49 protein-coding genes and 8 tRNA genes (2 of these 57 cut by a window edge) are annotated in these 57,671 nt (G+C 61.7%); 23 read left to right on the top strand and 34 right to left on the bottom strand.

Annotated elements, in window-relative coordinates; genetic code table 11:
• The 11 genes from AACW18_RS04015 to AACW18_RS03965 all read left to right on the top strand — a co-directional run.
• A protein-coding gene (locus tag AACW18_RS04015) for a bifunctional metallophosphatase/5'-nucleotidase (protein ID WP_218387900.1) crosses the window boundary here: on the top strand, positions 1-1,559 show its 3' portion. 427 nt of this gene lie to the left of the window's left edge; the window shows 1,559 of its 1,986 coding nt (coding positions 428-1,986); the start codon falls outside the window, past its left edge; the stop codon is at positions 1,557-1,559.
• Between the two features lie 197 nt (positions 1,560-1,756).
• Positions 1,757-2,353 carry an aminoacyl-tRNA hydrolase gene (gene pth / locus AACW18_RS04010; RefSeq protein WP_218387899.1) on the top strand — a complete coding sequence of 199 codons (597 nt, stop codon included), beginning with the start codon at positions 1,757-1,759 and terminating at the stop codon, positions 2,351-2,353.
• Between the two features lie 144 nt (positions 2,354-2,497).
• Positions 2,498-3,589: a redox-regulated ATPase YchF gene (gene ychF / locus AACW18_RS04005; RefSeq protein WP_218329496.1), complete on the top strand. Its 1,092-nt coding sequence runs from the start codon at positions 2,498-2,500 to the stop codon at positions 3,587-3,589.
• A 235-nt stretch (positions 3,590-3,824) separates the two neighbouring features.
• Positions 3,825-3,901, top strand: a tRNA-Met gene (locus AACW18_RS04000).
• Between the two features lie 13 nt (positions 3,902-3,914).
• Positions 3,915-3,989, top strand: a tRNA-Gln gene (locus tag AACW18_RS03995).
• A gap of 152 nt (positions 3,990-4,141) precedes the next feature.
• Positions 4,142-4,216: transfer RNA gene (locus AACW18_RS03990), tRNA-Gln, on the top strand.
• Positions 4,217-4,251: 35 nt separating this feature from the next.
• Positions 4,252-4,328 (top strand) — tRNA-Met (locus tag AACW18_RS03985).
• A 17-nt stretch (positions 4,329-4,345) separates the two neighbouring features.
• A tRNA-Gln gene (locus AACW18_RS03980) sits at positions 4,346-4,420 on the top strand.
• A gap of 46 nt (positions 4,421-4,466) precedes the next feature.
• Positions 4,467-4,541 (top strand) — tRNA-Gln (locus tag AACW18_RS03975).
• Between the two features lie 35 nt (positions 4,542-4,576).
• Positions 4,577-4,653: transfer RNA gene (locus tag AACW18_RS03970), tRNA-Met, on the top strand.
• 8 nt (positions 4,654-4,661) lie between these two features.
• Positions 4,662-4,745 (top strand) — tRNA-Leu (locus AACW18_RS03965).
• Between the two features lie 184 nt (positions 4,746-4,929).
• On the opposite strand, the gene AACW18_RS03960 is transcribed toward AACW18_RS03965, so the two are convergent.
• Entirely contained in the window at positions 4,930-6,762 is a 1,833-nt protein-coding gene (locus AACW18_RS03960; RefSeq protein ID WP_218387898.1) for an SLC13 family permease, read from the bottom strand.
• A 297-nt stretch (positions 6,763-7,059) separates the two neighbouring features.
• Between AACW18_RS03960 and yqfB the strand changes: the two genes are divergently transcribed.
• The 4 genes from yqfB to AACW18_RS03940 all read left to right on the top strand — a co-directional run bounded on the left by yqfB (position 7,060) and on the right by AACW18_RS03940 (position 9,554).
• Entirely contained in the window at positions 7,060-7,398 is a 339-nt protein-coding gene (gene yqfB, locus AACW18_RS03955) for a N(4)-acetylcytidine aminohydrolase (RefSeq protein WP_218387897.1), read from the top strand.
• Positions 7,399-7,488: 90 nt separating this feature from the next.
• The gene (locus AACW18_RS03950; protein ID WP_218387896.1) at positions 7,489-8,409 is read left to right on the top strand and encodes an alpha/beta hydrolase; all 921 of its coding nucleotides are present in this window, start codon (positions 7,489-7,491) and stop codon (positions 8,407-8,409) included.
• 59 nt (positions 8,410-8,468) lie between these two features.
• Complete coding sequence (locus tag AACW18_RS03945) at positions 8,469-8,819, top strand: DUF1622 domain-containing protein (protein ID WP_218387895.1); 351 nt, start codon at positions 8,469-8,471, stop codon at positions 8,817-8,819.
• 138 nt (positions 8,820-8,957) lie between these two features.
• A complete protein-coding gene (locus AACW18_RS03940) occupies positions 8,958-9,554 on the top strand; it encodes an HAD family hydrolase (RefSeq protein ID WP_218387894.1) in 597 nt (198 codons plus the stop codon).
• A 185-nt stretch (positions 9,555-9,739) separates the two neighbouring features.
• Here the strand turns inward: AACW18_RS03940 and AACW18_RS03935 are convergent, their stop codons facing one another.
• The 22 genes from AACW18_RS03935 to tapM form a co-directional block, all read right to left on the bottom strand.
• Entirely contained in the window at positions 9,740-10,444 is a 705-nt protein-coding gene (locus AACW18_RS03935) for an oligogalacturonate-specific porin KdgM family protein (RefSeq protein ID WP_218387893.1), read from the bottom strand.
• A gap of 112 nt (positions 10,445-10,556) precedes the next feature.
• Positions 10,557-11,867, bottom strand: a complete 1,311-nt coding sequence (locus tag AACW18_RS03930; protein WP_218387892.1) for a lyase family protein — start codon at positions 11,865-11,867, stop codon at positions 10,557-10,559.
• Positions 11,868-11,879: 12 nt separating this feature from the next.
• A complete protein-coding gene (gene dcuC / locus AACW18_RS03925) occupies positions 11,880-13,259 on the bottom strand; it encodes a C4-dicarboxylate transporter DcuC (RefSeq protein WP_256351789.1) in 1,380 nt (459 codons plus the stop codon).
• Between the two features lie 79 nt (positions 13,260-13,338).
• Positions 13,339-14,217, bottom strand: coding sequence for an AraC family transcriptional regulator (locus AACW18_RS03920; RefSeq protein ID WP_218387890.1), 879 nt, complete (start codon positions 14,215-14,217; stop codon positions 13,339-13,341).
• A gap of 526 nt (positions 14,218-14,743) precedes the next feature.
• Positions 14,744-15,541 carry a DUF1338 domain-containing protein gene (locus AACW18_RS03915; protein ID WP_218387889.1) on the bottom strand — a complete coding sequence of 266 codons (798 nt, stop codon included), beginning with the start codon at positions 15,539-15,541 and terminating at the stop codon, positions 14,744-14,746.
• Positions 15,542-15,601: 60 nt separating this feature from the next.
• Positions 15,602-17,071, bottom strand: coding sequence for a succinylglutamate-semialdehyde dehydrogenase (astD, locus tag AACW18_RS03910; protein WP_218388347.1), 1,470 nt, complete (start codon positions 17,069-17,071; stop codon positions 15,602-15,604).
• A 64-nt stretch (positions 17,072-17,135) separates the two neighbouring features.
• On the bottom strand, positions 17,136-18,155 hold the full coding sequence (gene astA, locus AACW18_RS03905; RefSeq protein WP_042652685.1) for an arginine N-succinyltransferase: 1,020 nt from the start codon (positions 18,153-18,155) through the stop codon (positions 17,136-17,138).
• A 74-nt stretch (positions 18,156-18,229) separates the two neighbouring features.
• On the bottom strand, positions 18,230-19,447 hold the full coding sequence (locus tag AACW18_RS03900) for an aspartate aminotransferase family protein (RefSeq protein ID WP_042652686.1): 1,218 nt from the start codon (positions 19,445-19,447) through the stop codon (positions 18,230-18,232).
• Positions 19,448-19,725: 278 nt separating this feature from the next.
• Positions 19,726-20,307, bottom strand: a complete 582-nt coding sequence (locus tag AACW18_RS03895) for an aminodeoxychorismate synthase component II (RefSeq protein WP_218387888.1) — start codon at positions 20,305-20,307, stop codon at positions 19,726-19,728.
• Between the two features lie 24 nt (positions 20,308-20,331).
• A complete protein-coding gene (locus AACW18_RS03890) occupies positions 20,332-20,547 on the bottom strand; it encodes a hypothetical protein (protein ID WP_218387887.1) in 216 nt (71 codons plus the stop codon).
• Positions 20,548-20,669: 122 nt separating this feature from the next.
• A complete protein-coding gene (gene trpS, locus AACW18_RS03885) occupies positions 20,670-21,674 on the bottom strand; it encodes a tryptophan--tRNA ligase (protein ID WP_042652689.1) in 1,005 nt (334 codons plus the stop codon).
• A gap of 17 nt (positions 21,675-21,691) precedes the next feature.
• A complete protein-coding gene (locus AACW18_RS03880) occupies positions 21,692-22,360 on the bottom strand; it encodes a phosphoglycolate phosphatase (RefSeq protein WP_042652690.1) in 669 nt (222 codons plus the stop codon).
• Complete coding sequence (rpe, locus tag AACW18_RS03875) at positions 22,347-23,021, bottom strand: ribulose-phosphate 3-epimerase (RefSeq protein WP_218290620.1); 675 nt, start codon at positions 23,019-23,021, stop codon at positions 22,347-22,349. Before rpe ends, AACW18_RS03880 begins: the two co-directional genes overlap by 14 nt.
• Before the next feature lie 472 nt (positions 23,022-23,493).
• Entirely contained in the window at positions 23,494-24,366 is an 873-nt protein-coding gene (locus tag AACW18_RS03870; protein WP_042652692.1) for a Dam family site-specific DNA-(adenine-N6)-methyltransferase, read from the bottom strand.
• Positions 24,367-24,436: 70 nt separating this feature from the next.
• The gene (locus tag AACW18_RS03865; RefSeq protein ID WP_218387886.1) at positions 24,437-25,990 is read right to left on the bottom strand and encodes an SPOR domain-containing protein; all 1,554 of its coding nucleotides are present in this window, start codon (positions 25,988-25,990) and stop codon (positions 24,437-24,439) included.
• Positions 25,980-27,062 (bottom strand): 3-dehydroquinate synthase, encoded by a 1,083-nt coding sequence (gene aroB / locus AACW18_RS03860; protein WP_218387885.1) that lies wholly within the window; start codon positions 27,060-27,062, stop codon positions 25,980-25,982. Before aroB ends, AACW18_RS03865 begins: the two co-directional genes overlap by 11 nt.
• Before the next feature lie 16 nt (positions 27,063-27,078).
• Positions 27,079-27,597: a shikimate kinase AroK gene (gene aroK / locus AACW18_RS03855; protein ID WP_218290617.1), complete on the bottom strand. Its 519-nt coding sequence runs from the start codon at positions 27,595-27,597 to the stop codon at positions 27,079-27,081.
• Positions 27,598-27,788: 191 nt separating this feature from the next.
• Complete coding sequence (locus AACW18_RS03850) at positions 27,789-30,005, bottom strand: type IV pilus secretin PilQ (RefSeq protein WP_218290616.1); 2,217 nt, start codon at positions 30,003-30,005, stop codon at positions 27,789-27,791.
• A 16-nt stretch (positions 30,006-30,021) separates the two neighbouring features.
• A complete protein-coding gene (locus AACW18_RS03845; RefSeq protein ID WP_042652697.1) occupies positions 30,022-30,549 on the bottom strand; it encodes a pilus assembly protein PilP in 528 nt (175 codons plus the stop codon).
• A 2-nt stretch (positions 30,550-30,551) separates the two neighbouring features.
• Positions 30,552-31,151 carry a type 4a pilus biogenesis protein PilO gene (gene tapO / locus AACW18_RS03840; RefSeq protein WP_218290615.1) on the bottom strand — a complete coding sequence of 200 codons (600 nt, stop codon included), beginning with the start codon at positions 31,149-31,151 and terminating at the stop codon, positions 30,552-30,554.
• On the bottom strand, positions 31,148-31,717 hold the full coding sequence (gene tapN / locus AACW18_RS03835; protein WP_218290614.1) for a PilN domain-containing protein: 570 nt from the start codon (positions 31,715-31,717) through the stop codon (positions 31,148-31,150). Before tapN ends, tapO begins: the two co-directional genes overlap by 4 nt.
• On the bottom strand, positions 31,705-32,766 hold the full coding sequence (gene tapM / locus AACW18_RS03830; protein WP_277994440.1) for a PilM family type IVa pilus assembly protein TapM: 1,062 nt from the start codon (positions 32,764-32,766) through the stop codon (positions 31,705-31,707). Before tapM ends, tapN begins: the two co-directional genes overlap by 13 nt.
• Before the next feature lie 295 nt (positions 32,767-33,061).
• On the opposite strand from tapM, the gene AACW18_RS03825 reads away from it, so the two are divergent.
• Complete coding sequence (locus AACW18_RS03825; protein WP_218329515.1) at positions 33,062-35,551, top strand: penicillin-binding protein 1A; 2,490 nt, start codon at positions 33,062-33,064, stop codon at positions 35,549-35,551.
• Between the two features lie 64 nt (positions 35,552-35,615).
• Here the strand turns inward: AACW18_RS03825 and oxyR are convergent, their stop codons facing one another.
• From oxyR to AACW18_RS03805, 4 genes are all read right to left on the bottom strand, one after another.
• On the bottom strand, positions 35,616-36,512 hold the full coding sequence (gene oxyR, locus AACW18_RS03820) for a DNA-binding transcriptional regulator OxyR (RefSeq protein ID WP_218387883.1): 897 nt from the start codon (positions 36,510-36,512) through the stop codon (positions 35,616-35,618).
• A gap of 163 nt (positions 36,513-36,675) precedes the next feature.
• Positions 36,676-38,313: a methyl-accepting chemotaxis protein gene (locus AACW18_RS03815; protein ID WP_218387882.1), complete on the bottom strand. Its 1,638-nt coding sequence runs from the start codon at positions 38,311-38,313 to the stop codon at positions 36,676-36,678.
• Between the two features lie 166 nt (positions 38,314-38,479).
• Positions 38,480-39,124, bottom strand: coding sequence for a DsbA family protein (locus AACW18_RS03810; protein WP_218290609.1), 645 nt, complete (start codon positions 39,122-39,124; stop codon positions 38,480-38,482).
• Positions 39,125-39,204: 80 nt separating this feature from the next.
• Positions 39,205-40,062, bottom strand: coding sequence for a Vmh family MBL fold metallo-hydrolase (locus tag AACW18_RS03805; RefSeq protein ID WP_042652705.1), 858 nt, complete (start codon positions 40,060-40,062; stop codon positions 39,205-39,207).
• Between the two features lie 123 nt (positions 40,063-40,185).
• On the opposite strand from AACW18_RS03805, the gene AACW18_RS03800 reads away from it, so the two are divergent.
• Complete coding sequence (locus AACW18_RS03800) at positions 40,186-41,088, top strand: LysR family transcriptional regulator (protein WP_218387881.1); 903 nt, start codon at positions 40,186-40,188, stop codon at positions 41,086-41,088.
• Positions 41,089-41,136: 48 nt separating this feature from the next.
• Here the strand turns inward: AACW18_RS03800 and AACW18_RS03795 are convergent, their stop codons facing one another.
• The 6 genes from AACW18_RS03795 to AACW18_RS03770 all read right to left on the bottom strand — a co-directional run bounded on the left by AACW18_RS03795 (position 41,137) and on the right by AACW18_RS03770 (position 47,664).
• On the bottom strand, positions 41,137-41,919 hold the full coding sequence (locus AACW18_RS03795; protein WP_218387880.1) for a BPSS1780 family membrane protein: 783 nt from the start codon (positions 41,917-41,919) through the stop codon (positions 41,137-41,139).
• Between the two features lie 40 nt (positions 41,920-41,959).
• Positions 41,960-43,009, bottom strand: a complete 1,050-nt coding sequence (locus AACW18_RS03790; RefSeq protein ID WP_218387879.1) for a fimbrial protein — start codon at positions 43,007-43,009, stop codon at positions 41,960-41,962.
• Positions 43,009-43,734, bottom strand: coding sequence for a fimbrial biogenesis chaperone (locus AACW18_RS03785; RefSeq protein ID WP_218387878.1), 726 nt, complete (start codon positions 43,732-43,734; stop codon positions 43,009-43,011). The genes AACW18_RS03790 and AACW18_RS03785 overlap by 1 nt, the downstream gene beginning before the upstream one ends.
• Positions 43,731-46,187, bottom strand: coding sequence for a fimbria/pilus outer membrane usher protein (locus AACW18_RS03780; RefSeq protein WP_339381455.1), 2,457 nt, complete (start codon positions 46,185-46,187; stop codon positions 43,731-43,733). The genes AACW18_RS03785 and AACW18_RS03780 overlap by 4 nt, the downstream gene beginning before the upstream one ends.
• Before the next feature lie 164 nt (positions 46,188-46,351).
• Entirely contained in the window at positions 46,352-47,107 is a 756-nt protein-coding gene (locus AACW18_RS03775) for a fimbria/pilus periplasmic chaperone (protein WP_218387876.1), read from the bottom strand.
• 11 nt (positions 47,108-47,118) lie between these two features.
• Positions 47,119-47,664, bottom strand: a complete 546-nt coding sequence (locus AACW18_RS03770; protein WP_042652711.1) for a fimbrial protein — start codon at positions 47,662-47,664, stop codon at positions 47,119-47,121.
• A gap of 274 nt (positions 47,665-47,938) precedes the next feature.
• Between AACW18_RS03770 and AACW18_RS03765 the strand changes: the two genes are divergently transcribed.
• A complete protein-coding gene (locus tag AACW18_RS03765; protein ID WP_218387875.1) occupies positions 47,939-48,766 on the top strand; it encodes a peptidoglycan DD-metalloendopeptidase family protein in 828 nt (275 codons plus the stop codon).
• A 98-nt stretch (positions 48,767-48,864) separates the two neighbouring features.
• Here AACW18_RS03765 and AACW18_RS03760 read toward each other — a convergent pair whose 3' ends face one another.
• Positions 48,865-50,202: an MATE family efflux transporter gene (locus AACW18_RS03760; protein WP_218387874.1), complete on the bottom strand. Its 1,338-nt coding sequence runs from the start codon at positions 50,200-50,202 to the stop codon at positions 48,865-48,867.
• Between the two features lie 153 nt (positions 50,203-50,355).
• On the opposite strand from AACW18_RS03760, the gene mscM reads away from it, so the two are divergent.
• The 5 genes from mscM to frdA form a co-directional block, all read left to right on the top strand.
• Positions 50,356-53,628 (top strand): miniconductance mechanosensitive channel MscM, encoded by a 3,273-nt coding sequence (gene mscM, locus AACW18_RS03755; RefSeq protein WP_042652714.1) that lies wholly within the window; start codon positions 50,356-50,358, stop codon positions 53,626-53,628.
• Positions 53,625-53,750 carry a hypothetical protein gene (locus AACW18_RS03750; RefSeq protein WP_256351754.1) on the top strand — a complete coding sequence of 42 codons (126 nt, stop codon included), beginning with the start codon at positions 53,625-53,627 and terminating at the stop codon, positions 53,748-53,750. The genes mscM and AACW18_RS03750 overlap by 4 nt, the downstream gene beginning before the upstream one ends.
• 36 nt (positions 53,751-53,786) lie before the next feature.
• Positions 53,787-54,464: a glycerophosphodiester phosphodiesterase gene (locus tag AACW18_RS03745; RefSeq protein ID WP_218387873.1), complete on the top strand. Its 678-nt coding sequence runs from the start codon at positions 53,787-53,789 to the stop codon at positions 54,462-54,464.
• A gap of 159 nt (positions 54,465-54,623) precedes the next feature.
• A complete protein-coding gene (locus AACW18_RS03740) occupies positions 54,624-56,501 on the top strand; it encodes a methyl-accepting chemotaxis protein (protein WP_218387872.1) in 1,878 nt (625 codons plus the stop codon).
• A gap of 513 nt (positions 56,502-57,014) precedes the next feature.
• A protein-coding gene (frdA, locus tag AACW18_RS03735; protein WP_042652717.1) for a fumarate reductase (quinol) flavoprotein subunit crosses the window boundary here: on the top strand, positions 57,015-57,671 show its 5' portion. It continues 1,128 nt past the right edge of the window; the window shows 657 of its 1,785 coding nt (coding positions 1-657); the start codon lies at positions 57,015-57,017; its stop codon lies beyond the right edge, outside the window.

Raw genomic sequence — 57,671 nt, 5'->3', positions numbered from 1 at the left:
TCGAGGGGGTGAACTTCCCGGTGCTGGCCGCCAACCTGGATGCCAGTGCGGATCCGGATCTGAGCCGGGCCCGCAACCTCAAGCCGTTCGTGGTCTATGCCTTCGATGGCAACCAGAAGATCCCGCTCACCGATCTCAGTCACCTGCCGGCAGACAAACCGCTGGTCGCCGTCATGGGACTGGTGCTGGAAGACATGGCCAACATCTCCCCCAACGTCGGCAAGCTGCGCTTTCGCAAGGAGGTCGACGCGGCCCAGGCCACGGTCGACCTGCTGCAGCAGAGAGGGATCAACCACATCATCGCCCTGACCCACATCGGCAACCAGCGCGATCTGGCGCTGGCGGCCGAGGTGAACGGGCTGGACGCCATCGTCGGCGGCCACTCCCACAGCCTGCTCGGCGACTTTGGCAACATCGGCTGGGGCAACGGCGGGGAATACGCGGCGCTGGTCACCAACCCGGACGGCGTCGGCCTGACCTGCGTGGTGCAGGCCGGCGCCTACGCCCAGGCCATCGGCCTCGCTCGCCTCAGCTTCGACGCGCAAGGTCGCGTCATCGCCTGCAACGGTCAGAACCGGCTGCTGGCCAGTCGCGACTTCTTCGCCGATCCGGCCCGCCAGCAGCCGCTGGACAAGACCCGCAGCCAGCAGGCCGGCAAGTTCATCGACGCCCAGCCCAACCTGGTGACGGTGGATGAAGACCCGCGCCTGCGCGGCATCATCGACAGCCACTTCAAACCGGCGCTCGAGCAGGCGTTCGGCCCCGTCATTGCCACCCTGCCGGCGCCGCTGCAAAATGCCCGTCGCCCCGGTGACAACGGCAGCGACAGCCACGGCTCCGCCGTCGCTCCCCTGGTGGCCGAGGGCCAGTACTATTGGGCCAACCGCCCGGTGGTGCAGGCCCTGACCGGCGGCCCGGTCGACTTCGCCCTGCTGGCGGTGGGAGGCGTGCGCGCCGATCTGCCCGCCGGTGAGCTGCGCGAAGGGGAGCCGGCCCTCAGCCTGCTGCCGTTCAAGAATCAGCTCGCCGTGCTGACCCTGAGCGGCGCCGAGGTGCGGGCCCTGCTGACCGAGACCATCACCGCCACCCTGCCCGCCGGCGCCCACGCCGGCAAGTTCCCCTATGGTGGCCACCTGCGCTACAGCTTCACCGAGACAGTTCCGGGCAAGAGCGGCTCCCTGACCCGGCTGCAGTGGCAGACGGCCGAGGGGCAATGGCAGGATCTGGTCGATGAGCGGCGCTACCGGGTGGTGATGAATGCCTACAGCGCCAACGGCAACGACGGCTGGCAGGCGCTGGCCCGCGCCCAGCAGCTGCGGGCCGAGCGGGTGGATCTCGCCTGGGTGGCGGACCAGCTGACCGCCTTCCCGGTCCTGCAGGTGGTGCAACAGGGCAATCAGCTGAGCGCCCGTTACGCACCGGGCCAAGCGCTCGACTGCCAGGCCGAGACCGTCAACTGCGGCACAGATGCGGCCTCCTTCGTGCAGTACATAAAGGAGCAGCGCCCGACCCTGACCGCCCTGAGTGAGCCCGTCGTCACCCTGCTGCGGGCCAGATAAGCAGGCACCGGCCACGACACAGGGCAAAAACGGGCCGGGGAGAGGCCCGTTTTTTGCGGCCGTTGGCGACCCGTTACCGGGTTATTCCCTCCGGTTGCCGAGCTTTGGTTGAGTGATCGCCAGTCGGCGGCTAGAATATTGCGTCCCATTGCCCTGGGCCATCTGTCCACGGCAAGCAGCGAGTGAAGACATCAAGCGTGACAAGTCAAATCAAACTGATTGTCGGGCTGGGTAATCCCGGCCCCGAATATGCCAAGACCCGTCACAATGCGGGCGCCTGGTATGTGGAGCAACTGGCCCGCTGGCACAATGTCAGCCTGCGTGAAGAGCCCAAGTTCTTCGGCCACACCGCCCGCTTCCTGGTCGAGGGGCAGGATGTGCGGCTGCTCATCCCGAACACCTACATGAATCTCTCCGGCAAGGCCGTGGCGGCGCTCGCCCGGTTTTACCAGATAACGCCGGAAGAGATGCTGGTGGCCCACGATGAACTGGACCTGCCCCCCGGCATCGCCAAGTTCAAGCAGGGCGGCGGTCACGGTGGTCACAATGGCCTCAAGGACATCATCGCCAGGATGGGCAACAACAATAACTTCTTCCGGCTGCGCCTCGGCATCGGCCATCCCGGCGCCAGGGAGCTGGTCGCCGGCTTCGTGCTGACCAAGGCGCCCAGCAGTGAACAGAGCCTGATCGAGGCCGCATTGGATGAATCCCTGCGCGCCACCGACATCCTGTTCAAGCAAGACATGACCAAGGCCATGAACCGCTTGCACAGCTTCAAGGCCGAGAAGGTATAGAGCGCGTCGGTGCGCAGTCGGCACCGGCTCACACAAGAGATGACCCGGGTCATGAGCGGTGTTGCCGCCTCAGGGCCCGAGCAAGCATGACATGGGTCGCCCAAGGGCGTCCCTCACAGCATCCATCAAGTAAGGTAACAATCCATGGGTTTTAAATGCGGTATCGTGGGCCTGCCCAATGTAGGCAAATCCACCCTGTTCAATGCGCTGACCAAGGCCGGCATCGAAGCCGCCAACTTCCCGTTCTGCACCATTGAGCCGAACACGGGTGTGGTCCCCATGCCGGATCCGCGTCTCGACCAGCTCGCTGCCATCATCAATCCGCAGCGCGTGGTGCCGACCACCATGGAATTCGTCGACATCGCCGGCCTGGTGGCAGGCGCCTCCAAGGGTGAGGGTCTGGGCAACCAGTTCCTGGCCAACATCCGCGAGACCGAGGCCATCGGCCACGTGGTGCGCTGCTTCGAGGATGACAACATCATCCACGTGGCGGGCAAGGTCTCCCCGGCCGACGACATCGAGGTGATCAACACCGAGCTGGCGCTGTCGGATCTGGACGCCTGCGAGCGCGCCATCCACCGCCAGTCCAAGCGTGCCAAGGGCGGCGACAAGGATGCCAAGCTGGAAGTGGAGACCCTGGAAAAAATTCGGGTTGTGCTGGAAGAGGGTCAGATGATCCGCGGCATGAAGCTGGACAAGGAAGAGCTGGCGGCCGTGGCCCACCTCAACTTCCTGACCCTCAAGCCCACCATGTACATCGCCAACGTGGCGGAAGACGGCTTCGACAACAACCCCTTCCTCGACAAGGTCCGTGAAATCGCCACCGCCGAGAACGCAGTGGTGGTCGTGGTCTGCTGCGCCATCGAGGCGGACATCGCCGAGCTGGACGACGCCGACCGCGCCGAGTTCATGGCCGATCTGGGCATCGAAGAGCCGGGCCTGAACCGGGTGATCCGCTCCGGTTACGAGCTGCTGAACCTGCAGACCTACTTCACCGCCGGGGTGAAGGAAGTGCGCGCCTGGACCATTCCGGTCGGTGCCACCGCCCCGCAGGCGGCCGGCAAGATCCACACCGACTTCGAAAAAGGCTTTATTCGCGCACAGACCATCGCCTTCGACGACTTTATCACCTACAAGGGTGAGCAAGGTGCCAAGGAAGCGGGCAAGATGCGCGCCGAAGGGAAAGACTACATCGTCAAAGATGGCGATATCATGAACTTCCTGTTCAACGTCTAACCCCATGAGAGGCCAGCATTTGCTGGCCTCTTTCTGCTGGGCATCTGTTGCGGATCTGCTGGCAAATGTCGTAAAAAAAACCAGATTGTTGGGCTTTTGCACGACAGCGTCCAATAACTCGCCAAACGCACCCAAATTCGGTTTTTCTGGCAAAAAAAGGGTTGACGCCCCAGAGCCAGATACGCATAATTCCGGCCGCACAGTGACGAGGCAACGACTCACTGGAAGCAAGGTTGGCTATGTAGCTCAGTTGGTTAGAGCATCGCACTCATAATGCGAGGGTCACAGGTTCGAATCCCGTCATAGCCACCATATATTGTTCAGTTGGGGTATCGCCAAGCGGTAAGGCAGCGGGTTTTGATCTCGCCATCCCTAGGTTCGAATCCTAGTACCCCAGCCATTATTTTTGGTTATCGATGTTCATCTGTCGGTAGCAAGCTGAGGAAAGCATTGAGAGATTTTGATCTCGTCAATGTGCCTAGGTACAAATCCTAGTTTCCCAGCCATTTTTGAACGTTCTTTGCCAGCACTCGTGTTGTTGAAGGGCACTGTTGGGGTATCGCCAAGCGGTAAGGCAGCGGGTTTTGATCTCGCCATCCCTAGGTTCGAATCCTAGTACCCCAGCCATTTTTACTTGTACACGACTCTGTCGCATACAAGACGGCTATGTAGCTCAGTTGGTTAGAGCATCGCACTCATAATGCGAGGGTCACAGGTTCGAATCCCGTCATAGCCACCATTTAAAAGTTGTTCAGTTGGGGTATCGCCAAGCGGTAAGGCAGCGGGTTTTGATCTCGCCATCCCTAGGTTCGAATCCTAGTACCCCAGCCATTTTTGAACGTTCTTTGCCGGCATTCATGCTGTTGAAGGGCACTGTTGGGGTATCGCCAAGCGGTAAGGCAGCGGGTTTTGATCTCGCCATCCCTAGGTTCGAATCCTAGTACCCCAGCCATTTTTACTTGTACACGACTCTGTCGCATACAAGACGGCTATGTAGCTCAGTTGGTTAGAGCATCGCACTCATAATGCGAGGGTCACAGGTTCGAATCCCGTCATAGCCACCATTAATATTGCGGAAGTGGCGAAATTGGTAGACGCACCAGATTTAGGTTCTGGCGCCCTAGGCGTGAGAGTTCGAGTCTCTCCTTCCGCACCATTAATAGCAGTACCAAACAGACCAGCTCAGGCTGGTTTTTTTGTGCCCGCGATTTACCCTTTCTCCCCTCTTTCCCGCCTTCTCTCCCTATTCACTACCTTGCCAGCTCAAGCCGTCATCCCGCCAGGCCAGGATGGCTGGCCACAAAAAAGCGGCCCGCAGGCCGCTTGTCTCTTCTCCCCGCTCAGAACGGGAAGAACCAGGGAATGGCGATGACGCTCACCACCATCACCAGCAGGGTGAAGGGCACCCCTATTCGCACGAAGTCCACGAACCTGTAGTTGCCGGGGCCCAGCACCAGGGTGTTGACCGGTGACGAGACCGGCGTCATGAAGGCCGCCGAGGCGGCGATGGCGATGGTCATGGCGAAGGGATAGGGCGAGATCCCCATCTGGTGGGCCGTGCCAAGCGCGATGGGCGCCATCAGCACCGCGGTGGCGGTGTTGGAGATGAAGAGCCCGATCACCGCACAGAGCACGAACAGGCTGGCCAGCATCACGCGAGGGCCCATGTCCCCTACCGCGGCCATCAGGCCACCGACGATGAGATCCACCCCGCCGGTCTTCTGCAGTGCCAGGGCGAAGGGCAGCATGCCGACGATCAGGATCAGGGTCGGCCAGTGGATGGACTTGTAGGCGCTCTCCATGTCGATGCAGCGGAACTTGCCCATCAGCAGGCAGGCGATGAGCGCCGCTATGACGTTGGGCACGGGATCCGTCACCATCAGCGCGATCATGACGCCGAGGCAGATCAGGGCGTGAATGGCCTGGCTGCGGGCCGGCGCCATCTCGTCTACCTCCGCCGGCAGGCCGAGCAGCAGGAAGTCGCGGCTGCGGGTCTGCAGCTGGCGAATGAGGCTCCAGTTGCCCACCACCAGCAGGCAGTCCCCCATCTGCAGCGGATCGTCCACCAGCTTGCCGGTCAGCGCCTCGCCGTGGCGGCGGATCCCCACCACGCTCAGGCCATAGTGAGAACGAAACGCCACCTCGCGGATGCTCTTGCCGAGCAGACGGGACTCCGGAATGAGGGAGACCTCGGCCATGCCCACCTCCCGCGCCTGATCGGAGAAATACTCCCCGCGCAGTATCATGGGCTCGAGCCGGGCCTCGGCGCAGAACTCGCGCACGTCCACCTCGGGATCGGACATGTCGATCAGCAGCACATCCTTGGCCTGGAACTCGGTGATCCCGGAGACGGTCACCATCACCCGCCGGAACTTGCGCCAGCGCTCCACCCCGATGACGTTGGCGCCGTAGCGGGCGCGCAGCTGCAGCTCGTCCAGGGTCTGGCCGATCAGCGGAGAGTCGGGCCGGATCGCCAGCCGACGGGCCCGACCGGCCAGCCGGTAATCACGGATGAGGTCGCGCATGGTGCTGCGCCCCGTCGACTTGCCTTTGCCCTCCTCCCCCTCGCGGACCAGCGAGTTGCGCATCAGCAGCATATAGAGGACGCCCATCCCCAGGACGATCACCCCCATGGGGGTGAAACCGAAGAAGCCGAACCCCTGGATGCCGTGGCGCATCAGCTCGCTGTTGACCACCATGTTCGGTGGGGTCGCCACCAGCGTCATCATGCCGCTGATGAGGCCGGCAAAGCCGAGCGGCATCATCAGCCGCCCGGCCAGGATCCCCATCCGGTTCGCCACGCTCAGCACCACGGGGATGAAGATGGCCACCACCCCTGTGCTGCTCATCACGGCCCCCAGGGTCGCCACCGCCACCATCAGCAGCACCAGCATCCGGGTCTCGCTGCTGCCCGCCACCTTGACCAGCGCATCTCCCACCTGGTAGGCGATGCCGGTACGCACCAGCCCCTCCCCCACCACGAACAGGGCGGCGATCAGGATGACGTTGGGATCGCTGAAGCCCGCCAGCGCCTCCGGCAGGGTCAGGATGCCGCTCAGCACAAACAGGATGACGATCGACAAGGCCACCACGTCCATGCGGACCTTGTTGGTAATAAACAGATAAATGGCGCCCACCAGCATGCAGAGGACCCAGATCAACTCGGAATTCACACTCGCTCCTTTCGCTCGTCGCCCCCGGGCTACGGGGTGCAACCCTCTTAATCAGACCACAGCTTCCCCCTCCCCATTTTGTTACATGTCAATAAAGGGGGCCCCATCATCGCACATCCGAGTTCAGATGAGGCCAGCAAAATGGCAGGGGCGAAGAGAGCCTCTCCCTTGCCTGCCGCCCAACGCCATCAGGCAAAAAGTGCAGCGTTCAACTCCGGCCCCCTCTAGAATGGGCCCACGCGCCGACCTTGCCGGCCTGCGCGCCTATCTCGACCTATCACCCTCAGCGGAGACCCCATGCCTGTACCACCCCAAATCCAGCCCTATCCCGAGTTCACCTTCTTCAGCCGCTTCGTGGAGGACATCCAGGCGGGCCGCAAGACCATCACCATCCGCGACGAGAGCGAAGCCGACTGGCAGCCAGGCCAGCGACTGGCGCTCTTCACCAACCCGGAGCTGCAGCCCTTCGGCACCATAGAGGTGCTGTCGGTTGCCCCCGTCGCCTTCGATGCCCTAAGCGACGAGCACGCCCGCCAGGAGAACATGACGCTCCCCGAGCTCAAACAGGTGATCCGGGATATCTACCCCTCCCTGCCACCCCTCTATGTGATCGAATTCAAACTGATCAAAGCCTGAGTCTGTGAGCCATCTCACGCCCGCCCTATTGCCATTGGAACCCAGAGGCGAATAATCACTGTTTTTATATACAGTCATTATGGAGTGTCCATGGAAGTCTCTCTGGAGCCGGCCATCGCCGAGATGGTGGCCGGCTTTATCGCCGCCGGTCGCCCCAACGCCAGCGCACTGAGCTGGCAGGCCCGCCGCGAGGGCTATCTTGCCTCGGCCGTGCTGGGAGGGGCGCGGGAGGAGGTCGGCCAGATAGAGGAGTGGCAAGAGTCCCACTATGCCGTGCGGCTCTATCGACCGACACCGGGGGCGCAGGCTTCCCATCCCGCCCTCATCTACTTTCATGGCGGCTGCTTCGTCAGCGGAGATTTCGAGACCCACGACCGCCAGCTGCGGATGCTGTGCAACCGCGCCAATGCCCCGATCTTCGCGGTACACACCCGCCTCGCCCCCGAGCATGTCTACCCGGCGGCCCACGACGACGCCCTGGCGGCGACCCTCGCCATCATGGTGCGGTTGAAAGAGTGGCAAGTCGACCCGCGGCGGCTGGCGCTGGCCGGTGACAGCGCCGGCGGCCATCTCGCGCTGGTCACCGCCCTGCGGCTCAAGGCCATGGGCGCCCCCCTCCCCGCCGCCCTGCTGCTCATCTACCCCATGCTGGATGCCAGGGGCGAGAACCAAAGTTATCTCGACTGTGGCGAGGATTACCTCATCACCGCCGACATGCTGTTAAGCGGCTATCGCGCCTACCTGGGCGCGCTGCCGGTCGATCACCCCGAGGCCAGCCCGCTCCATCACCCGGCGCTCGCCGGCCTGCCCGAAACCCATATCCTGACGGCCGAATACGATCCCCTGCGCGACGAGGGCGAGGCGCTCTACCGGGCCCTGCTCGAAGTGGGGGTCGAGGCGAGCTGCCAGCGCCAGCTCGGCGTCATCCACGGCTTCTTCCAGCTGGCCGGCGTCAGCCCGGCGGCGCGGCAGACCATCCATCAAGTCGCGGCGCTCATCCGGGGGCTCTGAGTTGGTCTTCGGCCGGCATTGTGCTAATAGTGACTCCTTTGAATCGATAAGGAGCGAACGTGTTCGAGATGGTTAGCCTGCGAGAAGGCATGATGCATGGGGTCGAGCTGTTCCAGCTGCTGCTGGAGATCATCTCCATCGCCTGCGTGGTGATTGGCCTTGGCAAGACCCTCTGGCTGGCGGCACGGGTGCGGGATCATGAACCGGGCTTCCCCCGCATTCGGCTCTGCTTCGGCAGCTGGCTCATTCTGGCGCTGGAGTTTCAGCTCGCCGCCGATATCCTGGCCACCACGGTGGCGCCGAGCAAGGAAGAGCTGATCCGGCTCGCCATCATCGCGGTGATCCGCACCTTCCTGAACTACTTCCTCGGCAAGGAGCTGGAGGCCCAGACCGAGCGCCAGCGCCCCTGAGCCGCCACGCCGTCATCGGGGGCCTAGACCCCCGGCCGCAGGCCGGGCTCACTCCCCTCAGTCCGACCGGCGCTTTCCCCTGCGGCATAAAGCCGGCGGATCTGGTACTGTGGCCCTTTAGCCCGAGAGGAGGCCCCCATGGCCGAGCAGTCCCGTTTTGAGCAATACGACGCCCTGATTTTCGATATGGATGGCACCCTGGTGGACTCCATGCCCCTGCATCTGGATGCGTGGGCGCTGACCAGTGCCGAGTTCGGCCTGCCGTTCGATCGGGTGCAACTCAATGAATATGGCGGCATCCCCACCCGCAAGATCGTCGCCATCCTGGCCGAGCAGCACGGGCTGAGCATCGACATCGAGGCCTTCGCCCGCCGCAAGATAGCGCTCTACATGGAGCAGATCGACAAGGCCGGCGTCTTCCCCCAGATGTGGGAGCTGGTCAGGCAGCACCACGGCAAGGTCCCCATGGGCATAGGCACCGGCTCACCACGCAATCAGGCCGAGCGAATCTTGCGAAGTACCGGTCTCGATGCCTATATCTCGGTGCTGGTGAGCGCCGACGACGTGACCAACCACAAGCCCCATCCCGACACCTTCCTGCGAGTGGCCGAACGACTCGGCGCCAACCCGGCCAACTGCCTGGTATTCGAAGATACCCGGATCGGCATTCAGGCGGGCAAGGCCGCCGGCATGGCGACTGTGCTCGCCACCGAGGGTGAACTGCAACTGGTATGAGCAGGAGATAGCGCAATAGGGTACGCGAATAGGCACACGGCCCCATGCCAGCCGCCCATGTCGTCATGATATGAAGTCTGGTGGAGACCAGTGGAGGGGGAAATAAATGAACCGGCTTTCCGTGCCCGACCTCCCTATGAGGTCTGCGGCAACAGAAAGCCGGTGACTCAAACCTTCAGCCTGGCTTAGAAGTTGTATTTGATGCCGAGGCGGTAACGCATTTCCATCTCGTCGTTGTCGTGCTCGCTGTTATAACGCGGCACATAGCCAATTTCCGTGTAGGGCACCCACTGCTTGTTGATGGGCACGGCGACGACGACGTTATACAGCCAATTGCTGTGATCGCCCTTGTAGTCCTCGTAATTGGTGAACTTGTATTCGTAGTCCCCGGTGATGGTGAAGCCCTCTCCCTTATAACCGAGCTCCCAGTTGAGCTGGTTGTAATTCTTGTCGGCGGCGGTCGGCTTCTCATCCTTCTGGATACCACCACGCCAGCGCAGGGTGGTGAACCAGTTGTCGGTGATGGTGTAGAACGACTTCACCTGGACGCGATAGCCGATATAGGAATCCCCCACATCCAGGTTGATGGCCGGCGCCAGCGCCAGCTTGTCGGTGACCTGAAACTTCTTGCCCACTTCCCACTCGCTGCCGCTGCCGCTCCAGTTGCCGTTGCCGTCCTTGAAACCGTCCGCCTGTACGTCTGAGCCCTCCGCCATCTTGCCCTCGACGCTAAAGAACAGGCCATCCTCCGTGGCATGGGATAGCTTGAGGCGATTGGCCTGGGTCTCGCTATCGGCCTTGTATTCATGGCGATAATCCAGGGTCAGGGCCTGTGCGCCCACGGAGGACAATGTCAGTGCGACCACACTCAGTTTTACAGCAAGTTTCATTATTTACTCCAACTGTTCTGCGTAAAAAATGTATATGGATGCCCCTCCTGCCGGAAATTCCAGGAAGAAGGGGGAATATTAAATGGGTTATTTAATTAGCGGTGCCTTGTTATTAGCAATATTCCAGCCCGACATAGGATCGCGGGGCTATCGCCTTTTCAAATTCATCGACTGACAGGAATGCATGCAACTCAGGCTGGCGAATATAAGCTTCGCTGAAAGAGATGGCCTCTTTCTTGGCCTGCATGATGATGTCATATACGGCCTCATGAGCTTTCGCCTTCCCCAGTCCTTTTTTCGACAGCACCATCATCACATTCTCGGCGCTGATCATGCCCTGGGTAATATCGAGGTTGCGCTGCATGGCCGCACGGTCAATAAAGAGATCCTGCAACAGCGCCTCCGTCTTCAACATGATTTCATGGGTCAGCAGATTCGCCTCCCGCAGTGAGTTGTCGATGATCAGGTTGCTGCAGCCATCGGCTTCGAAGGGGCGAACGGCCATGTTCAGCATGGTGCTGGGCAGGTTGAACAGGATGCGCGCGTTGCCGATGATGCCGTAGCAGAGGGCCGGGTTGATCTTCTGGGGCATGGTGCTACTCCCTATCTGACCCTCGGAGAAGCCCTCGCTCATCTCCGAATACTCCTCGGATGAGCTGATGTAGACCTCCTCGGCGATCTTGGCGCAGCTCTGGGCAATCAGGGTCAAGTTGTTGACGTACTGGCACATATGCACCCGGATCGAGCGGCTGGGGATCTTCATCTCCCCCATCTCCAGCAGCTCGGCAATCCGCGCCTGCATGCTGGGCCCCACCTCTGGCAGGGTGTGGAAGCCCCCCACGGCGCCCCCCATCATGACCTGGAAGATGCCAGGCGCCGAGCTGGTCAGGATATCCTTGCACCTCAGCAGTTCGTCTTCCCACACGGCAAACTTGGTATTCAGCAGTATGGGCAGCGCATGCCGGGAATGGGTCCTCGCCGCGATGACAACATCTTTATTCCGCCGTTTCAGCTCACCTATATTGACCACCATCTTGTCGATGAGGGCAATAAACTCCTGATTGAACTGTTTGCAGAGATACAGCTCGGCCGTCTGCTGAATATTCTGGGTGGTGATACCGTAGTGAATATATTTGGCGGCTTCATCACCCACTATGCGCCCCAATTCATTGAGAACCGGCACCAGCGGATGTTTGGTCTTGATATAGCCCTGGATGATATTGTCCCGGTCGAGCAGCCCGATATCACAGTGCTGAATGATCACCTCCCCCGCTGCCTTTGGAATGATGCCGAGCTCAATCTGCACCTTCGCCAGAATGGCCTCTATGTCCAGCCAGGTCTGATAAATATGGGTGTCTTCGTAGATATTCTCGAACCCGTTACGGTTCAGGGTATAGCTCGTCGGATCGTAGCATGTGGTCATTTTATGGCACCATTAAGAGAAAATAAGCTGGGTGTAGAACAGGGTGGAGAAGATACCGACGATGCAGGGGATCAACGCCCGCTTCAGCACCTCGAACGGGCTGACATTGGCCGCCACCGCCACCGCAATCACCACGGCCGCGACGGGGGACAGGGAGCGGCCAAAACCGGCGGCGTGTTGCATGGGCACCAGCATGAGCACCGATTTCACGCCGGCCGCGGCCGACAGCTCTGAACCCAGGTTGGAGAAGCTGACGAAGGCGGCACTGCCTGACCCGGTCAACATGGCGGTAAAGGCGATGATCAGCATGCCGAACAGGGTGATCAGCAGATAGTGGACGTCACCCGCCAGGATCATCGACTTCATCGCGTTGACGGCACCGATGGCATCCAGCCCCAGCGTGAACATGGTGGCGGCCACGATCAGGACGACCACGGTGCTGAACGCCCCTGCCATGCCTTTGAAGAACTCGAATGAGTGATCGAGCGCCAGTTGCAGACTCTTCACCCTGAAGGCATCGATCACCACGATCATGATCAAGGAGGCAAACATGGCGATGGGCGCGTTGATCTTGACGCTGGCGATGCCAATGTCGGAGAAGATGAGCAGCAGCGCCAGGGGGAGGAAGGGCAGCATGGCATAGAGTCGCGAGTAAGGGGCGCCCTGCCGAACGTCCTGCTCACCGGCGACCTTGACCTCGGTCTGCGGACGCTTGTGGCCATCACGCTTGTCAAACCACTTCTGCACGAAGAAATGGGTGACCGCCACCGTCAGGGTGACCGGTATGGCCACCAGGATCTCGGTGCTGGCAAAGTATTCGGTGATCGACATGTCCAGCAGCTCGGCCGCGACGTTGGAGTTGCCGGAGCCCGGGCCCAGATCGAGAGAACCGCAGGTGCCGATCACCACGGCGGCCGAGAGCGGGCTGACCCCGGCTTGCAGCAGGATCGGATAGAAAGAGATGAGCAGCAGCATGGCCAGCCCGGCCGGGCTCGGGATCACCAGGTTCAGGGTCTGCCCTATGATGAACGCCAGGGCCAGGATCAGATAAGGCTTGTTGATGAGCTGCAGTGGCTTGGCGCAGGCCTTGACCAGACTGTCGGCGGCGCCAATCTTGCTCATGTAGGAGGCGAAACCGGCCGAGGTCATGGCGATCATGCCAATGGTCGCGGTGCGCTCCGACATGATGGCGCTGAAGGCCCCGAACAGGTCGAAGAAGGTGGATCCCGTCGAACTGAATTTATATTGTGCCCCCATAAAGTCGGCAATGCCGCCCTGGGTGAATACGACGCCCACGGTCAGCATCAGCAGGCCGGAAATCGTCAAGGTGGTATGAGTCTGATAGTTCTTTATGATCATATACATCGTTATAAAAACGATGGGCACAGCCATATAAGCAATCATGGACAGCTCTCTCATTTAACAGAATAAATCATGGTGAAGGCAGCAATCACAACCCAACCGACAGGATTTAATTAATGCCTTGTTTGTATTGCCTTGGAGATAGATTAAAATAACGCTTAAATTGATTCGAAAATTCGTATTGCGATGAATAGCCCAGTTCGTTGGAGATCTCGGATATCCGCAGGTTGGTCGTTCTCAGCAGGGTGCAGGCTTTATCCAACCGACACCTGACGATATATTTCATCAGAGACAGTCCGGTCTGCTCCTTGAACTCCTTGCGAAATACCTCATAGTTCAGCCCCAGCTCATCACAATACAGTTTTAAATCTATGCGCTGATGACAGAGTTCATCCAGTGCCAGCTTGACCTGATTGACCATGTTATTTTCATGGTGCTCAGGATGATTCATCGAGCCATTAAAGAGGGCGCCGAGTAGCTCGATGAACTTGATATAAATGCTGGGCATATCCAGCTCGCTGGCGTTCTTCACAAACTCCATGAAACCGGAGAAGTGATCGATGGCCTCCAGCGGGCTGGCCGTTTGAAAGACGACGGCGCCGTGCTCAGGGATCAGGAATGAAGCCAGGTGTTCATACAGAGCCCGGTCGCAATCCAGATAGACCTCTTTCCAGGCGGGCAGGCTCTCGCAATGGCTGGAATGGCGCTGGCCGGGTCTGCGCAAGAATACGCTGCCCTTGCCAAGAGAATATTGCTGGCCTTGCTCATCGATATAAGTTCCTCTGCCATCCAGCACCAGTACCAATGAAAAATAAGGAAAGCTGACATTGGCAAGCGCCTTCGATTTTCCGTTCCGGTTTATATATCCACAGCCAATCCAGCTATCGCTCGTTCCCAGCGTCTTGGAATAGTTGACCGAAGGCACAGACTGGTTTCCAACAGGCTCTATAAATGGCACCAGAATCTGATATTTGTGTTGGTTTTCCATATATTGACTCTAGAGTGTTATTTCGTGAGTCCGATTCACTTCATAAACAGCTGAATTACATCGACTGCATATCAGTATGCTTTACATACTATGTCGCCCAAAACTACAATAACATGTCAATTCTGGATTTAAAGATATGTTTATTGGGATGGGTCAAGGGCTGGATCACATATTTGACAAGCCGTTTGGAAAGCAGACCTGAACTACTCTGTATAATAAACGGGTGATCCAAGCCGATATATTTCGTTCACAAGGCCGCAAACTCATTAGCGTCTTCCGTATTATTTCAAGGAGATAGAATAAACCGCCCGTTTATAAAGCGTATCCACTGGAGACCAACTAGATGCATCTGACAACGAATAATTCGCGCCATGGCACGAAATAACCCCCTGTGCCGGCCTATGAGCCCATAAGCGCGCAGGCACGTGAGCGGAACCATCCGAACAGCTGGGACAGAGACGATGCCGCCCGGCGCCAGTACCATAAAAAAACGCCCCATGCGGGGCGTTTTTTGCGGGCGGGACAATCACATGGCGTTGGTAGATTCGAAGATCTTGTCCGCCGAGGCTTCGACGAAGCCAGGATAGAGCACGCCATCGGCCTGTGGATAGCGGCGGGCGAACTCGTAGAAGCAGCTCGGTATGGTGCGCACGCCGTCGCTGAAGGGCACCTCCGCCTTGTCGGCCATGGTGGAGGATTGCTCCAGCATCACCTGGGGATCCCCCTTCACCTCGCCGCCCACGGTGTTGAGCACGAAGCCCGCCGCCTTGAGGGCCCCATTGACCTGCTCTATGGTGTCGAAGTCAGCGAGGCGGTTGATGTTGACCGTGAAGTGGTTGGCGCGATAGCCCCAGGCTGCCATCCAGGCCGCATACTCGCTCTCCGCCAGCAGGGTCTGGTAGTCGGCCCAGGAGACCTGCCAGGGGGCGCCCGTGTAGAGGAATGCCGGGGTGTCGGTCAGATGATCGGGCACCTGATCTGCCAGCTTGTGGATGATGGCCTGGGCCGCCGGGGAGAGTTCCTCCACCTTCAGCTCGCTGATGAACACCTTGGGAGCGTCCGGATCCTGGTGCTCGAAGTGCTTGGCGTAGAGCTTCTTGGCCTTGAAGACGTACTCGCCCTTCTCCTCGTAGCCCAGGGCACGGAAGTGGGCAGCCAGTTTCTCCAGCCCCAGCTTGGGCAGGTTGTAGGTACGAAACGCCACATGATCGTTGATGATGGGCGCGCCGCCCCCCAGCAGTTGATGAACCTTGTGGGCACTCGGGGTGACTTGAATGTAGTTATCCCACAGATGACCAAACAGGGTGTCGATATCCTTTTGCATCTCTCTTTCCTTTGATTGCGGGTACAGACAAGGGCACCCAGGGATGCCCTTTCATGGTTGTTAGAACGTCAGGCCGGGAGACAGCTGATCCGGCATGGCGGCCTTGCTGTCTTCCACCGAGGCAACTGGATAGGCGCAGTAGTCGGCGGCGTAGTAGGCGCTCGCTCTGTGGTTGCCGGAGGCACCTATGCCGCCGAACGGCGCGGCACTGGAGGCGCCGGTGATGGGCTTGTTCCAGTTGACTATGCCGGCGCGGATGCGCTTGAAGAAGTGCTGCCAGTCCGCCTCATTGTCACCGAGCAGGCCGGCCGACAGGCCGAAGCTGGTGGCATTGCCCTGATCGATGGCGGCGTCAAAGTCGTCATAACGGATGAGTTGCAGCAGCGGGCCGAAGTACTCTTCGTCCGGCAGTGCCGCCACGGCAGTCACGTCTATGATGCCGGGGGAGACGAAACCGGTGCCCGCCTCCAGATGCTTGAGCGCCAGCAGGCTCTCGCCCCCCAGCCGCTGCAGGCTGGCCTGCGCCTCCACCATGCCCAGCGCCGCCCGCTCGCTGATCATGGCGCCCATAAAGGGCTGATCGGCGGCATCATAGAGACCGACCTTGATCTGGCCAACCACCTCGACCAGCCGCTTGACCAGGGCATCCCCCTTGGCACCGCGCTCCACGAACAGGCGGCGCGAGCAGGTGCAACGCTGACCCGAGGTGATGAAGGCTGACTGGACAATGGCGTGGACGGCGCCGTCCACATCGCTCACGTCTTTGACGATCAGCGGGTTGTTGCCGCCCATCTCCAGCGCCAGGATCTTGCCGGGCTGACCGGCAAACTGCTGGTGCAGGAAGTGGCCGGTGCGGGACGAGCCGGTGAAGAACAGGCCGTCGATGTCCGGGTTGCCGGCCAGCGCCTTGCCGGTCTCCACCTCGCCCTGCACCAGGTTCAGCACGCCCTTGGGCAGCCCCGCCTCCTGCCACAGCTTGAGCATGGCCTCGGCGACCATGGGGGTCAGCTCGGAGGGCTTGAACACCACGGTATTGCCGGCGATCAACGCCGGCACTATGTGACCGTTGGGCAGATGGCCCGGGAAGTTGTAGGGGCCGAATACCGCGACCACGCCGTGGGGCTTGTGGCGCACAAACGCCTTGGCGCCTGGCATGGGGTTCTCGACCGTGCCGGTGCGCTCATCATGGGCGCGGATGGAGATGGCGATCTTGCCCTGCATGGCCGCCACCTCGGTGCGGGTCTCCCACAGCGGCTTGCCGGTCTCGCGGGCTATGGTCAGTGCCAGCGCCTCCTTGTGCTCACCGAGCAGCTCGGCGTATCGGCGCACTATGACGAGGCGATCGTCGAGGCTCAAGTCGGACCAATGGTAGAAGGCGCTGCGGGCGGCCTTGACGGCGGCATCCACCTGAGCGGCGCTGGCCGCCAGGCCTTGCCAGACAACCTGGTTCTTGGCCGGATCCTTTGACTCGAATGCCTTGCCTTCACCGGCAAGCCAGTGCCCATCGATCAGTTGCACTAAAGACATAATCCATTCACTCCCTGTGGTGCGCAGGCCGCCGTGGCCACCTGCGTCAGATGCTGTGGTATTCCAATCATTCCAGGTCGACAACCCGGACCATGTCGCCATTCGCCACCTTGATGGCGGCCGCCATCTTGGGCGGGATGATGGCTTCGTGTTTGTCCAGATCGACCCGGATGTTGCCGTAGCAGGCACGATACTGTTCGAAACGGGCATTGCAGATGAGATAGGTGTGACCGCCGATGGGCTCGCCCACCAGCACCCGCAGCTTCTGGCTGCGGCGCACGCTGCGGATGTGTTTCACATCGCACTCGACGGTGGGACCGGCGTCGAAAATGTCGACGTAGCCACGATTCACGAAGCCTTCGTCCTGCAGCATCTTGATGGCCGGGCGGGTCTTCTCGTGGGTCTGGCCGATGACGGCCCGCGCCTCGTTGCTGAGCAGGTTGACGTAGATCGGGTACTTGGGCATCAGCTCGGCGATGAAGCGCTTCTTGCCGATGCCGGTGAGATAGTCGACGGTGGGAAAGTCCATCGAGAAGAAATGCGTCTGCAGCCACTCGTAGAAGGGGCTGTGACCGTCGCCATCGGAGACGCCACGCATCTCGGCAAAGACGGTCTGGTCGAACAGCTCAGGGTGCTCGGCCATGAACAGGAAACGGTGCTTGGACAGCAGTCGGCCGTTGAGCCCCTCGCGGGCACATTCGCGCAGAAACAGGGTGCACAGCTCGGAGTTGCCGGTGTAGTCGTTGGACAGCGTGAGCGTCTCGACCACGTTGTAGATGCCGAGCTTGGGGGAAGAGTGCACCACCTTGCCGATGTGATAGTTGTAGAACGGCTGGGACAGGCCGACGGCCGCGTCTATGGCACAGGTACCGACCATCTCGCCGGTCTCCAGATCTTCGGCCACGAAGAAGTAGAGGCAATCTCCCTTGCCCGCAGGCTTGTCCAGGAAGGTCTGGGTCGAGGCATCGATCTTGCGTTGCAGCAGCTCATCGTTGACCGGCAATGAGGTCATGCCGGTACCGGATTCGATGGCACAGGTCTTGAGGCCGGCGAAGTCGCGCTGCTCGATAGGACGGATAACCAACATAATGACAACTCCCTTTCATTGACGACAGGTGGGGTCCCGGCTCCTGCCGGGAGGGCTCCCCACCTCAACTTGGATCAGGCGTTAACCACCTGAGCGACCGCTTTCTCGAACCGGGCCAGACCTTCCTTGATGTCCGCTTCCGGGATAACCAGCGAGGGTGCGAAGCGCACCACGTTAGTACCCGCTACCAGCGCCATCAGCCCCTGATCGATGGAGGCCAGCAGGAAGTCGCGGGAGCGCCCCTTGAAGTCATCGTTCAGCACGGCGCCGAGCAGCAGACCCTGACCACGCACTTCGCTGAAGCAGTGGTACTTGGCATTGATGGCTTCGATGCCGGCACGGAACAGGGCTTCACGCTGTTTGACGCCCGCCAGCACCGCCGGGGTGTTGACCACGTCGATCACCGCCTCGGCCACGGCGCACGCCAGCGGGTTGCCACCGTAGGTGGAACCGTGAGTACCCACTTTCAGGTGAGCCGCGATCTCGGTGGTGGTCAGCATGGCGCCGATGGGGAAGCCGCCGCCGAGCGCCTTGGCGCTGGTGAGGATGTCCGGCGTGACGCCCAGACCCATGTAGGCAAACAGCTCGCCGGTACGACCGACCCCGGATTGCACCTCGTCATAGACCAGCAGGGCGTTGTGCTTGTCGCACAGCTCGCGCACTCCTTTGGCAAATTCGTCGGTGGGACGAATGATGCCACCCTCACCCTGCAGCGGCTCCATCACCACGGCACAGGTATTGTCGGAGATGACCGAGGCCAGCTCGGCCAGATCGTTGTAGGTGACATGGGTGATGTCGGCGGGCTTGGGACCGAAGCCGTCCGAGTAGGCAGCCTGGCCGCCGACGCTGACGGTGAAGAAGGTGCGGCCGTGGAAGCCCTGATGGAAGGCTATGATCTGGGTCTTGTGGGCACCGAATTTCTCGATGGCATAGCGACGGGCCAGCTTGAGGGCCGCCTCGTTCGCTTCGGCACCCGAGTTGCAGAAATAGACCTTGTCGGCGAAGGTGGCGGCGACCAGCTTCTTGGCCAGGCGCAGGGCCGGCTCGTTGGTCATCACGTTGGAGAGGTGCCACAGCTTCTCGCCCTGGGTTTTCAGGGCTTCGACCAGCTTGGGATGGCAATGGCCCAGGCCATTGACGGCGATCCCGCCCGCGAAGTCGACATACTCACGGCCTTCCTGATCCCAGACACGTGACCCTTCACCACGCACCGGGATGATCTTGGCGGGCGCATAGTTGGGAACCATCACTTCATCAAACACTTCACGTGTCACTGCCAACAACTCTGACATATTGCTCTCCTTCGATCTGGCGACAGAATAATCCACCGCTCAAAAGTTAAATCCATGTAAACACATCGGCATTGTCACAGAAAAAAAGCTAAAAGTCTGCAACAAGCCGAGTTACAGGGAACAATGTTCGATTGCCTGTGAGATTTTAGGCAACCGCATTGCATAACGGCTCAGGGGGTGTTGGCAAGAGATAATTTGGGCAGGGGGAGAGGTGAATAAAGTGTCAGGGAAAATATTTTTGGGCTCATTCCGATTCTGGGATGAGCATCACGATTTTCTCAGGAACTGGCCAGAAAGTTGGCCAGCAATTGGTGGCCCTGCTCGCTCAAAATGCTCTCCGGATGGAACTGAACGCCTTCCAGTGGCAGGTGTTTATGGCGCAGCCCCATGATCTCGTCGACGCTGCCGTCGGCGTGCTCGCTCCAGGCGGTGACCTCGAAACAGTCGGGCAGGCTCTCGCGCTCCACCACCAGCGAATGGTAGCGGGTGACCCGCAGCGGATCCTTCAATCCTTTGAACACGCCCTCTCCCCTATGGCGAATGAGCGAGGTCTTGCCGTGCATCACCTGGCGAGCGCGCACCACCCTGGCGCCGAAGGCCTGGGCGAGGGACTGATGGCCGAGGCAGACGCCAAGGATGGGGAGCTGGCCCGCGAAGCGGCTGATGGCCGCCAGCGAGATACCGGCCTCATTGGGGGTGCAGGGACCGGGGGAGATCACCAGATAACGGGGGGCGAGCCGGGCGATGGCATCCAGGCTCAGCTCGTCGTTGCGCTTCACCACCACCTCCTGCCCCAGGGCGCCAAAATATTGCACCAGGTTCCAGGTAAAGGAGTCGTAGTTATCGATCAACAACAGCATGGGGCAACAACCGGGGACAGGGGATTAACGATCCAGATAGCGCCCTTGCTCCAGCTCGCGCTCGCGCTGGCATTCGGCCAGGTAGATGGCGGCCGCGACGGCAGGGATCTTGTAGTGCTTGTCGATGGCATTGGAGACCATCAGCTGCAGGGTGTTGAGGTTCTTGGCCTTGCGAAACTTGCGCAACCAGTGACCCTTGTCATCCAGTACTTCACTCACGATATTTGGTTCGACGGACATGCTTGCTCTTGGGGCAGAAACCCGCGTTTGAAATTGGAAGATGAATTCACGAATAAGGGGTCGGTAAAACAAAGAAAGCCAGGCGAATACCCAGCTCTCTTCTACTACACCTTCCCAGTATGTCAGGCTCGAGGAACGAAGCCGACTACATCATATACGCTGACCAGTGTTTTTTCAGCCCTTTCCCGCGCCTTTTGAGCGCCGGCGGCCAAAATAGCCTGCAGATGAGTCTCATCCTGACGCAGCTCGCGGAAGCGTGCCTGGATGGGTTCCAGCAGGGCGACCACGGCATCGGCGGTCTCGCTCTTGAGGTGACCGTACATCTTGCCTTCGAAGTGCTGCTCGAGCTCCGGGATGGAGCGGCCGGTCACGCCGGACATCAGGGTCAGCAGGTTGGAGACCCCGGGTTTGTTCTCCGGATCGAAGCGCACCACCGCCGGCTCGTCGGAGTCGGTCATCGCCCGCTTGATCTTCTTGACGATCTGCTTGGGATCTTCCAGCAAGCCGATGAAGTTTGCCTCGTTGTCGTCAGACTTGGACATCTTCTTGGTCGGATCCTGCAGGCTCATCACCCGGGCGCCGTCGGTCGGGATGAAGGGCTCCGGCAGGGTGAACACCTCGCCGTACAGGTTGTTGAAGCGGGTGCAGACGTCGCGGGTCAGCTCCAGATGCTGCTTCTGATCGTTACCGACCGGCACCTGATTGGCCTGATAGAGCAGGATGTCGGCCGCCATCAGCACCGGATAACCGAACAGGCCGACGTTGACGTTGTTCTCGAAGCGGGCGGACTTGTCCTTGAACTGGGTCATGCGCGACAGCTCGCCCATCTGGGTGTAGCAGTTCAGGATCCAGCCGAGCTCGGCGTGCTGCGGCACATGAGACTGGATGAAGACGGTGCTCTTGGCCGGATCTATGCCCACCGCCAGATAGAGGGCGGCGGCGTCCAGGCACGCCTTGCGCAGGGCGGCAGGCTCCTGGCGGGTGGTGATGGCGTGCAGATCGACGATGCAGTAGAGGCAGTCGAAGTCATCCTGCATGTTGACCCACTGACGCAGGGCGCCCATGTAGTTGCCGATGGTCAGCTGGCCCGAGGGTTGGGCCCCGCTCAATACGATAGGTTTAGCCATGAGTGTTCTGATCCTTGTTATTCAACCAGCAGGGCATCGAGCTGGGCAAACTGCTCGCATACCCAGTCCGGGCGGGAATCTGCGATGGGGCGGCCATAGTTGTAGCCGTAGGTGAGCCCCACTACCTTCATGCTGGCGGCCTGGGCGGCCAGCACGTCATTTTCGGAGTCGCCCACCATCAGGGTGCGCGACGGGCTGATGCCCAGCTCCTGGCAGGCGTGCAGCAACGGCGCCGGGCTCGGCTTCTTCTGGGCCACACAGTTGCCTCCCAGCCAGAGCGCAAAGCAATCGCTGATGCCGAGGGCATCCAGGATGGGCTGCACGAAGTGGCTCGGCTTGTTGGTCACCACGGCCTGGCGGTAACCGAGCCGCTGCAGGCGGCGCAGACTCTGGGCGACCCCGTCGTACATGGCCAGCCCTTCCAGCAGGCAGGCCTGGTAGTGTTGATCAAACAGCGGGCGCGCCCTGGCGAACAGCTCGGGGGCCGCGCGGTAATCCAGCGCGCGCTGGATCAACTTGTCGGCACCATTGCCGACCCAGGTACGCACCACGGCCTCATCGGCCTCGGCCAGCCCCAGCTCGCCGAGCGTGCGGTTGACCGCCAGCGCCAGCTGGGGGGCGCTGTCGATCAGGGTGCCGTCCAGATCGAACAGCACCAGATCAAAATCACGCTCAGCGCTTGACATGGGCAAGCTCCGTGCGCATCTGGTCGATGACGGTCCTGTAGTCTGGCTTGCCGAAGATGGCGGAGCCGGCCACGAACATGTCGGCACCGGCCTCGGCGATTTCACGGATATTCTCCACCTTCACCCCACCGTCGATCTCGAGGCGAATGTCGCGGCCGCTCTCGTCGATCAGGCGACGCACCTGGCGCAGCTTGTCGAGGGTGCCGGGGATGAAGCTCTGGCCACCGAAGCCCGGGTTGACCGACATCAGCAAGATCACATCCAGCTTGTCCATCACGTACTCGAGGCAGGTGAGCGGCGTGGCCGGGTTCAGCACCAGGCCGGCCTGACAGCCCTGCTCCTTGATGAGCCCCAGGGTGCGATCGACGTGATCGGACGCTTCCGGGTGGAAGGTGATCAGATTGGCACCCGCCTTGGCGAAGTCAGGGACGATGCGATCCACCGGCTTGACCATCAGGTGCACATCGATGAGCGCCTCGATGCCGTAGTCGCGCAGGGCCTGACAGACCATGGGGCCTATGGTCAGGTTGGGGACATAGTGGTTGTCCATCACATCGAAATGCACCACGTCGGCACCGGCGGCCAGTACCTTGGCGACATCCTCACCCAGACGGGCGAAGTCGGCGGAGAGGATCGAGGGGGCAATCAGAAAGTCTTTCATCAGCGTCATCCATTGGCAGCGTGGCAGAAAAAGCGGCGCAATTTTACCGCAAATATCCGATGAAAACGACCCGAACGGGGGGAAGAAAAAGTGGACCACCAGCGTTACCGCCAATATCCGATGAAAACGACCCGAACACGGGGAGGAAGCACAAGCCACCGGCTTTAGCGCCCATATCCACCGAAAACAGCCCGAACAGGGGGAAGAAAAAATGGACCGCCAGCGTTACCGCCAATATCTGATGAAAACGACTCAAGCGCGGGGAGGAAGCGCAAGCCATCGGCTTTAGCGCCCATATCCACCGAAAACAGTCCGAACAGGGGGCAGAAAAAGTGGACCGCCAGCGTTACCGCCAATATCCGATGAAAACGACTCAAGCGCGGGGAGGAAACCGCAGAGGCCAGCGGCTAGCCACCAAAAACGCTCTCCTGGCCCGAAAACGCTGGCGGCACCCGAAGGTGCCGCCAGAGGATCAACCCAGAGGAACCAGCTCGGCATCGCTCGGGTAGTGGCCCTGCTCGGGGGCGATGCCGGGCGGGTAGAGCGCCAGCAGCTCGGCCACCTTGTTGCGACCACTGCCATTGCGGCTGATGGTGCGCTTGACCAGGATCTCGTCCAGCCGGGCGCCGCGATAGAGCTCGCGGGTCAGCTCGATGTCGTGATTGCTGATGAGCACCGGCACCCCCTTGTGGGCAGCGGTGTGGCGCGCCAACCGGGCCAGCAGGGCCTGATCGTCCAGGGTGAAGCCGCCGGCCGAGTAGCTGGTGAAGCTCGCCGTGGTGGAGAGCGGCGCATAGGGGGGATCGCAGTAGATCACCCAGTCTTCCTCCGCCCTGGCCATGGCATCGGCATAGCTTTCGCAGATGAAGGTGGCCTTCTGCGCCTTCTCGGCGAAGGCCCACAGCTCCTTCTCCGGGAAGTAGGGTTTCTTGTAGGAACCGAACGGCACGTTGAAGCCGCCCTTCTTGTTGTAACGGCAGAGGCCGTTGAAACCATGGCGGTTCAGGAACAGGAACAGCTGGGCCCGCTCAAAGCCGGCCTCGGTCTGGTTGAACTGGGTGCGCAGCCGGTAGTAGGCAGTCTTGTGGTTGTATTCGGCCACGAACAGCTTGCGCGCCTCGCGGATGAAGTTATCCGGCTTCTGCTTGAGATGGTTGTAGAGACCGATCAGATCCGGATTGATATCGTTGAGCACATAGGCATCGTAATCGGTGTTGAGAAACACTGAGCCAGCCCCGACGAAGGGCTCCAGCAACACACGCCCGGCCGGCAAGCGCTCGGCTATCTCTTCGACCAGGGAATATTTTCCCCCGGCCCATTTTAAAAACGCGCGTGTTTTTTTCATGGAAATCCGGTGTTAAGAAGGCATTGCCCAAAAAGGGGGGACGATTCTACCCCCTTCCCGGGCCGAATGGCTATTGCTTCAACTCTTTTTGTATCTGGGCAAACGACTTGGGCCAGGGTTGTCCCTTGAGCAAGGCAGGAGTGAGCTTGCGGATCGCCGCCTTGGCCTGGGTACTGCTGGCATAATCCCCCTGTACCACTACGTACCAGGGGCTGCCACGGAAGCGGGTCTTGTAGATCCAGACCTTGCCAGCCAGCCCATGCTCGGCCACAAAGGCATCGACCGCCTGGGTGTTGCTCGCCCCCATCAGCTGGATGCTGTAGTGATTCTTGGCCTTCTGGTTCAGGGTCGCGGCCGGCGTCAGCGCCACCTTGGGGGCCGGCGCCGCCACGGGGACCGCGGTCACGGCAGGCTTGGGCGCCGCCTGAGCCGCCGCAGATCCACTCTGGCTCTTGGCCGAAGTGGTGGGCTGGCTGGCTTGCGCCACCAGTCCCTGGGTCGAAACTGCCTGGGAGCCGGCGCCTGTCAGCTCGTCCACCACCGCCGTGGGCAGGGCACCGCTGACATTGGGCTGCTTCATCAACTGTTCGACCACCTCGTCGGAGATGACGACCCGGCGCCCCTCGTAATTGGTCGACTCGGTCGTGACCGTCTCGCTCTCGACCTTCTTGGGCAGCGGCTTGGCCTCGGGTTGCCAGTCTCGCGCCACCTGATTACCGCCGGTGGTCTGGGCGGCGCTGGTGCCACCGACACTGAGCGGATCCTTGGCGACGGGATCGGGCAGGGCCGTCCCTTGGGACGACGCCTGGGAGTCATCCTTGCCCGCCTCATCGAACCCCTTGCCATCAAAAAATGGCAGGTAACTCAGGGCCAGCAAACCGGCGGCGACCAGGGCCAGCACGGTCGCTATCTTCTTGACGGGCAACTCGGCCTGACGCTTCTTGGGCCTTCTGTCGGTCATGATATCCTCCAATGACTGCATGATGGCGGACGGGTGTCCGTTTGCCGCACTCAGCATCTCTTCAACTTTCGACTTGGGCAAGAGCGCCGCCGGGATCTTGAGCTCTTTGGCCTTCTCGTACAAGAAGATGCGTTGCTCCGGTGCGCTCAGGGGCGCGACTTCCAGCTCGAGTGCGGGCATAGCCCGCCCCTTGAGCCCCCCCTTCCGGCTGCGACACCAGGCGTCATTGCCCGAGAGCAGGATCGCCAGCTTATGAGGATTCTCGAGGGTGTCGTTATGGCGACAGAGCGCCCACAACTCCCCGACCAACTCGGCAGGCAGCTCGTCGGCGCGCTCGATCAGCAGCAGCAGGGTCGAAGACTTGCCCTCGAGCATGCGGAAGAAGCTGTCGGCCAGCGCATCCTGCGGATTGAACAGCGGCCTGACCACCACCTGCTGTAACAGCAATTGGCGCACGTCCGTTATCTTCATGCCGGCGCTGCCGATGAGGCTCACCACCCGCACCTGGTCCGGCAGCTGGCCCAGCAGAGACTCGCACAGGGTGCCACGGCCGCTGCCAGCTTTGCCGGAGAGAAAGATGAAGGGGTGATTGAACTCAATCAGGTGCAGCAGCCGGTCAACCAGCTGCCGCTGGGAAGGGAATTTCAGCAACTTATTGGTCACGACCAGACTCGATCACCGCCATCAATTGGGCATCCGTCACATCGGCCACCACTTGGGCATGGCCGATCCCGACCGGCAGCACCAGCCGCAGCTTGCCTTCCAGCACCTTCTTGTCACGGCGCATATGGCGAATGAAGGCCGCAAAATCCATCTCGGCCGGCGCCTGCACCGGCAGATCGGCCGCCAGCAGCAGGGCCCGGATCCGCGCGACCTGAGCCGCGCTCAGCTCGCCACGCGCCTCGGCCGTTGCCGCTGCCAGCATCATGCCCGCGGCCACCGCCTCGCCATGCAGCCAGTTGCCATAGCCTTTCTCGGCTTCGATGGCATGGCCGAAGGTGTGACCCAGGTTCAGCAGGGCGCGCACGCCGTGTTCGGTCTCATCCTGCCCCACCACGTCGGCCTTGATCTCGCAGCAACGACGGATGGCATAGGAGAGCGCGCCCGTGTCGAGCCGCTGCAGACGCACCATGTTGGCTTCGAGCCAGGAGAAGAATTCGGCATCCCAGATGATGCCGTACTTGATCACCTCGGCCATGCCAGCGGCAAACTCGCGCGCGGGCAGGGTCTTGAGGCAGTCGGTATCGATGACGACATGCTTGGGCTGATAGAAGGCGCCCACCATGTTCTTGCCAAGAGGGTGGTTGACGGCGGTCTTGCCGCCGACGGAGGAGTCAACCTGGGAGAGTAGCGTGGTAGGCACTTGAATGAACGGAATGCCACGTTGATAGCTTGCCGCAGCAAAGCCGACAACGTCACCTATCACGCCGCCCCCCAGGGCGATGAGGGTGGTATCACGACCATGGTTGGTTTCCAGCAGAGCAGACATGATCCGCTCGAAGGTCGCCAAGGTCTTATAGGCCTCGCCATCCGGCAGGATCAGGTGTTCCACCTGAAAACCGGACAACAGCTGAATGAGCTGCTCAAGATACAAGGGAGCCACCACTGTGTTGGTCACTATCATGACCCGCTTGCCCTTGATGGTCTGCGTCAGCACCTCGGGGTGTTGCAACAGACCTGCAGCTATCTCGATCGGATAGCTGCGTTCACCCAGTTCGACCTTCAACCTTTCCATGGACGTCCTCTATTGATTACATGCCAATCAACTTAACAATCTGATTGGCAACAACTTTAGCGCTCTGATCATCCGTCTGGATGACAAAGTCAGCCACTTCTTCATACAGGGCATTACGCTCTTGCGCCAGACGCTCCAGCACCTCACGCGGGGGCTCTTCGGTTTGCAGCAGGGGACGACGCTTGTCGCGCTGGGTACGTGCCAGCTGCTTCTCAATGGTGGTTTCGAGGTAGACCACGATGCCACGCGCAGAGAGTTTGTTGCGGGTTTCGCGACTGATGATGGCGCCGCCGCCCGTAGCCAGCACGATACCCTGCTGCTCGGCGAGTTCACCTATCACCTTCTCTTCGCGGATCCGGAAACCCTCTTCGCCTTCAACATCGAACACCCAGCCGATATCGGCACCACTGCGGCGCTCAATCTCATGATCTGAGTCGAAAAACTCCATGTGCAGTTGTTCTGCCAGATGTCTACCTATGGTGCTCTTGCCCGCACCCATGGGACCTATCAGGAAAATATTGCGTTTCTCAGCCATGTCTTTTCGTTAGTAATTACAAACTGTATGGCCCCGGTAAACAGTCGACCGGGGTACCTATGAACCTTATCTTGCGATGGATCAGGAGGGGGATTATCTCAATAGAAATCAGGACTGGCAACCGCAGCCCTTACGCCCCAGCCTCATCGGGGCGTAAGGTTATATGTGTTTTACCCTCACATGTAAAGCATTCAGAGGGTATCCGTAACTATCCGCGGGGTCACGAAAATCAGCAGTTCACGTTTCTTGTTCTCGCTGGTGGTTTTCTTGAACAGGTAGCCAAGGCCGGGAATATCTCCCAGCAGCGGCACCTTGGTGACATCGCTCTTGATGGTCTGCTGATAGATCCCCCCCAGCACCAGGGTCTCACCGTTGTTGACCAGCACCTGGGTGGTGATCGACTGGGCATTGATGGAGACGGCATCACCGGTACCGGTCGGCACGGTCTCCCCCTTGGTATCCTGAGTCACGGTCAGATCCAGAATGACTCTGTTGTCCGGGGTGATCTGCGGCGTGACCTTGAGGCTCAACACCGCCTTCTTGAAGGTCACCGAGGTCGCGCCACTGGACGACGACTCCACATAGGGGATCTCGGTCCCCTGCTCGATCAGCGCCGGTTTCTGGTTGGCCGTGGTGACGCGGGGACTCGCGATGATCTCAGCCTTGCTCTCCTTCTCCAGCGCCGACAGCTCGAGGTCCAGCAGGGTGCCATTGGCCAGGCGGGCGACCTGGAAGGCCAGGGTGCCGGCCGCGTTGGTAACCGGCAGGTTGACGTTCAGCCGATCTTCGATGCCGGGCCGCACTATGGTCGAGGTACTGGCATTGTTGCCCGAACCATCATTGCCCTCTATGGTACCCGAGGTGCCATTGCCGTGACCATCCGTCTTGGTCACCCCCCAGCGCACACCCAGCGCCTCGTCGAAGCCGTCATCTATAGTCACCATGCGCGCCTCGATCACCACCTGCTTGACCGGGATGTCGAGGATATCCAGCATCCGCTTGACGTTGCCGATGACGTCCGCCGTGTCCTTGACCACCAGCACGTTGGTGCGTTCATCCACGCTCACCGCCCCTCTGGGGGAGAGCAGCTTGGTGCTTTCGGAGGAGAGCAGCGCCGCCACCTCCGCCGCCTTGGCATAGTTGATCTGCATGTATTCGGTGTAGAGCGGCGCCAGATCGGCCACCTGATTGCGGCTCTCCAACTGCTGCTTCTCACGGGCGGCTATCTCGTCCGCCGGGGCCACCAGCAGGATGTTGTTATCCAGCCGTTTATCCAGCCCTCTGACCTTGAGGATGATGTCCAGCGCCTGCTCCCAGGGCACACCGTCGAGGCGCAGGGTGATGTTGCCGGAGACGGAGTCCGTGGTCACCAGGTTGAGATTGTTGAAGTCGGCGATGATCTGCAGCACGGTCCGTACCGGGATATCCTGAAAGTTCAGGGAGATCGGCTTGCCCTGGTACTGCTTCGCGGCTGTGGTGGCGACGCGTTTTTTCACCTCTATGATGAACATCTTGTCGGCCTGATCGTAGCGATAATCAAACTGGCCATTGACCGAGAGTTCGAACAGGGTGTCGTTACCCTGACGGAAGACCTCCACCTGAGAGACCGGGGTCGCGAAATCCTGAACGTTGATGAGGTTGAGCTGCTCATCCGGTACCCGGGTACCGTGGAACTTGGCCAGCACCTTCTGACCGCGGCTGCTGACATCCACCGCCGCCGAGCTGTTGTCCAGGGTCACCAGAAACTCCCCCTGCCCCTCCTTGCCACGGCGGAAGTCCACCCCTTTGACCGAATTGAAATAAGCTCCCCCCGTGTTCGCCTGCGAGACGGACAGCACCGGCTTGTTGGCTGCAACGGGTACTGCCACCGGCGCCGAGACGGGTTGGGGCTGAGGTTGATACTGGGACTGGTTCTGGGCGATCCGCTGGGTATCAATCAAGGCCGACTGAGTGACCGGCTGGCTCTTGACCAGCGCCGACTGAGTTGCAGCAGGAGAAGCAACCGCCGCGACTGGCTGGCTGGCGTTTTCCCCCAATGACACCAGTAACTTGTTGCCCTGCTGATGGACCTGATAAGGGGTCAGCTGATCGAGCGCTATCTTGATATCCAACCCCTCTCCCTTGCCCTCCACCTTGAGGCTGTCCACCCCCTGCTGCTTGATGGGCAAGGGATTGACCGTCAGTGCTCCTACCGCGCCGGGCACATGCAGCAATAGCTGATTGGGTTCATAGGAGAGTCTGTCGGTAAAGCCACTCACCGGCTCGCTGAAGCTCAGTTCCAGCACGAGCTGATCGGCCAACAGTGGATTCACCTTGACCTCTTGCAGCGCCGCCACCGCCCACACCTGATTGCATGCGCCCAGACACAGCAGCGCCACACCGCTCATCCTGCTTATTGTTGTTCTCATCTCTGCTCATCCCTGATCATAGTTTTGCGTCGAGATTGGCCATGGCCAGCTGTGTTTCTCGGGTGACCCAGCATCCTTTGCCATCCGGTACCGTCTCCATCAAGTCAACATGGGTATTGGTGATCTTGATGACCCTTCCCTGATCCAGCCCCATGTATTGATTAAGTCCGACCCGCATGGCGTGTCCATCCGGGGTTCTGATCAGCGCCCATAATTGTCCCTGTCTCCCAATTGATCCCTGCATGCTCAGGCTGGCCAGCGAATAGCGCTCCAGCACTTCTTTCTCGCGATTGGCCACTATCTGGGCACACTCGGGTTTGACCTTGCCATCCACCTTGGAGCTGGTCTCGGGTTGCGGCTCAATAAAGGGGCTGCGCTGATCGCTACGCTGGTAGGCCATAGGGGAAAACGGCTTTATTTCCGGCAAGGGCTCGATGGGGATGGGCGGCCTTGCCTTGGTCTGCAGCACATATTCATCCATGTCTTCCTGACCGCCACAGGCCGCCAGCAGCAGCACCGGCAACAGGACGCTGATCGCTCTCATGCTCATGGCTTCTGCCCCACGGTTTTGCCGTTGTATTTGTAGGTCTTGGCCAGCATGGACATGCCGATTAGTTCCCCCTGCTCCTTGCTCTGATTGAGCTGGAATGATTCCAGGATCACGATACGGGGCAAGCCCGCCATGTCGGCCGTGAACTTGCCGAGCTCGTGGTAGGTCCCCACCACCTCGATACGCATGGGAAGCTCGGTCGAAAATTCGTGCTGGACCTCGGCCTCCCAGTTGATCCTGTTCAGCTGGAGCCCGTTATCGGTGGCGATGAAGCTGATGTCATCCAGCAGCCCCGCCACCTCATGGGTATTGGGCAGCTGTTTGAGCTGGGCATCGACCAGATGCTCCAACTGCACCATCTGCTTGCGGTATGCCTCCAGATTGGCGGCCAGCATGGCCTTGCTCTCGAACTGCGCCTTCAGTTCTGTCTCTTTACCGGCCTCCTGGCGCAACGCAGTCAGGGAGTTGGCGATCACATAGTAATAGATGGCGCCGCCCAGCAAGGCGCAGCAGATCAGGATGAAGATCCCCTTGGCGACCTTGGGCCAGCGCGCCATGTCGTTGAGATCCAGTTCATTGAGCTGTTGTAGATTCATTGTTGCCCCTTAGCTACGTTCTGGGGGAGCGTGGCAATCTGGAACATCATGGAGAACTGGCTGAGTGCAATGGGAGCCAAGTCTGCCGTGAAGATGGTGCTGATCTGTGATTGCCCCAGCCAGCCTGAGCCATCGATGCGTCGCATCATGCTGGCTACCCGGCCATAGGCTTCTGCCTTGCCGTTGACATCGATGCGGTTGTTTTGCAGTGCCAGGGTATTGAGATAGACCCCGTTGGGCACCAGCATGGGCAGCTGGTTGAACAGGCGCACAGGTACATTGCGCCTCGTCTGCAACTGCTCTATGAGCTGCATACGGTCGATCAGCTCCTTGCGTCGTGCCTGGAGCAGCCGGATCTCGCCTAGCTGGGCATCGAGTATGGTCATCTCCTGCTGCAGCCGCTGATTGCGTTGCTGTTGATGGCCGATCTGCTGCACCACCAGCCAGTCGATGGCAAAGGCCAAGGCGGCCGTCCCCGCCAGAAACAGGCCAATCATGGCGCCAAACTGCTGCTTCTGACGCTGGGCCCTGGCCACTCGCCAGGGCAGGAGGTTTATATTTGACATGGTGTGAAGCTCCGCAGTGCCAGGCCCAGGGCTGCCATGTACTTGGCGCCATGAGCCAGTCCCCCCTCCCCCTTGGGCTTGCCGAGCAGGGCAAAGGGATCGGGATGAAAGACTTCACAATGGAGATCCGTGCCCATCTGATCGACCAGGCCCGGCAGTAAGCTGCCCCCACCCGTCAACACCAGTCTGGGCAACTCCTTGTTGCCAGACGAGCTGCAAAACAGCTGCACGTTGCGTCTGATATGCAGTATCAAGGTATTGAGATGGGGTATGAGCACATCCTGCTCGTGATCGGCAGGCAGGGTACCCTGGACCTTCGCCTGCTCTGCGTCGTCCAGCGTCATGCTGTAAAAGGATGCCAGAGCTTGGCTGTATTGATCGCCGCCAAAGTTTTGCAAGCGGGAGTAGATCACCTGGCCCTTTATCAGGGCGGCAAAGGTCATGGCACTGGCACCGATGTCGACGATCCCGACCGGTTTATCCCCCGTCTGCAACTCGGGCAGGCAGGCCAGCACGGCACGCCCCAGCGCATGGGCCCCCACATCCACCACCCTGGTGCTCATGCCGGCTTCGGTCAGGGCGCTGACCCGGCCGTTGACGCTCTCGGTGCGGGCCGCACTCAGCAACACCTCCTGACGGGTCGCGTCGGCCGTCAGGCCGAGGATCTCAAAGTCCAGGCTGACCTCATCGAGCGGGAACGGGATGATCTGCTCCGCCTCCATCTGGACCTGGCTCTCGAGTTCGCTGTCGTTGATGTTGGCATCGACCTGGATGACTTTGGTGATGACATTGGAGCCGGTCACTGCGGTCGCCACCTGCTCGCACTCCCCCTGAATGAGTCGCTTGAGTGACTTGAGGGACTGGCTGACGCGCTCGATATCCTGCAATTGGTAATCGACCAGGGTGCCTTTGGGCATGGCGATCTCGGCGATCGATTCGAGATGCACCTTGCCGGGACGTCCGGTGAGGGTGACGGCCTTGATGGTTTGACTACCAAAGTCAATGCCCGCCAAGGAGAGGAGGGATCCTTTGCTGAATAGCCCAAACATATACACATCCATGCGTTATTGGGTTTAGGACTGATTGTAGGTCAGCTCATCAGAAGGTGACGGCTTACCTCAATATAATGCTCTATCTATCAATGTCATAAAGTTTATGTCAAAAGTTGATGCACCTCTCCTTTCCGCCATGGCCAGCGCCCCTTGGTAATTGCGCCATGGAATGCTACCCTCGCGCCTCTCCTCGAGGCCCGGCTCTTTGGTCAGGAAAACCTCGAATCTGCGGGGGTAAAAAGGCTATACTCTGCGCCCGTTGGCTAATTTTAAGACGATTGGTAGTTCTTCCATGCTGAAATGGCTCGTTCGCCTGTTTATTGTGATGATGCTGGGTGCTGTGCTGGGTGTTGCCAGCCTCATCGGTATCTATTTCTACATCAAGCCCCAGCTGCCGGATGTGAGCGCCCTGCGCGATATCAAGCTGGCCACTCCGATGAAGGTGTATAGCCGGGACGGTGAGTTGATCTCCCAATTTGGCGAGATCCGTCGCATCCCGTTGCGCCTGGACGAAATGCCCCAGTCCATGATCGATGCCGTCCTCGCCACCGAGGATGCGCGCTTCTATGAGCACCCCGGGATAGACCCCATCGGCATCATCCGCGCCGCGACCGTCTGGGCCGTCTCCGGTCAGGCCCGTCAGGGCGCCAGTACCATCACCCAGCAGGTGGCGCGCAACTTCTTCCTGAGCAACGAGAAGACCCTGGTACGCAAGGTCAAGGAAGTGTTCCTGGCCTGGCGCATCGAGCAGAATCTCTCCAAGGACGAGATCCTGACGCTCTATCTCAACAAGATCCCGCTCGGCTACCGCGCCTTTGGGGTCGGTGCCGCCGCTCAGGTCTACTTCGGTAAAGACGTCAAAGATCTGACCCTTGACGAGATCGCCATCATCGCCGGTCTGCCCAAGGCGCCGTCCATGCTCAACCCCATCCGTTCGCCCGAGCGCGCCTTCGCCCGCCGCAACGTGGTGCTGGGCCGCATGCTGGAGACCGGCAAGATCACCCAGGCCCAGTTTGACGAAGCCTCCAAGATGCCGATCAAGGCCCGTTATCACGGCGCCGAGACCACCCTCAACGCCCCCTATCTGAGCGAGATGGTACGCCAGAAGATGGTGGAGCAGTTTGGTGAGGATGCCTACACCATGGGGCTGCACGTCTACACCACTGTCACCGCCAAACGCCAACGCGCCGCTCATCAGGCGCTGCTGGACGGGGTCTTCGACTACGACACCCGTCATGGCTATCGCGGCCCGACCGCACTGCTGTGGAAGGCGGGTGAAGCCGGCTGGGACTACGACCAGATCATGGCCCACCTGGCCAAGCAACCGACTTACCAGCCGCTGATGGCGGCCGTGGTCACCAAGGTCGGTGACAAGAGCGCCACCCTGGTGCTGAAGAATGGCAAGCAGGCCGAGCTCGGCTGGAACGGCATCAAGTGGGCGCGCACCTTCATCACCGATGATCGCCAGAGCTACGCGCCGAAATCGGCACGGGATGTGCTGAAAGTCGGCGCCCAGATCTGGGTGCGGGAGAAAGGGGAAGAGCTGCTGCTCTCCCAGATCCCCGACGTCAACGCCGCCCTGGTCGCCATGAACCCGCAGGACGGGGCCGTAGAGGCGCTGGTCGGCGGCTTCAGCTTCGAGCTGTCCAAGTTCAACCGGGTCGATCAGGCGCGCCGCCAGGTCGGCTCCAACATCAAGCCCTTCCTCTATGCCACCGCGCTGGAGCAGGGTTACACCCTGGCCTCCCTGATCAACGATGCGCCCATCAACCAGTGGGATCCGGCCAAGGGCCCCATGTGGCAGCCCAAGAACTCCCCGGCCATCTATGAAGGCCCCACCACCCTGCGGCTGGGGCTCGCCAAGTCCAAGAACGTGATGTCGGTGCGCCTGATGCGCGCCATCGGGCTGGATACCTACATCGATGGCCTGACCCGCTTCGGCTTCGCCCGCGATCACATCTCCGCCAACGAATCCCTGGCGCTGGGCGCCGCCGAGTTCACCCCGCTGGAAGTGGTGCGTGGCTATTCGGTGCTGGCCAACGGCGGCTTCCAGGTGACCCCGTACTTCATCACCGAAGTGACCGACAGCTTCGGCACCCCCCTGTATCAGGCCAATCCGGCCGCCGCCTGCCGTGATTGCGGCGTGCTGGCCGCCGCCGGGCTCGACAGCGCCGATGCCTATGCCAATACAGTCCCTGACTGGAAGGCCCAGTGCCCGATCGACCCTGTGGTGCCCAACAACATGGCTCCCCAGACGATCAGTGCCCAGAGTGCCTTCCTGGTCACCGACACCCTGACCACCGCCATCTGGGGTGGCAATGGCTGGCGTGGTACCGGCTGGCGTGCGGCCCGTGACCTCAAGCGTCACGACATCTCGGGCAAGACCGGGACCACCAACGAATCGCGGGATGCCTGGTTCTCCGGCTACACCCCGAACCTGGTCGCCACCTCCTGGATCGGTTTTGACAACCACCAGCGCGGTCTGGGCCGGGCCGAATTCGGCGGCGGTGCGGCACAGCCCATCTGGATCGACTTCATGAAGACGGCGCTGCAGCAGGTGCCCGAGCGCAAGATGCCGGTGCCGGAGGGGGTCATGCAGGTGCGCATCGATCGCGAGACCGGCCTGCTGACCAATCGTACCGATGGCAGCACCATGGAGGAGTTCTTCAAGGAAGGGACTGAGCCGACCCGCTACGCGAGCCAGCTCTCCGATGGCAATCAAGTCTATGGTGGCGATGGCTCAAGCAGCGATGGCCCGGTCTCGACCGACGACATCTTCTAAGCAGAACCCTTAGATGACAAAAACCGGCGCCTTGGCGCCGGTTTTTTTATGGGGGCTGGGCGGCTTAACCGAGCTGCGGCCGCATCAGTGCCGAGATGCGGGCGGCCAGCTCATTGAAGCAGGGCCGGCGCACCGAGTAGTGGCGATAGAGCAGCGAGATGGTGCGGCCCGGCACCGGATCCACCACGGGGCGGTAGCTGACGCCGCCCTCCTCCTGATTGGCCGGCACGGCGAGGCGGGGGATCAGGGTCAGGCCGCTGCCGGCCGCGACCATGTTGCGCAGAGTCTCGAGACTGGTGCCCTTGAAGCGTTGATCCTCGCCGATCCCGGCGGCAAAACAGAACCCCATCGCCTGATCCCGCAGGCAGTGGCCGTCGGCCAGCATCAGCAGTTTTTTGCCTTTAAGGTTGTGCAGCGGCACCGCCTTGGCCTGCGCCTCGGGATGCTGCTGGGGCACGGCGAGCCACATGGGCTCCTGATACAGCGGTATAGAGCCGAATCCCTCCATCCCCTCCAGCTCGGCCAGTATGATGCAATCCAGCCCCCCCTCCTCCAGCCGCTTGAGCAGCGCCTGGGTCTGTTCCTCGTAGAGGTAGAACTCCAGCTTGGGGAAATGCTCTCTCAGATCCTGAATGATGTGGGGCAGCAGGTAGGGGCCTACGGTGGGGATGAAGCCGATGTGGATCTCACCGGACATGGGTTCGGCAAAGTGCTGGCCTATGCTCTTGAGCTCGCGCACCTCCTTGAGCACCTTGCGGGCCTGCAGGGCCATGGCGTCGCCGGCGGGGGTGAACAGCACCTTGCGGGAGGTGCGCTCGATCAGGATCACCCCCAGCTCATCTTCCAGCTTGCGCAGCTGACCGCTCAGGGTCGGCTGACTGACGAAGCAGCGCTCCGCCGCCTTGCGAAAGTGTTTCTCCTCTTCCAGCGCTACCAAATACTCGAGATCGCGAAGGTTCATACATCCAGAATCCGGCCAATCAATGGGGCCATTAGGATGCCCAAGAACGGGCGGGGGGACAAGGGATGAGCACCGAACGGGCAGATCCGGCCCGGCACAGCAAAACAAAACGGGCCCGGATGCAAGATCCGGGCCCGCGCTAAGGGCCATCGTCAGCGGGTGATCACACCCGGAAACGACGCACAATCTCCTGCAGCTGCGTCGCCAGCAGATTGAGATCCTGACAGGCATTTGCCATCTGGGTCGCCCCGGCCACCACCTCCTCCGAGGCATGGCTGATGTTGACCACGTTACGGTTGAGCTCTTCGCTCACCGCCCCCTGCTCCTCGGTCGCCGTCGCTATCTGGATGTTCATGTGGGAGATGCTCTCGACCGAGCCGCTGATCTCGGTGATGGAGGCCCCCGCCTCCCGCGCCGTGCCGACGGTCGCCTGCATCAGCGCCTGGCTCTGCGCCATGGTGCTGCCAGCCTGCTCCGCCCGCTGCTGCAGCTCGGAGATGATGGTGTTGATCTGGGCGGTGGAATCCTGGGTTCGCTTCGCCAGGGTACGTACCTCATCGGCCACCACCGCAAATCCGCGCCCCTGTTCACCCGCCCTGGCCGCCTCGATGGCGGCGTTCAGGGCCAGCAGGTTGGTCTGCTCGGCGATGCCGCGGATCACCTCCAGCACCATGCCGATGTTGCGGCTGTCGTCGCCGAGCTGGCGGATCACCTCGGCCGTGCTCTCGATGGCGGTCGCGACCTGCTCGATCCGCACTATGGAGTCGTTGACGGTATGGGCGCCCTGCTCGGCCGTGCTGCTGGCCAGGGTGGCCGCCCCCGCCGCGTCGTTGGTGTTGCGGGAGACCTCCTGCACCGTGGCCTGCATCTCGTTCATGGCCGTCGCCAGCTGGTTCAGCTCATGCTGCTGGTTGTTCATGCTGGATGCCGACTGCCTGGCGACCACGCTGATCTCCTCGGCGGCCGAGCTGAGCTGCACCACAGAGCCGGACACCTCGCTGACCAGGTCCCGCAGGCGCCCCTGCATCTCGCCAAAGCCCCTGGCCAGCTGCCCCAGCTCATCATTGTTGAACTGAGCCAGGCTCAGCTCGGTCGCCAGATCCCCCGCCGAGACCTTCTGGGTCTGGGCCAGCAACAGCATGACCGGATTGCGGATGAGCCGGGTCAGCAGCCAGGCCACCACCACCACGAATAGCACGGCGATCGAGCCGACCAGGATGTTGAGCAGCCGGGAATCTTCATACACCCCCTTGATGGTGGTGGTCATGTCACGGGCGGCGTTGTCGTTGATGCTCCGCAGCAGCAGGGCCTGCTTGCTGACCGCCTCCAGCGCGACCAGGGTCTCCCCCTTGCGCAGGGACATGACCCGTTCCAGATCCCCCTTGTGCAGGGCCGCCATCAGCTGCTCATGGGAGGTGAAGTACTGGCTGGCCGCCGCCTTGAGGGCCATGAACTCCTGCTCTTCCTGCCCCGAGGTGAACGGCATGGCGCCATAGGCCTGGGCCGCGGCGTCGAACTCCTGCCTGGCCGCCTGGTAGGTCTTGTCGTGCAGCGCGATTTCCTGCTGATCTTCCCGCGCCGCTATCACCATGTTCAGCTCGGCCCGTCGCGCATCCAGCAGGGCGATCTCCATCTGGTTGGCGGCCTGCATGCTCGGGATCAGGTTGCCGGTGATCTCGGTGCTGTCACGATACAGACCCGACAACTGGGACACGGAAAACCAAGCAAGGGCGACGATCAGGACGCCCAAGACGGCGAACCCACCGCTCAGTTTCTGGCTAATAGACATGTTTTTGAACATGGTGAAGATCCTTGCCGACAAGAGACACATTCGGGACATTCATGCCCGACATGATGACTATCCATAAATGGATATTTTTAGCTGCGTCATCCTATATCGTCAGCACGGCTCCAAGCATGAGCAAATATGGCTCTGAAAGGCACTGTTCAGACCAGATCTCTCATGACTAGGCGTGTCCCTGCCCGATCGCCTGAACGAGATGGGCAGCAAAAGCGGCCGGATCCCCCAGGAAGGAGGCGGTCGGCAACGAGGTGATCCGCTCGCCCTGCATCAACCCCAGGGTCGGATACCCCTGACCGCCGAGGCGGCGCAACCAGCGCTGGCTCTCCGCCAGATGCCCGGCCAGATCCACCCTCTGGCAGGCCAGCTCGAACGCGCCTCTCGTGATGCCCTGCTCCGCCGCGAGTTCGCCCAGGTTGTCCAGGGAGCCCACCCAGCGGCCGTCGCGATAGTGGCACTGCTGGATGCGGTGCAGCAGCATCAGGCCATCTCCCCCCAGCTCGTCGATCGCCAGGATGGCGCGAATGGGCGGCTCGGAATCGAGGGACAGGCCCTCGCTCAGCAGCAGCTCGTCGAAGTAGCGTGTCCCAAATGGCTGGCCGGTCAGGGCCTGGATCCGCTCGTCATGGGGGCGCACATAGTCGCGCAGCGCCTCTCCCATCGGCTGCCGACGCGGGCCCAGCCAGAGGCCGCCGGCATGCAGCGCGATCCTAAGGCCGGGGATCCCGGCCGCGGCCGCGAGCAGGGGGGCTGCGCCATAGCACCAGCCGCAGAGGGGGTCGTACACATAATGCAAGGTGGTTTCGTTCATGGATTCACTCCGGCGCCATCAATTGAAAAAACCGGGCAGCTGCTGCCCGGTAAAAAACACAGGGAAATGGACTCAGGCCATTACCACTTCATCTCGCCGGTATTGACCTTGGCACCGATGGCCAGGCCGTCGTCGACCGGCAGGGCCGGGAAGGCCTGCTTCAAACCGTCGATAAGCTCGGCCGACCCCTTGGACTTGGCCAGCACCTGCTCGAAGCGCTGCACATAGTCGCGGGTGAAGGTCACCGCCTCGGCGCCCTTGGGCTCGGCCCCGAGGAAGTGGCCCGGCACGACCCGCTCCGGTTTCAGGGCCAGCAGCTCATTGAGGGTCTGCACCCAGTGCGCCCGCGCCGCCTTGGTCTGGCTGTCTGCCATCCACACGTGAGTACCGCTGTATACCGGCACGCCGCCGAACGCCGTCTTGATGGAGGGGACCCAGAGGTAGGCACTCGGGGTGTTCATCGCCTTGATCTCGATCGTCTTCCCTTCCAGGGTCAGCTGGGAAGCGGTCATCACTTCCGGCACGATCAACTGTTTGGGCGCCTGCTCGGCCAGGATCGGGCCCCAATAGGCCAGTTTGGCATCCTTGGTCTGCCTGATATGGTCGACCACGTGCTGACTGGCCAGGATCTTGACGTCGGGGAAGGCGGCCTTGATGGGCTCAAGCCCGAAATAGAAGTCGGGATCCCCGCCGCTGATATAGACGGTGGTCAGCTTCTTGCCGCTCTGCTTGATCAGATCCACCAGGGCCTTGCCGTCATTCACCCCGAACTGGGCGTCGATCAGGATGGCCTCTTTATCACCGCTCACCAGCTCGGAGGAGACCGGGAAAATGCCCTGCTCGCCCGGGTTGTAGACGGTCACGGTCAGCGGGCCCGCCAGGGCGGCGCCACTGAGCAGGGTGCTGGCCAGGGTCAGGGTACGAAGTGCTGTGTTCATCGGGTATTCCTCATAAGGTCGCTTGTCATCGAATGAACACAGTTTATTGAAACTTTATCGGTACAAATACCGCATAATGAGCACATCACTGTTGCACAAATCGAGCATATTGGAGGGCGTAACATGGATCGACTGACGGCACTGCGGGTCTTCGTCGCAGTGGTCGAGCAGGGCAGCCTGAGCGGTGCCGGGGACAAGCTGGAGATGTCGCGCGCCATGGTGTCGCGCTATCTGGCCGAGCTGGAGCGCTGGATGGGGGCCCGATTGCTGCACCGTACCACCCGCCGGCTGAGCCTCACCGGGCCGGGTGAGGAGGCGCTGAACCGGGCCAGGACCATGCTGGCCCTGGGCGAGGAGATGGAGCAGCTGGCGGTGCAAAGCCAGGAGGCCCCCAAAGGGCAGTTGCGCATCACCAGCAGCTATTCCCTGGCGGAAGCCCTGCTGGTCCAGACCGCCAACGACTACCTTGCCCGTTATCCCGGCACCGCCATCGACATCCTGTTGCTGGACAGGACAGTCAATCTGGTGGAGGAGCGGATCGATCTCGCCGTGCGCATCACCAACGATCTGGATCCCAACCTGGTGGCGCGCCGCCTCGGTACCTGCCATTCGGTGGTCTGTGCCAGCCCGGCCTACCTGGCGCGCCACGCGCCTCCACAGCAGGTGCAGGATCTGGCGCTGCACAACTGCCTCACCTATACCTACTTCGGCAAGAGCCTGTGGGAGTTTCAGGGGCCCGCTGGCCCAGAGTCCGTGCCGGTGAGCGGCAACCTCAGCGCCAACATCTCCAACCTGCTGCTGGCGGCGACCCTGGATGGGGCGGGCATCAGCCTGCAGCCAAGCTACTCGGTGCAGGCCCAGCTGGCGAGCGGGGCCCTGGTGCCGCTGCTGACCCAGTGGCAGCCCAAGCGGCTCGGCGTCTATGCCATCTACGGCACCCGCAAGCAGATGTCTCCCCTGCTGCGCAGCTTCCTCGACTTCCTCATCGCCCGCATGGCGGACGATCCCCTGTGGCAATCCGAGTGAGGCGGCAATAGAAAGGGGCCCGCGGGCCCCTTGTCATGCTGTGCTGGCTTATGCCTCGAAACCGAACGCCTTGGCGGACGGCTCGGCGTCAGCGGTATCCTGCTCCTCCAGATAGATGTCACGGTAGGCCGCATAGATGGAGTAGTTGATGGCCGGCAGCACCACCAGCAGGCCGACCAGAAACAGCGCCGCCCCAAGCAGCAGCAGCAGGGCACCGAGCAGCCCCCACCAGAGGAAGGGCCACATGTTGCGCAGGCAGCCCGCGAAGCTGAGCTTGGCCGCCTGCCAGACCCCCACCTCATGGAAGAAGATGAGGGCGGGGGCGAAGGTGATCGCCATCAGCAGGGGGACCAGCAAGGCCAGGAACAGCAGCAGGCAGAGCATGAAGCCCTGCGCCTGCTCGGGTGTCACCGTCAGGGTTTCCGGATCCTGAGACAGCAAGCCGGTCAGATCCCACAGGTGCAGCAGGGCGAAGCAGGCAAGCAGCAGCAGGCAGAACAGCGACAGCACCAGCAGCCCCCCCAGGATCAGGGGCGTCAGCTTGTGACGAAAACCGGCAAAGAAGTCGGCAAACTGCAGGGGCTGCCCCCCATAGCCCCGCTGCGCCACCGCCACCCAGCCGGCGCCCCAAACCATATACAGCAACTGGGAGATAAAGCTGCCCGCCGGTAACTGCTCCAGCAGCATGCCCACCAGGAACCAGAGCACTATCATGGCCACGCTGGCCCCCATGCCCTGGTTGAAAATGTCGAACCCGGTGCGGATCCAGATCCAGCCCCGCCCCATGGGGTGACGCTTGGGTTCGCTGCGCAGGCGGTTGTCACTGTTCATCGTCGACCTCGTTGCAAAAATAAAACGAAAGCTTATTCCCTCAGGGCACGCTCACCGTGACCATGATGGTCCCGGTGTAAGCGCCGGTGCGCACGACCTGGCCCGGCAGCCGGGTCGGGTACAGCCTCACCTGATAATTGGTGTTGTGGGTAGCCGCCGAGTAGGGTACCGCGATGGCGGTATCAAATGGAATAGGGGTTGGGCTGCCCTGCTCGAGCATGCCCACCCCGACCCCGGCCAGGCTGGTGGTGATGAAACGATTCTGGCTGGTGAGCGCCCCCCCGAAGCGGTAGCTGAGCGGCACCACATAATCGCTCGGGATCTGGCTGCAGGTGACGCTCACATTGACGCTGCGCGGCGTGTAGCCTCTGGGCACCTCGCCCTCGATGAAGGCACTCTGGGCCACGGCGCCGAGATCGATGGGGATGCTGGTGCCAGCGGGAAACTGGCAACTCGGGGTCGAGGTGACGCTGATGTTCATCGCCAGCTGGCTGAACGCATTGGCCGGACTGGTATCGGGCGCACTGGAGCGCCGCACGAAGAGGTAGGCGACGGTGCCGCTGAAGGTCTGGGTGCCCGTGACCCCCTTGAGCAGCTTCAGGGTATAGCGCCCGCCGTTGACGTCGATCCCACCCAATGCCAGATTCACCACGTTGCCGATGCAGACGGCCAACAACCCGCTGGAAGTGGCATTGAAAGGAACCGTCCGATAAGTGCCAGCCGCATTGAACTCGGCCTTGAGGCCAAAATAGGAGTTGAGCTTGATCAGGGTCCCCAGAGGATCGGAGACGGTGGGCAGGCTGGTAGTGGCCTGATAATAAACCGTCACCAGCAATCCTACCGAGATCCCGGTGCAATCACAGGTAGCCGAGCTGGTGGTCGAGAAGGCGGTGGCAATACCGGTATCCCCGGGCTGATAGAGAGTCCCTGTGGTGGTAATGGGCCCGGTCGCCACGAAGGGGCTGGTGCATTGGCCGTTGACGGCATGAGCCTTGGGCAGCCACAGCAGACAACCCAATAACAAGACACCGGCCATCAGGCCACTATTCTTTACTCGACCCACGCTGTTGTTCCCCGTCTGCTCCTTCATCACCGCCCTCCCTGCTGGTTTAGCACAAACCCCTGCTCGTGATAGTTGCCATCATCGTCGATCCAACGCAGCCGCCCCCTGGCACCCGCGAGTGCCGCCCCGGGCATCGGGATCGGCAAGATGCCGTAGGGCGGGATCACGCCGGCCTCGTGCCAGCTGAAGCTCTGCCCCCTCGCCTCGAGCAGCACCTCGCTCAGGCTGACATGGAAGGGAGTGGGATTGGTCACCCTCAGCCCGGTGCCCGCCAGCTCGTGCCAGATGAGCCGCTCCGCCGCCCCGGCAGCGGAGCCGGCGAGCCCGGCCGGGCGATAGAACAGCTTGATGCGGGTGCGATAGGCGAGCTGCACGCTGCCGCCCGCGCTTGCGGCCTTGGGCGGCAAGCCCAGCACATTCAGCCAGAACAGCGACTCCCTGTCCCGGGGCAGCGCCCTCAGATCGGCGCCCAACACGCGCAGCGCCTGCCCCTTGTCCGGCCCCAGCCGCATCATGGGAGGCAGCACCAGAAAGGGGGTCGAGACGTCGGCCGGCCCCTGTTGCTCGTCGCCCCCATCGACCCAGGCCTGCAGCAGAGTCGGTGCCTCCCCCTGGTTGTGAACCATCAGGCTGGCCTCGCTGGCCCCACCGGCATAGATAAGCCGGGTGCGCATCAGGTCGAGCGCGGCCTCGCAGCCAGGCCACCACAGCAGGGAGCCCAGCGCCAGACATGACAGAGTGATATGTCTCATGAGTTTGTTTCCATGGTGAGGCAGCGGGCGGAGACCTGTTGGTAAGGCACCGCAGGATCCGGTTCGGGCACGCGATAATCCAGCCGGCACTGCTGATCTGGCTCCTTCCCCCACTGGACGTAGAGGATAGCCTGCTCACCGCGCACGAAGATGAGCCCCCCCTGGCCGACGACGGCGACCGAGCGACCGGCGCCGTCGACCACCTCGGCGCCAAACGGCAGGACACGGCCGTCCGTCCGCTGGACTTTGAGCAGCAACGGCTGACCGACATGGGTCTCATACGCCAGCTTGACGATGGCGCCACGGCGGGGGGCCACCATCTGGGCGCTGCCATCTATCTCCACATCCAGCGGCAGGCCGCTCGGGTCCAGGCCGATGATGTTGGTGCGATAGGGGTTGAGCCCGGCCAGCACGGCGTAACCATCCCCATCCACCTCGCTGCCAATCCCGTGGCTGACCCTGGCCCCCTGGGCCCCCTTGGCCTCCACCAGCGCCATCGTCTCCCCCTGGGTTTGTCCCAGCACCCAGCCCTCTTCATGCACCAGCAGGGTCCCCTTGGCCGAGGCCACATACTGGGAATACCCCTCCCCCTGACTGGTGCTCAGTCCCAGCTGGGTTGCCGCCGTCTGGTACTGGGCATTGGCGCCATAACCCTGATAGCCCGCCCCGTCCCCCTGACTCTGGCTGCCGTAGAGCCCGTAGTAGAAACGCCCGTCCCGGGAGCCCCCGTTGAGATCCAGCCTGGCGCTGTAACCCTGCCCCTCCTGATAGGAGACGGTGCTGCTCAGGCGCGGGGCACCGAGTCTATCTCCGATGGGGATGCTGAGACTCAGCATGTATTGATCGCCGACCCCATCGTCCAGCGAGTGGCTGGCCGAGAGCGTCAGGTTGCCCCAGTCAAACCCCCGGTTGTAACCGAGCTGGAAGCTGCTGCTCTCGGCCTCGGCCCCCCAGTAGTCGCGACTGATGCCGTTGAAATAGAGATCCCCCCACTCCCCCACCGGCTGGTTGATGTTGAGCTGGAAGCGATTGCGCTCCCGCTGCAACTGATCGAGGGTCTGGCTCTGGGCCGCCGCCACATCGTTGAGATCCAGATAGCCTTCGCTGGAGAAACGGTAGGCGGCCAGGGTGAAGTAGGTCTGGGTCAGATCCATCTGCTTGCTGTACGTCAGGCGGTAGCTCTGCCCGGAGAGCGACGGGGGCAGCTCGGAGGCGGCGGGCAGATCCCGCGCCCAGGAGCCGGTGACGTCGAGCGCCAGGGCGCCATAGTCGGAACCCATGGCGGCGCCCCCCAGCAGGGCCGCATAGTCCTCGGCGGCTATGTTGCCGCCGTACAGGGTCAGGGTGTTGGAATAGCCGCGGCGATAGATGCCCTGCAGAAAGTCGGGGCCATCCGGGCCGGCCTCGTTGCGGTAACGGCCCAGGGTCAGACTGAAGCGGGAGGTGTCGTCCCGCAGCATCTGCACCACGGAGGAGAATGGCAGGGTAAAGCTGCGCTCGCTGCCATCCGCCTCAGTGATGGTCACGTCCAGATCGCCGGCGAAGCTGGTGGCATAGAGATCGTCGATGGCGAATGCGCCGGGGGCAACCTGGGTTTCATAGATGAGGGCGCTGCCCTGACGGATGGTGACCCTAGCATTGCTCTGGGCCACCCCGCGCACCACGGGGGCAAAGCCCCGTTCAAAGTCGGGCAGCATGGCATCGTCACTGGCAAGCTGCACCCCGGTGAAGGGCACGCTGTCGAAGCTGTCCCCCGGGGTGAAGTACTCACCCAGGGTGAGCTGAGCTCTCTGTGTGGTGACATCCCGTTGCACATAGCTGTTGAGGGACTGATAGCTGCCGCCGTCACTGCCCTGCCAGGAGCCGTTATGGCGCAGACGCCAGGCCCCCAGGTTGACGCCGGTGTTGAGATTGACGCTGTTGCTGAACTGATCGTCGGTCCCGCTCAGCTCACTGTAATAAAGATTGGCGTTGTAGCCGACGAAGGCCGCATTGATCCCCTGTACCCACTGCTCCGGCCCGACATAGTCACGCCGGACCCGGCCGACATAGGCCTGCGGCAGGCTGAGCGCCCCGCTCAGGCTGGGCAGATCCAGGCTGAAGCTAGCACCAGGCACCAGGGATTCGACCCGGATGCAGTTACTCTGCATCTGCAGCTTGACCGACGGCTGATTGGGCAACTGGTCGACAAGCAGCCCCCATTGCGTTACCTGACCGGGTGTGAAGCAAAACAGCGGGGTCTTGGGATCGGGGCCGGCCCGCACCTCCACCTGCTGGCTCAGCTTGTCCTTGCCATTGATGATGATGTCGAGCTGATAGAGGCCAAGGGGCACGAAGTCGGCACTGGCGAAGCGCGCCAGATCGATGTTCACCCCCAGGCTGTCGAGCAGCTGACTGTCGAACTCGACATCGGCCGCCGGGGCGGGCGTCTCGGTGATGGGGGCAGACGCCACCTCACCGGCCTGGGCCCAAGTGAACCAGAGATAGAGCAGCGCAAGCAGCCCGCCACTAACCGCCCTCCGGACTCCAGCCCCCGGGGCGCTGGCACGAGACATTGAATGCTGGGGATGATGACTGGCTGACACGGCACACCTCCCCCTCAAGAGCCAAAACGGGATCAGTTGAAGACGAATCGACCCACCTCGCGGGCCCCATAATCATTGAGCCAATAGAAGGTCACCGCCTTGGCATGGACCGAACCCGACAGGCGATCTATGGGAAAATCGGCGCTGCCTCCCGGCGACACCATGCCGCCACTGAGATTGCTGTAGCGCCTGGTCTGGGTCGTCTGCAGCTCGAGATTGCTGATGCTGACGTGATACAGGCTTGGATTGCTGGCCCGCAAGGCATAGCCCTCCCCTTGCCGGATCAGGCGCCAGCTCAGGTGATTGGCGGAGTGCTCGACGTTGCCTGCCAACCCCTCGGGGCGATAGAACATCTTGATCCTGGAGCGAAAGGCGAGCTGCACCAGATTCTGGCCCGCTTGGGTGGACTTGGTGCTGGGTGGGACCTCCAGCACATTCAGCCAGAATACCGACTCGCGATCCTGTGGCAGCCCCTGCCCCACATAGGTGAGGCGCAGCGACTGGCCGCGCTGGGCATCAATCCGAGTGATGGGGGGGGTGATCAAAAATGGCACCGATTCGACACCGGGCCGGATGCGGCGGTCGCCGGCATCCATCCAGACCTGCACCAGTGCGGGCACGTTGCCCTTGTTGGTCAGCTCCAGCGTGACTTCACGAGCGGAGGCGGGGTAGATGACCCGGGTACCCGAGATCTGGACATAGCCCCAGGCCTGCCAGGCAACGAGCAACACCATGCCCCAGCCATAGCGCCACAGCCTTGCCCATCCAAGGCCCCGGGGTAGACTCATGGAGGCGATACTCAGTGGTAATCCAGCGAGTAGATGAGGTCCGCCGAGACCAGGCCGGCCCCCACGGCGCCGGTGGCGATGTACTGGGCGCTGTAATAGAGCGTCGCCCCGCCGGTCGCGCTGAAGTCGACCAACACGTTGTTCCCGGTATTGGTCCTCAAGTCGATGGGGGTGCTGTTGGCCGAGAGGATCTGGACCTCCACGTTCTGAGCCGGGTTTTTCCCGCCCGCCGCGACGGCCTTGTTGCTGAGGTTGCCCGTGGCCTGCGCCACGCCGATGTTTTCGAAGTAGGCCCGCACCGAGCCCGTGGTCGGGCAGCTGGTGAGCGCGAGGTTGAAACCGGTGGCACCGGCGGTCTGGCCTATGCTGCTCAGCGCGTTGGTGCTGACGGTGGGCAGGGTCACTGTGGCCGATGCGTTGCCGCCATTGACGGCGATGGCGCAGGTGCCGGCAGTCACTTCCCCATTGATGGTAATAGTGCCGTTGAAGGCGGCGGCGGGGACAGATACCAGCCCGCCCATGGCGAGTGCAAGCACAAAGAGAGCATTCGTCTTCATCACAACCTCCGTCTAGCCCTGGATGCCGCTGGCGACTACCGTTCCCCTGCCAGAGCCTGTCTTCCTTGTCACAATAGGTGTCATTCAACGACCAATATCTAGTGATGCATTAGTAAATAGCACAGGCTGGCCGAGCCTGCCCGCTTCCAGGCAACATCCGGACAACAAATGACGCCACTGCTCGTCCCTGTTGCCCGACGCTGCGGACAGCCCGGCGGGAATGTGGCATCATTTTCCCCCTTTGATTCCACCCCTCTCATTCGATGGAGCCGCCATGCGCCGCCTGTTGTTCCTTGTCCTGCTGCTGGGCAGCACTCATCTTTATGCCGAGCCAGGCTTCATCAGCCGTCTGCTCAATCATCCGGTGCCGGGTGGCGTGGCCGTGGTCGCACTGGGGGACGGACCAGAGGCGCCCAGCGCCCGTTATCAGGACAAGCCGGTGCTGGTCGTGCGTGAGGAGGGCCGTCGCTGGATAGCCATAGTCGGCATCCCGCTCAAGAGCGCCACCGGCCCTCAGTCCCTGGCGGTAGGCGATGGCCGCCGGCTCAGCTTCCTGGTCCAGCCCAAGCACTATCGTGAGCAGCACATCAAGTTGAAGAACGGCCGCCAGGTCAACCCGCTGGCCGAGGACATGGTACGCATCAACCGCGAGCTGGCGGAGCAGACCCAGGCCTATCAGACCTTCAGCCCTACCCAGCCCAGCAACCTGCTGTTCGACAAGCCGGTGCAGGGGCCGCTCTCCAGCCCCTTCGGCCTGCGCCGCTTCTTCAACGGCGAGGAGCGCAACCCCCACTCGGGCCTCGACTTCGCGGTCGCGGCCGGCACCCCCATCAAGGCGCCGGCCGCGGGCAAGGTGATCCTGATCGGCAACTACTTCTTCAATGGCAATACGGTGTTCGTCGATCACGGCCAGGGGCTGATCAGCATGTTCTGCCACATGTCGAAGGTCGACGTGATGCTGGGCCAGAGCCTGCCGAGAGGCGGCATCGTCGGCCGGGTCGGCGCCACCGGTCGCGCCACCGGTCCCCACATGCACTGGAACGTCAGCCTCAACGATGCCCGTGTCGATCCCGCCATCTTTATCGGGGCCTTCAAGCCCTGAGCCGGCTCACGTCATAAGCACGTCATAAAAAAGAAGAGGCAGCCTGGGCTGCCTCTTCTTTTTCACATCCTTCACCCAGGGTCCGCTGGCGGTCGCCTTCAGCTCGCGCCGACATGCAGGCCCGCCTCCTTGCGCATGGCCCGCCACATCACCAGCACCAGCAGGCTGCTGCAGGTGGGCAGCGCCAGCCAGACCCCGGCCACCCCCCACAGGGAGGAGAAGCCCCACAGGAAACCGCCGATCAGCACCAACTTGCCGCCGGTGAGCAGGGAGGCGATGCGGGCCCGGTTGATGGCCTGGAAGTAGGTCGCCCCCACCAGCAGCAGGCCTTCCATCGGCAGTCCCCAGAAGTAGAGCCAGATGCCGAGGCTCGCCACCGGCAGCAGGGCCGCGTTGTCGCCGGCAAACAGATAGACCACCCCTTCCGGCCAGAGATAGAGCGGGATCATGCCGCACAGCGCCACCAGCAGGGTCACCCCCAGCGCCAGGTTGCGCACCCGCAGCACCCGCTGCCAGTTGCCCGCCCCGGCGTTGAAGCTGGCGATGGGCTGGATGCCCATGGCGATCCCCTCGAAGATGAGATAGAAGAAGGCCTCGCTGTAGCTGATCACCCCGTAGGCGGCCACGTGCAGCGAGGTCCCCACCGACAGCAGCGCCTTGTTGTGCAGCGCCAGCACCACCGACAGATAGAGGTACATCAGGAAGCTCGAGACCCCGAGTCGCAGCGTCTCCCCCATCAGCCGCCAGTCCGGCACCAAAGTATCCCAGCGAATGCGCAGCTGGCTGCGCGGGGTGAAGAAGTGCCACAGGCAGAGACCCCCGGTCACCGCCTGGGAGAGCATGGTGGCGATGGCGGCCCCCGCCAGCCCCCAGGGGATCACCGCCATCAGCAGGTAGTCGAGCAGCACGTTGAGCACGCCGCCGCCCACCAGGATCCAGGTGGTGAGGCCGGGTCGTCCGTCGTTGCGCAGCAGGGCGGTGAACGCCATGGAGAGCACGGCGAAGGTCCCGAGCCAGGCATACCACTGCAGATAGGCGAGTCCTGCGTCAAAGATGACCCCCTCGGCCCCCATCCAGGCCAGCATCTCATCCCCATAATTGATGCCGATAAAGGCGAGCACGGCCGAGGCGATGAGCACCATCACCAGCGCATTGCCGACGATGTGGCGCGCCTTCCCCTGCTCCCCCTTGCCGAGGTAGAAGGAGGCCAGCGACGAGGAGCCCATGCCGATCAGCGCCCCCACCGCATAGAGCACGGCGCAGATGGGGTAGGCCAGCATCATGCCGGCCAGGCCGTCCTGACCCAGGATATGGCCGACGAAGATGCCATCTATGGTGACATAAACCCCGGTGACCAGCATGGCCGCCACGGTCGGGGTGACATAACGCAGGAAGAGGCGGGAAAGGGGGGCCGTGCCCAGATCGACTGTGGACATAAACTGCTCAACTGAGGGGAACGGCCAGAATAATAGCCAAACAAGACCCGGATCACCCGTTATTTATGTTACAGATCATTAATATGGAAGACTTTACCCGCCCCACCCCCTGCTTTAGGCTAAGGCGACTTCTCATGAACGGAAACGTGCGCCATGTTGCAACGCCTGCTCTGTCTGCTGATCTGCTTCAGCCTCCTCCCCTCGCTCGCACAGGCCGATGACGCCATCACTCAGGTTGAAGAGTTGCTGCAAGGCGTGCCCAAGACCGACACCCCGGAAAACCAGCAGCTGCGGGAGAGCTACCAGCAGGCGCTGCAATACGCCAGGGACGCCCAGCGCTACCGGGAGCAGGGCAAGGTCTACCAGCAGATCCTGATCGACTATCCCAAGGAGTCGGCCCGCCTCAAGGAGAGCCTGCACAACTATCAGCCCCAGTCCCGCCCGCCCCTCTCCTCCCTCAAGGAGGAGGCACTGCGCCAGGCCATCAGCCTGAGCAGCAACCGCCAGATCAACCTGCGCAAGGAGCGCCAGGCGGTGATGGATGGCCTCAATCAGCTGGAGAGCACGGGCCAGGAGTATCACCTGCGGGTCGACGAGCTGCGCAAGCAGCTGCTGCAGACCCGCGCCCAGCTCGATCGCCTGAGTTTCAGCAACGAGTCGGATCGCCTGCAGGAGGCCCATCAACTGGCCACCCGCCTCAAGGAGCAGAGCCTGTCGGACCGGATCCAGATGCTGGAGCTGGAGCAGCTCTCCGCCCAGCAGCGCAACGATCTCGGCAAGCTGAAGCTGCAGGAGCTCAACCTCGCCATCACCGATGAGGACGAGTGGCAGAACAGCCTGCTGACGCAACAGAACCTGCTGCGGCGGGAGAAGACGGAGCAGGCGCTGGCCGAAAGCGAGCGGCTGCGCCGGCAGCTCACCTCGGATCTGCCCCTGCTGCAGGAGCAGCAACAGCAGAATCAGGCGCTCTCCCTGCAACTCGGCGCCCTGGAGGAGCAGATCGAACGGGTGCAGGACGAACAGCGGGACATCGACAAGTCCCTGTCCGGGCTCAACGATCTGGTCAACTCGGTGCGCGAGCAGCTGGAATGGCTGCAGATCAGCAACGCCTACGGCGAGAACCTGCGCAGCAAGCTGGCCGATCTGCCCAACTACTTCCCGCTGGAGAAGCTGGAGTCCGCCATCGTCAAGGCACGCATGGCGAAGTACCAGTATGAGACCGAGCAGGATGCCCTCAAGGATCCCGACCAGATCCGCAACAACCTGCTCAGCGGCGATGACATCACCCTGGATCGCGCCCAGCAGGCGGTGCTCGACAACCTGCTCAAGGCCAGACGGCAACTGCTGACCCGACTCAACGACGCCTCCGACACCCTGATCCAGGAGCAGACCCGGCTCAAGCTGCTCTACAGCCGCCAGAACAGCAAGATCGACGAGATCCGGGACATCAGCGCCAGCCACCTGTTCTGGATGCCGGATGTGCGCCCGCTCACCCCGACCGTGCTGCTCGGGGTGCCCACCGCGCTGAGCCTGCTGATCGATCCCGCCAACTGGTTGCAGCTGCCCAGGGCCATAGTGGAAAACAACCCCATGAACCTCACCCTGGCCGGGCTCGGCCTGCTGGTGCTGGCCTGGTGCTGGACCAAGCTGGCCCGCCATCTGACGGAGTACAGCCAGTACATAGCCCCGCGCATCGGCAAGGTGACCCAGGACAAGTTCAGCCTCACCAGCCGTCTGCTGGTGCGATCCCTGCTCGCCGCCCTGCCGCTGCCGGCCATGGCGCTGATGATGCGCGGCCTGCTGGACGGCGCCTGGCAATATCCGTTCGCGGTCGCGGTGGCCCGTGGCCTCGGCGAGATCTGGTTTCTGCTGCTGGCGCTGCTGGTGGTCCGCCACCTGACCCTGGAGAAGGGGATCCTGATCCTGCATTTTCGCTGGCCGAAAGAGCCGGTGCAGCGGGTGTGGGGCCAGTTCCGCACCCTGCTGCTGGTGCTGATCCCGAGCTTCTTCGTGCAGGGCATGGCCAACAGCTATCAGGAGCACGCCTTCTACGACTCCCTCGGCCGGCTGGCCTTCATCGTCGGGGCGCTCTGGCTGCTGCTGTTCTTCGCCCGCCTCAACCGGGAGAAGCTGCCGCTGACCTGGGGTCAGGCCGACATGACCAAGCCCCATTTGCTGCACCACTTCATCTGGAACAGCCTGATGCTGGCTCCCCTGCTGGCGGTGCTGGGCTCCCTGTTCGGCTACTTCTATACCTCCCGCACCCTGCTGCGCCAGCTGGAGCTGAGCCTGCTGCTGGGGCTCGGCTGCCTGCTCGTCTACTACCTGGCCCATCGCTGGATGCTGATCCAGCGCCGCCGTCTCGCCTTCGATCGCGCCAAGAGCAAGCGGGCCGAGATCCTGGCCCAACGGGAACGTGACGAGGACGATCTCAGCTCCGAGATCCCGGACGTGGTGGAGGAGCCCGAGCTGGATCTGGACACCATCAGCGCCCAGTCGCTGGGGCTGGTGCGCACCCTGCTGATGCTGGGCTTCACCATGCTGGTGGTGGTGCAATGGTCGGATCTCAACTCGGCCTTCAGCTTCCTCAGCAGCATCGAGGTGTGGCAGGTGAGCAGCAAGGTGGCCGGCATAGAGCAACTCTCCGCCATCACCCTGCAGGATCTGATGCTGACCGCCTTCGCCTTCATCCTGACCGTGGTCACCGCCCGCAGCCTGCCGGGGCTGATGGAGCTCACCCTGCTCCAGCACCTGAGCCTCTCCCCCGGCACCGGCTTCGCGCTGACCACCGTCAGCAAATATATGGTGATCCTGATAGGCGCCCTCACCGGCTTCTCCATGCTCGGCATCGACTGGTCCAAGACCCAGTGGCTGGTGGCGGCGCTGTCGGTGGGCCTGGGCTTCGGCCTGCAGGAGATCTTCGCGAACTTCGTCTCGGGCCTCATCATCCTGTTCGAGAAGCCGATCCGGCTCGGCGACACCGTCACCATTCGCGATCTGACCGGCACAGTCACCAAGATCAAGACCCGCGCCACCACCATAGTGGACTGGGACCGCAAGGAGATCATCGTCCCCAACAAGGCCTTCATCACCGAGCAGTTCATCAACTGGTCCCTGTCCGATGCCATCACCCGGGTCAAGCTGCGCATCCGCATCGGCCTGAGCCAGGAGCCCAAACGGGTGCAGCAGTTGCTGGAGCTGTGCGTGCAGGAGTCCAGCCTGGTGTTGGATACCCCGACTCCCGAGGTGTTCCTGGTCGAGTTCACCGACTCGGCGCTCATCTACGAGATCCGCCTCTACGTCAACAACATGGATCACCGCATGCCGATCACCCATGAGGTTCACTCGCTGGTGTTGGAGAAGCTGCGGCAGCAGGGGCTGGGATTGCCGCACCAGCAGATCGATATCAGGATGAGTCGGGGATGAGCGGGATCACCCCATGTCCGTCATGCACCCATGAGGTTCACTCGCTGGTGCTGGAGAAGCTGCGGCAACAGGGGCTGGGATTGCCGCACCAGCAGATCGATATCAGAATGAGCCGGGGCTGAGCCCGCGCGTCATCCAGGCAACACAGGAGCCATAGCATGCAGATCATTGCCCATCGCGGCGCCAGCGGGCTGGCGCCGGAGAACACCCTCAAGGCGATGGCGAGGGCCATCGCACTCGGAGTCGGCGCCATCGAGCTCGACGTGCAGCAGGCAGACGGCGAGCTGTGGGTATTCCACGACCGGCGGCTGGAGCGCTGCACCAACGGTGCCGGGGTGCTCTGCGAGCAACCCCGCGCCTATCTGGCAAGCCTGGATGCGGGTGAGGGAGAGAAGATCCCGACCCTGTGGCAGGTGATGGCCCTGATTGCGGGACGCTGCGAGCTGCACATCGAGCTCAAGGGCGCCCACACCGCCGAGCCGGTGGCGGTCCTGACCCGGCGAGCCGAGGTGGAGCTGGGTTTCACCCCGGCGCACTGGGTCGTCTCATCGTTCCACCATCCCGAGCTGGCGCGCTTCGCCCGGCTGCGACCGGAGCTGCGCCTCGGCGCGCTGACCGCCAGCCTGCCGATCGAGCTGGCCAGATTCGCCGAGCAGCTGGGGGCCTGGTCACTCAACTGCGATGTGGATTTCGTCGATGCCGAACTGGTGGCAGATGCGCACCGACGGGGGCTCAAGGTGCTGGTCTACACGGTCGACGAGCCGGCCGATGGCAGGGCGCTGGCGACCATGGGTGTCGATGGCATCTTCACCAACCGACCAGATCGATTCAGCTGAGTATCGACGCGGGTTGGCGGGCCATAGAACGTCAAAAATAGATGCTAAATTTCGTGCGCATCGGGATACATAAAGTCCAATTTCAGCCGATACAGTATTGGCTCATAACAATAACAGACCACACCCAGATCTCAGATTGACGCTCACAAGGATGTACACATGAATCTATCCATCAAGAACAAGCTGGTCCTCGCCATCGGGACCATCATCCTGGTCATCACCGGCCTGCAGGTCTGGTACAACACCTCCCAGCTGCGCAGCGAAACCCAGCGCCTGATCTGGAGCTTCATCGACGACAGCTCGGCCTCCAACGTGAAGGGGATCTCCCGCTGGCTAGACGCCCGCATCAGCATGGTGAGCTCCACCAAGGAGGCCTTCGCCAAGGAGGATGAGCCCATCAGCCACCTGGCCCAGTCCATGAACGCGGGCAACTTCGATCTGGTCTACGTGGGCACCCAGGATGGCCGGATGATCCAGAGCAAGCAGACCAGCCTGCCGGCCGGCTATGATCCGCGCCAGCGCCCCTGGTACAAGGACGCCATGGCGGCGGGCAAGCTCGCCATCACGGCCCCCTACGCCGATGCCGCGTCGGGCAACCTCATCATCACCATCGCCGAGCCCTTCACCCGTGGCAACACCCAGGGGGTGATCGCCGGTGACGTCTCCATCGAGGGACTGGTGCGCGACGTGCTGGCCATGAACTCCGAGGGCACCTACGCCATCCTGGTGGACAGCAACGGCACCATCATCGCCCACCCGGACAAGGCGCTGACCCTCAAGCCCGCCACCGCCCTCTCCCCCGAGCTGACGGCGGCCAAGGTCAACGAGCTGGCCCATGACAACACCATCTCCGAGATGGATATCAGCGGCAAGGCCAGCGTGTTCGATCTCACCGAGATCCCCAACACCAACTGGTACTTCGGCATAGTGGTGGACGAGGCGGTCGCCTATCAGTCGGTATCCCGCATGGTCAGCTCCGCCCTGCTGCAGGGGCTGCTCACCATCCTCATAGTGGCGGGCTTCTCCTACGTCGCCATCAACAGCTCACTGGCGCCGCTGAAGACGCTCGGCGAAGCGATTGCCGATCTCTCCCGCGGCAACGGCGACCTGACCCGCCGCATCAAGATCGAGCGGGAAGACGAGGTCGGCACCGTCGCCAGACACGTCAACACCTTCATCGAGCGGATCCACGTGATGGTGCAGGACATCTCCAACTCCTCCGGGCAGTTGAACCAGCAGGCCAGGTCGTCCCACGACATGGCGGAGAAGTCCAACCAGGGTCTGGCGCGCCAGCAGAACGAGATCTCCCAGATCGCCACCGCGGTGCACGAGATGTCCGCCACCGCGGTGGAGGTGGCCAGCAACGCCGAGCAGACCGCGGATGCGGCCCGCAGCTCCTCCAGCAGCTGTGAACACGGCAAGCAGGTGATCGCCCGCAACCAGCGCTCCATCACGGATCTCGCCACCCAGGTCAAGCAGGCCTCCGGCATCATCCAGGAGCTGGAGAAGAATGCGCAGGAGATCAACACCATCCTCTCCACCATCCAGGGCATCGCCGAGCAGACCAACCTGCTGGCGCTGAACGCCGCCATCGAGGCTGCCCGGGCCGGTGAACAGGGCCGCGGCTTCGCCGTGGTGGCCGACGAGGTGCGGGTGCTGTCCCAGCGAACCCACAGCTCCACCGTCGAGATCCGCAGCATGATAGAGACCCTGCAACGCAACACCCAGGGCGCCGTCAGCACCATGCACGAGGGCCAGCTGTTGGCGCAGAACAGCGTGGAGGATGCGAACGATGCCACCCAGGCGCTGGAGCAGATCACCACCTCCATCAATCAGATCTCCGACATGGCGACCCAGATCTCCAGTGCCGCCGAGGAGCAGCGTGCCGTCACCGACGAGGTCAGCCGCAACATTCAGGCGGTCAAGGACGTCTCCGATGAGCTGGCCGTGGATGCCGACAGCTCCCGCAACCTGTCGGCCCAACTCAAAAATATTTCAGGTGAACTCAACAATCAGGTGGGCATGTTCCGCATCTGATACCGTCAAATAAAAAGGGGCCATACAGGCCCCTTCTTATATAAAGTCTTTTGGTTTCAGTAGTTATAATCCCCCCTCACTCCCCCCATCTCTGTGATCTGCCTCTCCCTTCGGTTAACATCCTGACGCATACGTGTCCCTCTCCAACTATATTCGCATTACTTTTTTGAAGCCTTTTTGACCCCTGCTTCGTGAGAATAATTATTATTAAATATTTTTGATAAAAAACTTAAAAACTTTAGGGGTAATACCTAAAAAGAGAGGCATTTCTCATTTTTTTGAAAGAAAACTACGTACAATCTTGGAGTTAAAATAATCCGAGCAATGATTACGGCTGATCCAGATCACTGATGGATGGCGATAATGACGGCATTTTTATCCAAGGAATGGGGTGGTTTTAATAAAAACCACCATTGCCAAGCACTAAAACAAAGCAGTTTGACTTGCATCAAGCCTGAATTTTTTTCATAGAGCAAAATCGTGCCCAGCAAATCTATCCCTAAGGAGGCAGATGTGGATATTATCAAGACCGATGTCGCCATCATCGGTGCCGGTGGTGGTGGCCTGCGTGCCGCTATCGCCATAGCAGAAGCACACCCGGAGCTGGAGATCGCCCTGATCTCCAAGGTCTATCCGATGCGCAGCCACACGGTGGCGGCAGAAGGCGGTGCCGCCGGCGTCGTCCGTGAGGATGACTCCCTCGAAAATCACTTCAACGACACCGTATCCGGTGGCGACTGGTTGTGTGAGCAGGACGTGGTCGATTACTTCGTCAACAATGCCACCAACGAGATGATCCAGCTGGAACACTGGGGCTGCCCCTGGAGCCGCAAGCCGGACGGCAAGGCCAACGTGCGCCGCTTCGGCGGGATGAAGATCCCCCGCACCTGGTTCGCCGCCGACAAGTCCGGTTTCCACATCCTGCACACCCTGTTCCAGACCTCCATCAAGTATCCGACCATCAAGCGCTTCGATGAGCACTTCTGTATGGATCTGATCGTGGAAGACGGTCGCGTCCAGGGCGTCCTGACCTTCGACATCCAGAACGGCATCACCCGCTTCATCCAGGCCAAGTCCGTCATTCTGGCCACCGGTGGCGCCGGCCGCGTGTATCGCTACAACACCAACGGTGGCATCGTCACCGGTGACGGCATGGCCCTGGCCTACCGC

It is taken from the genome of Aeromonas sp. sia0103 (assembly GCF_963895295.1).
Lineage (GTDB): Bacteria > Pseudomonadota > Gammaproteobacteria > Enterobacterales > Aeromonadaceae > Aeromonas > Aeromonas encheleia.
The sequence above is the reverse complement of the archived record's forward strand: the minus strand, read 5'-3'. Positions and strand labels throughout refer to the sequence as shown.

Excerpts from the sequence above, each read along its gene's own strand:
- yqfB (WP_218387897.1), top strand. The coding sequence starts at position 7,060 with ATGCCTGTACCACCCCAAATCCAGCCCTATCCCGAGTTCACCTTCTTC.
- AACW18_RS03900 (WP_042652686.1), bottom strand. The coding sequence starts at position 19,447 with ATGTCAGAGTTGTTGGCAGTGACACGTGAAGTGTTTGATGAAGTGATG.
- AACW18_RS03800 (WP_218387881.1), top strand. The coding sequence starts at position 40,186 with ATGGATCGACTGACGGCACTGCGGGTCTTCGTCGCAGTGGTCGAGCAG.
- aroK (WP_218290617.1), bottom strand. The coding sequence starts at position 27,597 with ATGGCTGAGAAACGCAATATTTTCCTGATAGGTCCCATGGGTGCGGGC.
- AACW18_RS03920 (WP_218387890.1), bottom strand. The coding sequence starts at position 14,217 with ATGGAAAACCAACACAAATATCAGATTCTGGTGCCATTTATAGAGCCT.
- AACW18_RS03850 (WP_218290616.1), bottom strand. The coding sequence starts at position 30,005 with ATGAGAACAACAATAAGCAGGATGAGCGGTGTGGCGCTGCTGTGTCTG.
- AACW18_RS03740 (WP_218387872.1), top strand. The coding sequence starts at position 54,624 with ATGAATCTATCCATCAAGAACAAGCTGGTCCTCGCCATCGGGACCATC.
- AACW18_RS03940 (WP_218387894.1), top strand. The coding sequence starts at position 8,958 with ATGGCCGAGCAGTCCCGTTTTGAGCAATACGACGCCCTGATTTTCGAT.
- AACW18_RS03785 (WP_218387878.1), bottom strand. The coding sequence starts at position 43,734 with ATGAGACATATCACTCTGTCATGTCTGGCGCTGGGCTCCCTGCTGTGG.
- AACW18_RS03950 (WP_218387896.1), top strand. The coding sequence starts at position 7,489 with ATGGAAGTCTCTCTGGAGCCGGCCATCGCCGAGATGGTGGCCGGCTTT.
- AACW18_RS03805 (WP_042652705.1), bottom strand. The coding sequence starts at position 40,062 with ATGAACACAGCACTTCGTACCCTGACCCTGGCCAGCACCCTGCTCAGT.
- AACW18_RS03890 (WP_218387887.1), bottom strand. The coding sequence starts at position 20,547 with ATGTCCGTCGAACCAAATATCGTGAGTGAAGTACTGGATGACAAGGGT.
- oxyR (WP_218387883.1), bottom strand. The coding sequence starts at position 36,512 with ATGAACCTTCGCGATCTCGAGTATTTGGTAGCGCTGGAAGAGGAGAAA.
- AACW18_RS03935 (WP_218387893.1), bottom strand. The coding sequence starts at position 10,444 with ATGAAACTTGCTGTAAAACTGAGTGTGGTCGCACTGACATTGTCCTCC.
- AACW18_RS03810 (WP_218290609.1), bottom strand. The coding sequence starts at position 39,124 with ATGAACGAAACCACCTTGCATTATGTGTACGACCCCCTCTGCGGCTGG.
- AACW18_RS03765 (WP_218387875.1), top strand. The coding sequence starts at position 47,939 with ATGCGCCGCCTGTTGTTCCTTGTCCTGCTGCTGGGCAGCACTCATCTT.
- dcuC (WP_256351789.1), bottom strand. The coding sequence starts at position 13,259 with ATGGCTGTGCCCATCGTTTTTATAACGATGTATATGATCATAAAGAAC.
- AACW18_RS03870 (WP_042652692.1), bottom strand. The coding sequence starts at position 24,366 with ATGAAAAAAACACGCGCGTTTTTAAAATGGGCCGGGGGAAAATATTCC.
- AACW18_RS03750 (WP_256351754.1), top strand. The coding sequence starts at position 53,625 with ATGAGCGGGATCACCCCATGTCCGTCATGCACCCATGAGGTTCACTCG.
- astA (WP_042652685.1), bottom strand. The coding sequence starts at position 18,155 with ATGTTGGTTATCCGTCCTATCGAGCAGCGCGACTTCGCCGGCCTCAAG.
- AACW18_RS03795 (WP_218387880.1), bottom strand. The coding sequence starts at position 41,919 with ATGAACAGTGACAACCGCCTGCGCAGCGAACCCAAGCGTCACCCCATG.
- AACW18_RS03845 (WP_042652697.1), bottom strand. The coding sequence starts at position 30,549 with ATGAGAGCGATCAGCGTCCTGTTGCCGGTGCTGCTGCTGGCGGCCTGT.
- tapN (WP_218290614.1), bottom strand. The coding sequence starts at position 31,717 with ATGTCAAATATAAACCTCCTGCCCTGGCGAGTGGCCAGGGCCCAGCGT.
- tapO (WP_218290615.1), bottom strand. The coding sequence starts at position 31,151 with ATGAATCTACAACAGCTCAATGAACTGGATCTCAACGACATGGCGCGC.
- AACW18_RS03815 (WP_218387882.1), bottom strand. The coding sequence starts at position 38,313 with ATGTTCAAAAACATGTCTATTAGCCAGAAACTGAGCGGTGGGTTCGCC.
- AACW18_RS03895 (WP_218387888.1), bottom strand. The coding sequence starts at position 20,307 with ATGCTGTTGTTGATCGATAACTACGACTCCTTTACCTGGAACCTGGTG.
- aroB (WP_218387885.1), bottom strand. The coding sequence starts at position 27,062 with ATGGAAAGGTTGAAGGTCGAACTGGGTGAACGCAGCTATCCGATCGAG.
- AACW18_RS03880 (WP_042652690.1), bottom strand. The coding sequence starts at position 22,360 with ATGTCAAGCGCTGAGCGTGATTTTGATCTGGTGCTGTTCGATCTGGAC.
- AACW18_RS03745 (WP_218387873.1), top strand. The coding sequence starts at position 53,787 with ATGCAGATCATTGCCCATCGCGGCGCCAGCGGGCTGGCGCCGGAGAAC.
- AACW18_RS03790 (WP_218387879.1), bottom strand. The coding sequence starts at position 43,009 with ATGAAGGAGCAGACGGGGAACAACAGCGTGGGTCGAGTAAAGAATAGT.
- mscM (WP_042652714.1), top strand. The coding sequence starts at position 50,356 with ATGTTGCAACGCCTGCTCTGTCTGCTGATCTGCTTCAGCCTCCTCCCC.
- rpe (WP_218290620.1), bottom strand. The coding sequence starts at position 23,021 with ATGAAAGACTTTCTGATTGCCCCCTCGATCCTCTCCGCCGACTTCGCC.
- ychF (WP_218329496.1), top strand. The coding sequence starts at position 2,498 with ATGGGTTTTAAATGCGGTATCGTGGGCCTGCCCAATGTAGGCAAATCC.
- AACW18_RS03775 (WP_218387876.1), bottom strand. The coding sequence starts at position 47,107 with ATGAGTCTACCCCGGGGCCTTGGATGGGCAAGGCTGTGGCGCTATGGC.
- AACW18_RS03760 (WP_218387874.1), bottom strand. The coding sequence starts at position 50,202 with ATGTCCACAGTCGATCTGGGCACGGCCCCCCTTTCCCGCCTCTTCCTG.
- AACW18_RS03770 (WP_042652711.1), bottom strand. The coding sequence starts at position 47,664 with ATGAAGACGAATGCTCTCTTTGTGCTTGCACTCGCCATGGGCGGGCTG.
- AACW18_RS03930 (WP_218387892.1), bottom strand. The coding sequence starts at position 11,867 with ATGACCACATGCTACGATCCGACGAGCTATACCCTGAACCGTAACGGG.
- tapM (WP_277994440.1), bottom strand. The coding sequence starts at position 32,766 with ATGTTTGGGCTATTCAGCAAAGGATCCCTCCTCTCCTTGGCGGGCATT.
- trpS (WP_042652689.1), bottom strand. The coding sequence starts at position 21,674 with ATGGCTAAACCTATCGTATTGAGCGGGGCCCAACCCTCGGGCCAGCTG.
- AACW18_RS03825 (WP_218329515.1), top strand. The coding sequence starts at position 33,062 with ATGCTGAAATGGCTCGTTCGCCTGTTTATTGTGATGATGCTGGGTGCT.
- AACW18_RS03915 (WP_218387889.1), bottom strand. The coding sequence starts at position 15,541 with ATGCAAAAGGATATCGACACCCTGTTTGGTCATCTGTGGGATAACTAC.